Raw genomic sequence first — 57,671 nt, forward strand, 5'->3', positions numbered from 1 at the left:
AGGCCATGTTCCGTAACATGACTGCGTCACTGGTTGAGCACGAGCTGATCAAAACGACGCTCCCGAAAGCGAAAGAATTGCGTCGGGTAGCAGAGCCATTGATCACGCTCGCAAAGAATGATTCGGTAGCAAATCGTCGTCTGGCGTTCGCGCGCCTGCGTAGCGATGCAGCGGTAGCTAAGCTTTTTAACGAGCTGGGCCCCCGTTACAACGAGCGACCGGGTGGATATCTTCGTGTCCTGAAGTGCGGTTTCCGTGCTGGCGACAATGCCCCTATGGCATTTGTTGAGCTGGTCGGTCGTCCTCTGGACATCGAAGCTGAAGAGATGGGCGACGACGAGTAAAATCGTTGTTGGCTGTTTCTTGAAAAGGCCGGGATCCGAAAGGTTCTCGGTTTTTTTGTGTCTGGAATTTGGTGTTTGGGTCGTTAGGAAGGTCATTCGGGGCTGGTGCGGGGTGATGGAAGCTTTTCTTTGAAAAATAACTCGCTGCGCTCAGACATCTTTTTTCAGCAGAAAAGCTTCCCGTCACCCCACACCGGCAGATTGCGGTGTTAGCTTCCTTGTTTTTCCAGCATTGATTTTAAATACTTGCCTGTGTGCGAGCTTGGATTGTTCGCTACGTCTTCAGGCGTACCTTCCGCAATAATCTGGCCGCCGCCAGAACCACCTTCCGGGCCGAGGTCGACGATCCAATCAGCTGTTTTGATGACATCCAGGTTGTGCTCGATCACCACGATGGTGTTGCCATGGTCCCTTAGCCGTTGGAGGACATTCAGCAGTTGCTGGATGTCGTAGAAGTGCAGTCCGGTTGTCGGTTCATCCAATATATACAGGGTTTTTCCGGTATCCCGTTTGGATAGCTCTTTAGCCAGTTTAACCCGCTGTGCTTCACCGCCGGATAGCGTGACCGCGCTTTGTCCTAAGCGAATATAGGACAGGCCGACGTCCATCAGGGTCTGCAGTTTTCTGGCGAGGAACGGCACGGCGTCGAAGAATTCGCGACCTTCTTCTACGGTCATGTCGAGCACTTCGTGAATGTTTTTCCCTTTGTAGCGTACTTCCAGCGTTTCGCGGTTGTAGCGTTTGCCTTTGCAGATGTCACAAGGCACGTATACATCGGGTAGGAAATGCATCTCTACCTTGATAACGCCGTCGCCCTGACAGGCTTCGCAGCGGCCGCCTTTGACGTTGAAGGAAAATCTCCCGACTTTATACCCCCGGGAGCGTGCTTCCTGCGTTCCGGCGAATAGCTCTCGAATTGGGGTGAACAGTCCGGTATAGGTCGCCGGGTTGGATCGGGGCGTCCTGCCGATAGGGCTTTGGTCGATGTCGATTACTTTGTCTAGGTGGTCAAGGCCCTTAAGGGTCTTGTAGGGGGCGTGCGTCAAGCTTGTTGCTTTGTTGAGTTTGGCCGCCGCTACCGGGTACAGGGTGCTGTTGATCAGGGTGGATTTTCCCGAACCCGATACGCCGGTTACGCATGTCATCACACCAAGGGGGATTGTGAGCGTAACGTCTTGGAGGTTGTTTCCAGTGGCGCCGTTGAGCAAAAGCGCTTTGCCGTTACCTTTGTTTCGCTCTGGCGGGATTGCGATGCTCTTTTCACCACTGAGGTATTGGCCGGTGAGGGAGTCCTTGTTGGCGATGATATCGGCTGGTGTGCCTCTGGCCACCACTTGACCACCGTGTACGCCTGCACCGGGGCCAATGTCGATGACGTAATCGGCAGCACGTACCGCGTCTTCATCGTGTTCTACGACGATCACGGTATTGCCCAAGTCCCGTAGGTGGGTGAGCGTGGCGAGCAGTCGGTCGTTATCGCGTTGATGCAAACCAATCGAAGGCTCATCAAGAATGTACATGACACCGACCAGTCCTGCACCGATTTGGCTTGCTAGGCGAATTCGTTGGGCTTCACCACCGGAGAGGGTGTCTGCGCTGCGCTCTAGGGTCAGGTATTCCAAGCCGACGTTGACGAGGAACTGAAGCCGCTCACGAACCTCTTTGAGAATCTTGTCGGCAATCTCACCTTTACGACCAGGCAGAGCAAGTTCCCCGAAGTATTGGTGCGCCTCTCCGACCGGCATACGAGTCACATCAGGCAGGTTTTGTGCTTTGATGAAGACGTGGCGTGCGCTTTGTCTCAAGCGGGAACCGTGGCAATCTTTGCAAGGCTGGGTGCTCAGGTTACGGGCGAGTTCTTCCCGCATGCTCTGAGATTCGGTTTCCCGATAACGGCGCTCCAAGTTGGGCAGGATGCCTTCGAAGGGGTGCGCTTTCTCGATAATCTGTCCCCGGGAGTTTACGTACCGGAAGGTGACCTCCTCGATGCCGGTGCCGTGTAGCAGGGCATTCTGGAAATCCTCTGGAAGATCCTCCCATGGGGTTTCCAGATCCATGCCGTAATGTTCGGCTACGCTGTTTAGCATTTGGAAATAGTAGACCGCCCGACGGTCCCAGCCTTTGATTGCCCCTGACGCGAGGGTGGCTTCCGGGTGCTGAATGATTTTTTCGGGATCAAAGAACTGTTTAACTCCCAGCCCGTCACAGGTTGGGCATGCACCGGCGGGGTTGTTAAAGGAAAACAGGCGTGGCTCAAGCTCGCTCAGGGAGTAACCGCATTGGTTACATGCGTAGCGGGCGGAAAATGTGTGTTCTTCGCCTTCGCCCGACATGGGTGCGACGAGGGCAATGCCGTCGGATAGGTCGAGAGCGGTTTCGAAGCTTTCTGCGAGCCTCTGTTCCAGTCCCGGTTTTACTTTGAAACGGTCAACCACGACGTCGATTTGGTGTTTACGTTTCTTGTCCAGAGGTGGCACGTCATCGATGTCATAGACTGTTCCGTCTACCCGAAGCCTGATAAAACCTTGGCTGCGCATGGTGTCGATAACCTGAGCATGCTCGCCTTTGCGGTCGCGGATGACCGGGGCCAGGATCATCAGCTTACTGTCTTCGGGTAGTGCCAGAGCTTGGTCTACCATCTGGCTTACGGTTTGTGCTTCTAGTGGCTGATGGTGGTCCGGGCATCGTGGCTCGCCGGCCCGTGCAAACAGCAAACGCAGGTAGTCGTAGATCTCGGTGATCGTTCCCACTGTGGAGCGCGGGTTGTGCGATGTGGATTTCTGTTCGATAGAGATGGCCGGTGATAGACCCTCGATGTGATCAACATCGGGTTTTTCCATCATGGAGAGAAATTGCCGCGCGTAGGTCGACAAGGATTCCACATAACGTCTCTGCCCTTCAGCGTAGAGTGTATCGAACGCCAACGAGGATTTTCCGGAGCCAGACAGTCCGGTGATCACGATAAGTTTATCCCGAGGAATATCCAGGTCGATGTTTTTCAGGTTGTGGGTGCGCGCGCCCTTGATCTGGATATGCTCCATAACACCTCGCTTCGATAAAAAAGGATCAGTATATCGTTTTCAGAAGGCCTCGGCTAAATTGCCGACATTCGGCGTGTGCGCCCCGGGGTGAGTAGTCCCGTCAGCGTCTAGCTTCTGGTACAATGCGCGCCTCTCGGCTCACGGCCGCAATCATATCCATTCACTCCGGCACGGGTTATATGAACGCGCTTGAAAAACGCTCAGTAGCGGCTCTGGCTTCGGTATACGCCATGCGTATGCTTGGCCTTTTTATGGTTATGCCGGTATTTGTTCTGCTTGGTAGTGATTTGCAAGGTGCGACTCCGGCACTGATTGGTCTCGCGATAGGGGCCTATGGGTTGAGTCAGGCGTTGCTTCAGATCCCGTTTGGCTTGATGTCGGACCGGGTGGGGCGGAAGCGGATGATCTATCTTGGCCTGATTCTGTTCGCCGCCGGCAGTGTCCTGGCGGGTGCTACAGACTCCATCTATGTTGTGATCGCTGGGCGGGTTTTACAGGGCGCAGGGGCTATAGCCAGTGTTTTGATGGCGATGCTGAGCGATCTTACTCGAGAAGAGCAGCGAACCAAGGCGATGGCAACGGTGGGCATCTCCATTGGCTTGTCTTTTTCTGTCTCTCTTGTTGTGGGGCCGTTGCTAGGCGCTGCATGGGGGTTGTCAGGTATCTTCTACACCACTGCCGTCTTGGCTTTGCTGGCGTTGGTTGTGGTGGCCAAGGTGGTGCCGACACCGCACCAGCACAAGGTGAGTGCCGATACGCATCCGGCGCGAGAAATGGTCGGAAAGGTTTTGGCCGACGGTCGCCTGTTACGGCTGGATTTCGGTATCTTTGCTCTACACTTCGCGCTGACCTCGCTGTTCTTGGTTTTTCCGACCATGCTGCAGGATCAACTCGGATTGGCTGCTACCTCCCATTGGTGGTTTTACCTCACGGTGATGGTGACGTCCTTCTTTGCCATGGTGCCTTTTATCATCATTGGAGAGAAAAAGCGTAAAATGAAACCGGTGTTCTGTAGCGCGATTGCCTTGTTGGCAGTGGCGACTGCGGCGTTGACCGGCATGACCGATAGCTTGGGATTGGCTTGGGTTGTTTTGTTCTTCTTTTTCATGGCATTCAATTTCCTGGAAGCCAGCCTGCCGTCGTTGATCAGCAAAGAGGCGCCTGCGGCGAGCAAGGGGACAGCGATGGGCGTCTATTCGACATCGCAGTTTCTAGGAGCGTTTCTTGGGGGAGCATTGGGTGGTTATTTGCTGCAAGAAGCCGGCTTGAATGGCGTACTGTGGTTGATGGCGGGTGCTTTGGCCGTTTGGCTGTTGGTGGCACTCACCATGCCTTCCCCGAGTTACACCACCAGCTTCGTGGTGCAATTGCGTGATGTGGTGGCAATCACCTTTGACGATATCGATCAGCGCTTGCGCGGTCTGTCTGGCGTAGCGGATGTCGTAATTGTTGAAGAAGCTTCGACGGCCTACCTGAAGGTGGATCGTCAGCACTTTAATGAAGATCAGCTTGCGCACCTGGAATTTGTGCGGCAGGGTGACAATACTTAAACATTAAATGTCTGCAAGGAGCGCAGACGTTCGGTTAAAAAACACCAGGAGCAGAACATGGCACGAGGCATAAATAAGGTAATTCTGATTGGTAACCTGGGCCAGGACCCGGATACCCGATACACCCCGAATGGTAATGCAGTGGTTAACCTGAACCTGGCGACCGATGAAAGTTACAAGGATCGCCAGACGGGGCAGATGGTTCCGAGAACCGAATGGCACCGTATTGTTATCTTCGGCAAGGTGGCGGAAGTTGCCGGGCAGTACCTGCGTAAAGGGTCAAAAGTCTATATCGAGGGACGTTTGCAAACCCGTAAGTGGCAGGGGCAGGATGGTCAGGACCGTTACACCACCGAGATTGTTGTGGATATCAACGGCCAGATGCAGATGCTGGATAGCCGTGGAAGTGAAGGTGGCATGAACCAAGGCGCGCCTCAGGGGCGGCCCCAGCAGCAGGCGCAAGCGCCGCAGCAACAGTACAATGCACCGCAACAGCAACAGCAACAGCAACAACAGGGTGGATATAATAACCCTGCACCTCAGCAGCAAGCGGGAAGCATGCCTGAGCCCATTGATGATTTCGATGATGATATTCCGTTCTAAGACGGAGTCGTTAACACAAAAAACCCGAGCTATTGCTCGGGTTTTTTGTGATTCACTTTGCAGTGTTAAGCACTATTCGTCCGCTGTCTCCGGGTGATCCAGTCCCAGCTCATTAATTTTTCGCGTTAAGGTGTTTCGTCCCCAACCGAGCAGAATCGAAGCGTCACGGCGGCGACCACCGGTATGTTTCAACGCGGTCTCAATCATAATCTTTTCGAACTCTGGTACGGCTTTGTCCAACACGCTCTTCTTACCGCGTTTGAGTTCCTGTTCCGCCCAGTTTTTCAAACCCTCTTGCCAAGTCTGGCCCGTGGCGTCGTTTTCGGACTCGGCTTGATCCAGAAGCTCCGGTGGCAGATCGGCAACATGAATTTCGCGCCCGCTCGCCATAACGGTGAGCCAGCGGCAAGTATTTTCAAGCTGACGCACGTTGCCGGGCCAGGGTAGAGTTGAGAGGTATTCTTCGGCGTCTTTACGCAGAAGTTTGGGTTCTACCGTGAGCTCTTTAGCTGCTTGTTCGAGGAAATGTTGAACCAGACGGGGGATATCGGTCCGTCGTTCGGCCAGTTTTGGCAAATGAATCCGAATAACATTGAGACGGTGAAACAAATCCTCTCTGAAGCTGCCGGCATTCACCAGTTTTTCAAGATCCTGGTGGGTTGCGGCGATGATGCGAACATCCACTTTGATAGGAGTGGTGCCCCCAACCCGATAGAACTCCCCGTCGGCAAGGACGCGCAGCAAGCGGGTCTGGGTATCGGCGGGCATGTCGCCGATTTCATCTAGAAACAGGGTGCCACCATTGGCTTGTTCGAAGCGGCCTTGGCGAGTGCCACCGGCGCCGGTGAACGCACCTTTTTCATGGCCAAACAGTTCGGACTCAATAAGGTCTTTGGGAATGGCGGCCATGTTCAGGGCAATAAATGGGTTGCGCGCGCGAGGGCTGTGGTTGTGTAGTGCCTGCGCAACCAACTCTTTGCCCGTGCCGCTTTCACCGTTGATGAGTACGGTAATGTTCGAGTTTGAAAGCCGGCCTATCGCCCGAAACACCTCTTGCATTGCCGGTGCTTCGCCAATGATCTCGGTACTCTTCTGAACTTCTTCTATATGTGGTTCGGCCGAGGCTCTTTGTTCATGGCTATGAGCGATGGCGCGTTTGACCAAAGCGACCGCCTCATCTACATCAAACGGTTTGGGCAGATACTCGAAGGCTCCGGTCTGGTAACTGGTAACGGCGCTGTCCAAATCAGAGTGGGCAGTCATGATGATGACCGGAATGTCCGGGTGAAGCGCAACAATCCGGGACAGCAGCGTGATGCCATCCACGCCGGGCATGCGAATGTCGCTGACAATCGCTTCAGGCCGCTCCCGTTCCAGGCGGGCTATGATGCCTTCGCCACTATCAAAGGCTTGGACTTGCAAGCCTGCTTGGCTTAAGGCCCGCTCAAGCACCCAGCGGATGCTTTTATCGTCATCGATGATCCAGACGTTTTCTGGCTGATTCATAAAGTGTCCTCCAGAGGCAGGAAGATAATGAAGTCGGTTTTTCCTGGCTCGCTTTCACATTCCACCAGGCCCTGGTGCTGGCCGATGATGCTTTGGGTGATTGATAGTCCCAAGCCAGTGCCTGATGCTCGGCCACTGATCATGGGGTAAAAGACGTTCTGCAACAGATCGGCGGGAATGCCGGGGCCGTTGTCGATGATGTCGATGCGGCAAGCGAGGCGATGGCGTCGATGCCCGATGGTGAACTGTCGCAATGTTCTGGTACGGAAGGTGATCGTAGGTGTTGCTTCGGCGCCTGAGGCATTTTCGTTTTCGAAGGCAGCCTCCATGGCGTTTCGTGCAATGTTCAATACCGCTTGAATGAGCAGTTCTTTGTCGCCCGAGAATTCCGGGATGCTGGGATCGTAATCTCGCAGCAGCTGAACTTTGCCCCGGCTTTCCGCCTCGATCAGGGTGCGAACACGTTCCAGAACCTGATGTATGTTAGTGGGCGCGATTTGCAGTGCTTTGTTTGGCCCAAGCATACGGTCAACCAAGCTTCGCAGTCGGTCGGCCTCATTAATGATGACTTGGGTGTATTCGCGTTGGCCATCGCTGTCCAATTCTCGGGCGAGCAGCTGCGCTGCGCCTCGAATACCGCCCAAAGGATTCTTGATTTCATGAGCCATGCCTCGTACAAGAATTCGGGACGCTTCTTGCTGAGAAATGATGTCTTCTTCCCTGCTGATGCGCAGCTGGCGGTCTATGGGCTGCAGCTCTACCAGTAGTTCAATAGGGTCAATGCTGATGGGGCTGACGGAGTAGTCTACCGTTAGGCGGGAACCAGTCAGTAACGCAAATTCCGCCTCGCGCCGAGTGTAAGATTGACCGTTTTTGGCTGCTGCGTGCAGTGTTCTTAAAGCATTTTCCGAATCGATGAGGACATCGTGCAGTGGCGTGCCCTGTGTTCGCATAAGGCTCGTTTCAAACAGGTTCTCGGCGGCTGGATTCAGGTAGCGAATGGTCAGATCATCGCCAAGCACCAGCACCGCTGTTGTCAGGCTATCGAGAATACTTTTATACCCGGTTTCCAGGGTGGTGGATGGTCGAAACGACATGCAAGAATCCCGTTGGGCGCTCATGGATATAGCTATTTATTTAGCAATAAACGAACCAGTTTTTCTGTCTCGTCCAATAAGTTGCGTTTGTGCAAGATTGGGTGCCCGGGAAAGGTCAATCGTGCTTTGAATGGATGCAAAGCAGGAGGAGTGGCGGCAAGCGACCCGGGTTTTGCCCTTTAGTCGCCTACAGCATGGCACTGATACAGTGCATTCGCACTAGTTTGGTGCGGTTGTTCTACCGTGCAATAGATGGGCGGTGCACAGTGAAGCGAATGGTTTGGCCTGTTTTAACCTGTACGCCATTGCGGTCCACGATGTGAGCGACGGCGCTGTGGGTCCCGCGATTAATATTCTGCACGGTGACGGAGCCAGACGTACTTTGGCCAACTGGTTGCCCATCGAGAGTGATCTCGTATTTGTGGTCAGGCTTCAGGGCCGGTGTGCTTTGTATTTCAAAGGTCACGGTGCCGTTTCCACTATGGAAGGCCTGATCATTTTGCGGGTAAGCGAACGCGAGAGTGTCATAAGACGCCCCCTCACGATCAACCTCGTCGCGCAGTTTGTCGGTTTCGCGCACGACTTCGGGTTTGGGTAGTGTGATGGTTGTGACGGGCTTCACTTTGACGGTTTCGGCGCCCTTGATGGGTTCGTCAGAGAACGTGACGTTGCCCTGTGCATCAACGTGGCGATAAACCTCAGCCCAACTGGCTGAAGAGGCAAGTAAAAGCATTCCGGATGCGAGCGTGACAAGTGTTTTCATGATCGTGGCCTGTGCTCTGGTTAACTTTCTTGATTATCAGTGGCAACGGAGGGGATATCAACGCCGTGAATGGATCGCTAGGTTACATCTCGTTAAGAGCGACAGTTGAAAGGCTTATTTTGTGGAGGCGACCACAAAAAAACCCGCCGAGGCGGGTTTTTTTACTGCTTCACAGCACCGTGGTGGTGCAGTGATTTAGCAGGAGTAGTACAGCTCGAACTCAACCGGGTGCGTGGTCATGTTGATGCGCTCAACTTCGGCACGCTTCAGATCGATGTATCCAGCAATCATGTCTTCAGTGAACACGCCGCCACGGGTCAGGAACTCGTGATCATCTTTCAGGGCGTCCAGAGCTTCTTGCAGAGTCTCGGCAACCTTCGGAATGTTCAGGGCTTCTTCTTTCGGCAGGTCATACAGATCCTTGTCCATGGCATCGCCAGGGTGGATCTTGTTCTGAATGCCGTCCAGGCCAGCCATCATCAGTGCGGAGAAGGCCAGGTACGGGTTGGCAGCCGGGTCAGGGAAGCGAACTTCAACACGACGGGCTTTCGCGCTGTTTACGTATGGGATGCGGATAGAGGCAGAGCGGTTACGGGCTGAGTAGGCCAGCATAACCGGTGCTTCGTAGCCAGGTACCAGACGCTTGTAGCTGTTGGTGGCCGGGTTGGTGAACGCGTTGATAGCCTTGGCGTGCTTGATGATGCCGCCAACGTAGTACAGGGCTTCGTCGCTCAGGCCAGCGTAGCTGTCACCTGCGAACAGGTTCTTGCCGTCTTTGCTCAGGGACATGTGCACGTGCATGCCGGAACCGTTGTCGCCGACAACTGGCTTGGGCATGAAAGTGGCTGTCTTGCCGTAAGCGTGAGCAACGTTGTGCACGCAGTACTTAAGGATCTGCACTTCGTCTGCTTTTTTGGTCAGGCTGTTAGGGCCTACGCCGATTTCACACTGGCCTGCGGTGCCCACTTCGTGGTGGTGTACTTCGATGGTCAGGCCCATGGACTCCATGGCTGCGCACATGGCGCCACGCAGGTCGTGCAGGCTGTCTACTGGTGGCACGGGGAAGTAGCCGCCTTTAACGCCCGGACGGTGACCGGTGTTGTTGCGGTCGAAGTCTTCGCCGGATACCCAGGCCGCTTCTTCCGAGAAGAGCTCGTACATAGAGCCCTGCATGTCGGTTTTCCATTTTGCGGAATCAAAAATGAAGAACTCGGGCTCGGGGCCGAACAGTGCGCCATCAGCGATGCCTGTGGACTTCAGGTACTCTTCAGCACGCTGAGCAACAGAGCGGGGGTCGCGCTCATAACCTTGCATGGTGGTAGGTTCCACAATGTCACAGGTAATGTTGATGGTGGTTTCTTCGGTGAACGGGTCCAGTACGGAGCTGGTGTCATCCGGCATCAGGATCATGTCGGATTCGTTGATGCCTTTCCAGCCAGAGATGGAAGAGCCATCGAACATCTTGCCGTCTGCAAAGAAGTCTTCGTCAACTTCAGATGCGGGCAAGGTTACATGTTGCTCTTTACCGCGGGTGTCTGTGAAACGAAGATCGACCCATTTGACTTCGTGCTCTTTGATCAAATCAACAGTCTTGGACATTGTGCATGCTCCGTAAGTTATACATGTTCGTTGTGCCGGATCGTTCAGTGTACTGAGGCCCGATCTGCTTGTAGGTGAGGGAAGCTTATCAGAAGCTGGTGGCCCTTACCTGTCAATTGCGGCTGATTGTACATAAGCAAGGGGCTTGCCAGTTTGCCAATATTGCCTCACAAAAGCGCAGCTGCGGGGCTTTCGGGCGATGGCGGGGCGCTCTGGGCGCAACGTCCAGTGTTTTAAGTGTCTCAATTGTGCACCGATGTAGTGCGTCGCTCTCGTAAATGCCTAATAACAGTGCGCCTGGTGATTGATTACATATTAAGCACTAATCTTCATATTATCGACATGGACTTTTCGATATACTGCGTCCCGCTAATTTCTGCAGGATACCAGTTGTGATTGATAAGCTTAGAAACGTTGCCATTATTGCCCACGTAGACCACGGTAAAACGACCTTGGTTGACCAATTGTTGCGCAAGTCCGGTACTTTGGACCGTAAGGAGCTCGAAAACGAGCGCGTTATGGACTCCAATGACCAGGAAAAAGAGCGTGGAATTACCATTCTGGCGAAGAACACTGCGCTGAAGTGGAAAGACTACGACATCAACATCGTGGACACCCCGGGACACGCTGATTTCGGTGGCGAGGTTGAGCGAGTCATGAGCATGGTAGACAGTGTTCTGCTAGTGGTCGATTCCATTGACGGCCCGATGCCTCAAACACGCTTCGTGACGCAAAAAGCGTTCGCGGCAGGTTTGCGCCCGATTGTTGTTGTAAACAAAATTGACCGTCCTGGCGCTCGCCCGGATTGGGTAGTCGATCAGGTATTTGACCTGTTCGATAATCTCGGCGCTACCGATGAACAGCTCGACTTCCCGATCGTATACGCCAGTGCCCTGAACGGCATTGCGGGTATGGATCACGAAGATATGCAAGACAACATGGATGCCGTTTTCCAGGCCATCGTTGATTTCGTGCCAGCACCTGACGTAGATCTGGATCTGCCGTTCCAGATGCAGATTTCCCAGCTGGACTACAACAGCTTCCTGGGTGTGATCGGTATCGGCCGCATCGCGCGTGGTAAAGTCTCCACCAACACTCCGGTGGTTGCGATTGGCGCTGACGGCAAAAAGCGTAACGGCCGAATCCTCAAAATCATGGGTCACTCCGGTCTGCAGCGCGTCGAAGTTGATGAAGCTCAGGCGGGCGACATTGTGTGCGTGAGCGGCTTGGATCAGCTCTTTATTTCGGACACCTTGTGTGACCCCTCTAACGTTGAGGCGCTGCCGGCGCTGACCGTTGACGAGCCTACGGTTTCGATGACTTTCCAGGTCAACGACTCGCCGTTTGCCGGTAGAGAAGGTAAGTACGTAACCAGCCGTAATATCAAAGAGCGTCTGGAAAAAGAGTTGCTGCACAACGTAGCGCTGCGTGTTGAAGAAGGCGATTCCGCCGACAAGTTCAAAGTGTCTGGTCGTGGTGAGCTGCACCTGTCGGTACTGATCGAAAACATGCGCCGTGAGAACTTTGAGCTGGCGGTTGGTCGTCCGGAAGTCGTGATCAAAGAAGTCGACGGTGTAAAGCAAGAGCCGTACGAGAACGTGATCATCGACATCGAAGAGCAGCACCAGGGCCCCATTATGGAGCAAATGGGTCTGCGCCGTGGCGATATGACCAACATGATCCCGGACGGCAAAGGTCGCATGCGTTTGGAATACACCATTCCAGCCCGTGGCTTGATCGGTTTCCGTAACACTTTCCTGACCATGACCTCCGGTACAGGCATTCTGACCTCGACCTTCAGTCACTATGGTCCTGTGAAGATGGGTGAAGTGACCAGTCGTCAGAACGGTGTCATCGTCTCTATGGCGACCGGTACTGCGCTGACCTACTCGCTGGAAACTCTGCAGAGCCGAGGCAAGCTGTTCCTCGAGCCAGGTCAGGAAATTTATGAAGGCCAGTTGAGTGGTATTCACAGTCGCGATAGCGATCTGGTGGTTAACCCGACCAAGGGTAAGAAGCTCGATAACATGCGTGCGTCTGGTAAAGACGAGGTTATCGCCCTGGTACCGCCCATCAAGTTCACACTTGAGCAGGCGCTTGAGTTTATTGATGACGACGAGCTGGTAGAAGTAACGCCCAAATCGATTCGTCTGCGTAAAAAGCTTCTGACCGAAAACGAGCGTAAGCGCGCCGGTAAGAAGTAAGATACGGTTAGCCCGGAGGGGTGAGGTATTCGCTTTGAGGAAAACGTCGTTTTTCCTTGAGCGTTTGTCTTGCTGCTCCGGGCTGATTGCCCTTCGACTATAGCCAGTCTCTCCTGCATTAAATCTGTAATCTCTCTCGCCATTCTCGGCTAGACTTCCGGTAATCATTCATCGGAGTCGGTCATGCTTACTCTCTATCCCGAAATCCAACCCTATGCCCGCCACCATCTCGCGGTGGACGACGTTCATGAACTGTATCTGGAAGAGTCCGGTAATCCCGATGGAACACCTGTACTGGTTGTGCATGGGGGGCCGGGTGGAGGCTGCGAGGACTATCATCGCCGATTCTTTGATGCCGAACGCTTCCGGATTATATTGTTGGATCAGCGGGGCGCAGGTCGGTCGACGCCGCTGGCGGAGTTGAAGGGAAACTGCACGGCCAATCTGGTCGCGGATATCGAAACGGTGCGGCAATTCCTTGGCGTAGATCGTTGGATTTTGTTTGGTGGCAGTTGGGGCTCAACGCTAAGTCTTGTCTATGCGCAAACCCATCCGGAAAAGGTTTTAGGGTTGGTGTTGAGAGGAATCTTTCTTTCTCGCCCGCGAGATATTCAATGGTTCTATCAGGAGGGTGCAAGTCGGGTGTTTCCGGATTACTGGAAAGCCTTTCAGGCGCCTGTTCCAGAAGCTGAGCGGAATGATATGGTGTCGGCTTATTACCGGCGTTTAACCAGCAGTAATGAGCTGGAGCAGATTCAGGCTGCGAAAGCCTGGTCGGTGTGGGAGGGGCGTTGTGCCACGCTTGAGCCTAATCCAGCGGTGGTTGAGCACTTCGGACACCCTCATGTGGCGATTGCATTGGCACGAATTGAGTGTCACTACTTTATGAATCACTCTTTTTTGGAGCCGGATCAAATTATTCGGAATGCGCCGAAACTGGCGCAGATCCCGGGGATAATTGTGCATGGTCGTTACGACATGGTGTGCCCACTGGATAATGCTATCGCGCTTAGTGCAGCTTGGCCTCAAGCCGAATTGCAAATCATTCGTGATGCGGGGCATTCGGCCTCTGAGCCGGCTATTGTGGATGCGCTGGTTCGTGGAGTTGAGCAGATTGCAGCCAAAAGCATGCCCTCAGCTGGTTGATAATTAGACCTTTTGTTGGCTTTTCGGGGTTGCGGCCTGCGCATTGCCCCTATACACTTTGGCTCGTTACCGCTTTTTAACCCTCCGAGCTGAACTGCCAAGGGACTAAATGAAAGGATTGATCCAGCGAGTATCGGAGGCTAGTGTTGCCGTAAAGGGTCGCCAAATTGCCAGTATTGGTAATGGGCTCTTATTGCTATTGGGCGTGGAAAGGGATGACGCATCAAAAGAGGCAAGGGAATTGTGCCAAAAGATTCTCTCTTATCGGGTCTTCCCCGACGAGCAAGGCCGGATGAACGTGAACGTTCAGGACTCCGGTGGCTCGCTTCTGATTGTTCCCCAGTTCACTTTGGCGGCGGATACGTCCTCCGGAACCCGGCCGGGCTTTTCCCGGGCAGCTGCTCCCGACGTTGCTAATGGCTTGTATGAGGAGTTCGTTGCTCAGGCAAAGGATCTGCTAGGAGTTGAGCGTGTGCAAACCGGTAAGTTTGGGGCAGACATGAAGGTGGCGTTACTGAATGACGGCCCTGTGACCTTTTTGTTAGAAGCGAATGAGTCAAATTAGGTCATTTAAACGGTGAAGTCATGCTCGAAAGTGGGGCGTTATTGAGGGTAGGGAGCGCTAAAACCATATTTTAAAGCGCGCTCGGCACGAAGTGAAATTTGTAACTTGTTGGCTGAAAAGAAAAATGTGGAATTAGGTCTCGATTTTGCGTTCACCGCCCTCACTTGCGGTAAGTATCGGAGGCCGCACAAGTTTTGAAACGGGAACTTGAATAGGTTAAAAAATAGCCTGCAAAGATTTGCAAAAATGCAATTGTTGTATTAAAACAGTTTCATCACAGGGAACTTTAACAGAGTTCTGTAAGTGACTGAGAATCAAGGTCTGCTGTTCGCCTTGTTAGATAAAAAGAATAGATCGGGCTTTAAGACCCGTCGAAGAACCTGAGTTAACTCACAAAGGAAGATGTAACATGAAAAAAACTATTCTTGCTTCTGCTATCGCAGCTGCAACCTTCTCTGGCGCTGCTCTGGCCCAAGAAAGCAACCTGCCGACTGTTTACGGTAACATTCAGTATGCTCTGACCCACAACAACGTTGATGGCGGCAGCAGTGACCTTTCCCACAATGACAATGGCTCCACCATTGGCATTAAGCACGACCATGAAATCGCTCCTGGTATCACTGGTTTCTTCAAGTTGGAGCTGGATGGTATTGATGCAGACGACAAGTCAAAGGGTCGTGGTCGCATCAAGTTGGATGAAGCCTACATCGGGGTAAAAGGTGATAGCTTCGGTCAGGTTTGGGTAGGTTCTGACGACTCAATCTACGAGTCTGCTATCGACCAGATCGCAAACTACTACGAAGTGGCGGCGTACAGCATCGGTGGTAGCTACTCCACAGGTGAAGGCGACTTGATCCAGTATATGTCACCTTCTTTCGGTGGTTTTAAGTTGGGTGCTGCCGTTCAGGTGAATGGTGATGGCGATACGCAGTCCGGTGGTAGCAAGAGCTACCCGTACCAGTTGGCCGCGATCTATTCCGTTGACGCGCTGACCCTTGCTTTTGCTATGGATTCTAACGATGGCGCGACATCGTATTCTTCCGGCACGGCTACGACTCCGAAGAACAACGAAAACACCTACGGTGTGCGTGTAGGCTATGACGCAGGTGCTGTAGGCGCGTCATTTGAGTACCAGACTCGTAAAGATGCCTACGACGTTGTTGGTGTTCAGGGTACGTACACTATGGGCAAGAACGTGTTCGCGTTGTCATACGAGCTGGCAGAAGCTGACGGCGTAAGCGGTGACGACAAAATGGACACTATTTCTCTGCAGGCGCTGCATAACCTGTCTGACAACATGTACGTCTACGTCGAAGGCAACCTGGCCGGCGGTGATGACGGAGTTTACGGTGTTGCTAATAAGAGCGAAGCTTCAGCCGCCTCTGTTGGTGCTGTTTACTACTTCTGATCAGCTAACCAGCTAATCCAGTAGTATCGAAAACCGGTGACTCAGGTCACCGGTTTTTGTATTTTTAGTCTTCCCGTTTTTCAGGAATTTCCTATGGCCACTGAGCTCGAAATCAAACTCACTCTGTCTGAACCATCCCAAACAAAAGCGCTGGAGTGGTTGCTCGCCCAGTCGGAAGCTTGCGAAGGTCCTGGGAAGGTGTTGATAAACCGTTACTACGACACCCCAGGCGCAGCACTCAATCGAGCGAAAGCGGCGTTGCGTGTGCGCGAGGCTGGCGGCCGGTGCATCCAGACCCTGAAAACCCAAGGCGAGTTTGTGGACGGCGCTCATCGGCGAGAAGAGTGGGAATGGGAGCTGCCGAGTGCTGATCTGGATTTGTCGTTACTCGAGCAAACCCCGCTCAGGGATCAGTTGGATTTGTCCGAGCTTCAACTGGTATTTGAAACCAACTTCCGTCGTCAGATCGTAATGCTAAATACCTCGGATACAGTGATTGAGGTCGCGGTCGATTCTGGAGAGATTGTGGGGAGCGGTGCCGCAAGGCCCCTGTACGAAGTAGAGTTTGAACTGAAATCCGGCAACCCGGAGTCACTGATAGTATGGGCCGCTGCGCTGGCGCGTGACGTTCCGGTATTCCTTAATTTGGTGAGTAAAGCGGAGCAAGGCTATCACTTGGCGGGCATTCATCAACCCACGCTGGTCCAAAGTGCCGAGGCGTTATCTGTGACGGGGTTTTTGCACCAATTAAGTCTCGCCTGGCTCTTGCAGGAGCCTGTCGTGTTCTCGGCTGATTCGTTGCAAGTGGTACAAAGAGTGGCCGGTGAAGTGAATCTTAAGGATGTGTGGGGCCAGCTCATGCCGGAATTGGTCGATGGCGTCACCGTTCCCGATATGATTCAGCGCATTCCCCAAATGGGTGAGCTTCAATTAGCGATCGCTTCCGCTAGCTGATATCGAGTAAGGCCGTGGCAATACTGAAATAAATCAGCACGCCGCTCACGTCTGCAATGGTCGTGATCAGTGGGGTGCTGGCGGTGGCCGGGTCAAACTTCAGCTTGTCGAGTAGGAAGGGCAGCAGCATACCGATCAAGCTGCCGACCATCACCACCACGATCATGGTCACCGCAACGACTCCCGCGATCTCCGGGCCCGCCCTGAACAGTCCCACCACCATGACCACGGCGGCCATCGTCAAGCCCAGGCCGGTGGCGACTAACGTCTCCTTGCCCAGCAAACGCCCCCAGTCGGTAACCGTGACATCGCCGGTCGCCATGCCCCTAACCATCAAAGTGGCCGATTGAGCGCCAGCATTACCCGCGCTGGCTACGAGCAGTGGCATAAAGAACAGCAGAGCGATGTGCTCGGAAATGATCTCTTCAAAATAGGCGATACCGGCGCCAGTAAAAATATTGGCGAACACAAGGATGACGAGCCACTGCACACGAGAGCGATATAGAGAAAACGGAGAGGCATCTCTCAGGGTGCTGGTGAGTTTTCCCACCGTCGCACCTTTGTGCATGTCTTCTGTGGCTTCTGCTTCGGCCGCATCCATGGCGTCATCGTAGGTGACGATGCCGACCAGCCGGTTGTCGTGATCCATAATCGGCAAGGCCAGCAAGTCATATCGCGAAATTAACCGCGCCACCTCTTCCTGCGAAGTGTCTGTCTTCGCGGTCACCAAGCCGGTCGCGATCAGATCGTTGACTGAGGCGCTGGGCGTTGCCGTAATCAGGTTTCTAAGAGACACGGCCCCTAACAGCGTATGGTTTCCGTCCACAACATAAGCGTGGTAGATGGTTTCCTTGTCAGGCGCGGTTTTACGAAGCGAGTCGATAGCGGCGCTTGCGGTCACACCCGTGTTGATCATCGCGTAATCGGAGCTCATCAAGGCCCCGGCGGTGCCTTCTTCGAAACTGGCAAGGCGTCGAAGGTCTTCCCGTTCTTTACTGGCCAGTGACTGGAACAGGGTGTGCTGTCTTTGTTCGTCCAGTCGTTGGAAGAAGTCGGCTCGCTCGTCCGACGGCATGGCCGTTACCAGGTCGGTCAGACTCCGAGTTGGGAGCTGGTCGGCTATCAGGGTTTGCATTGTAGGGCCAATGTACCCGAGCACCTTTGCGCCTTGTTCCGTGGGTAATGCCTTTAACAGCCGTATGCCAGCATCGGTTTCAGGGTGGGTTTCGATGAAGTCTGCTAAATCGGCTGCGTTGAACGTGGATGCAGCGATTTGAATCTGGCTGTCTTCATTCGCGGCGAGCGCTATGAATAATGGCTGGAAAAATTCAGCGTCCAGAAATGACATGGATGGCCCCATTGATTCTATTTTTTACGTTCTTTGCCATTGTCCTGCAACTCACGCCACTTCTTGAGGAATTCCCGATACCGATCCAAGGCTTCTTCCACTACGGTGACGGTTGGTGTGTCGCTGGAGCTTACGAGTACGATCAGCCCTTTGCCTTCCACTTCTTTGTTTGAGGCTGGGTGGCAGATAACTTCATTATCGTGATCGATATAGGCGAGGGCGGTTCCGATGCCATGACGGACCAGGGCGCTTACGATGTCGGCCCAGGTCAGATCATCCAGTTCAAGCTCATAGCGATGGGGGTGGTCTCGCTCGTAATTGAACATGTCCTCGAGAACTTTTTCGGAACCCGGCGCTACTACGGCCCGCACCATGATTTCGGGATAGGTACGAACAGGGCGAATCACGGTGCGTACACCAAGGGTTTTGAAGCGCTCCCGGTTGACGTCGCTGACGCATTCTACGGTTGTTCGACTGCCCAGGTTGGACTCGGTCAATCGGTGGGATATGTCGAAGGTCAGACTGTCGGAGAAAGCGTCGGTTTCATCGGCGGCGAGAACGATGATGTGCCGCGCGTCGCCTGCGTGGACCGCCTTCAGTGCGTCAGGATCGTTTCCTGCACCATGAAAGTGCACCATGCCGCAATCTCTCAATTCTGCCGGTAAGCCTCCGGGGAATTTGCGAGTCAAGAGAATGATCGGGACGGTGTGGTATTCGGGGATTGAGCGAATTTGAGAGGCGAAGCGCATGAAGTATTGCTCGCCTCCGCTACGGGGGGTGTTAATGATTACGATGTGGTCTTTCATGTTGTAGATCCAGCGTCCAGTCAGGATTCGTTCGCGGCGATAAAAGCGGTATTCAATATAATCGCTGACGATCAGTGTCAGCAGGGTGATTGAGGAAATAAACATCAGCAACACCGTGCTGATGCGACCCACGACGGTGACCGGCGCAAAGTCGCCGTAGCCAACCGTGACCAGCGTTGTCATGGTAAGCCATGCGGACTCCAGCAATGTCAGGGGTTCGAACGTCCAGAGAATCAGAATGTGGACGCATGTCAGGGCTGCAAGTGTCAGGAACAGGCGCTTGACGCGTTGGCGTATTAACCCTCCCATCGGTAGGTGCGACTGAGTGTGCTCGGGATTTAGCGGTCGCTTGTTTCTCATCATGGATGTCGGGGCCTGTTCAGTCCTTGGCGAGTTCGTTATACAGTACTTGGAATATATCAGAGAGATAAGGGAGTTGCGTTATGTCCGAGCCTTGGGAATCGCTGTCGGCAGAGCTTGCTGATGATGTATCGGCCTGCTGGTCATCGATATTTCCAGACGGCGTGCCCGACTGGTTGGCTGTTGTATCCGAGTCGGACATTGCAGAGGCTGTGGCGCGCAGCGTGTTTCTGCGCCAGACCCTTCAACGCCACCCTGACTGCATGCGGGAGGTTTTCGCTAGCCGCCCGATGACTGAGCCCACCACTGAAGCGTGGCTGGTCGAGCGCTGGGCCAGTTATCTGGACGCGGTAGATGTCGAACCGGATCTCCACAGCGCTTTGCGCCGCTTTCGTCGCGAGGTGCAATTTCGCATTATCTGGCGGGACTTGATGGGATGGGCAGACCTCAAGGAAACCATGCTGGCCACCAGTGGCTTTGCCGATGTCTGTATTGATGGGGCGCTGGATTGGCTCTACACCAGAGCGTGTGACGAATTCGGAACGCCGTGGGGCAAAGACCCTGTAACCGGGGAAGAGTCGGCTCAGCGTATGGTGGTGCTCGGGATGGGCAAGCTTGGTGGGCGCGAGCTGAACGTGTCCTCGGATATTGATCTGATTTTTGCCTTTCCGTCCAACGGGGAGACCCAAGGTGGTCGCCGTGCGTTGGACAACCAGCAGTTCTTCATTCGCCTGGGGCAGCGGTTGATTCAGGCGTTGGATCAGATCACCGCCGATGGCTTTGTGTTTCGGGTCGACATGCGTCTGAGGCCCTATGGCCAGAGCGGGGCTTTGGCCCTGAGCTTTGCCGCATTGGAAACTTACTATCAGGACCAAGGCCGCGATTGGGAGCGCTACGCGATGGTGAAGGCGCGGGTCGTCGCCGGTGATCAGCGGGCGGGCGAGGTTCTGATCGAGAGCTTGCGGCCTTTCGTATACCGGAAGTACATCGATTTCAGCGCCTTCGAATCGCTTCGCAATATGAAAGCGATGATTGGTCGGGAGGTTCGCCGCAAGGGGCTGGAAGATAATATAAAACTGGGTAGCGGGGGGATTCGGGAGATCGAGTTTGTGGTGCAGGCGTTCCAGCTGATACGTGGCGGCCGTGATCGGGAGCTGCAGCAGCGGGAATTGCTCAATATCCTCAAAGAACTGGAAGAACTGGAGCTGTTGCCTTCACCCGTTGTCACTGAACTGCGCGAAGCCTATATCTTCTTAAGGAATATCGAACACGCCCTGCAAGGGGTGGAAGACAAGCAAACCCAAACCTTACCGGACAGTTCTCTGTGCCAGGCCCGAATCGCACGAATTATGGGATTTGCCGACTGGGTTGCTTGCGAGTCGGCGTTAGCGAGCCACCGACAGCGGGTGGCGCTGCACTTTGCGAATATCATCGCGACAGAAGACGAAGAGGGTGACGGCGATGCCGCGGTGGATGATGGCTGGTTTGAGCTTTGGCTGTCGGAAATGGATGAGCCCGCGGCCATTGAGTGGTTGGCCGAACAAGGGTATGAGAGCCCTGAGGGTAGTTACAAATTGCTGACTGCCTTACACAGCGGTCGCACCGTGCAAACGATGCAAACTCAGGGTCGTAAACGCCTGAATCAATTCATGCCCCTGTTGTTGAGTGCGCTGACCGGAGTGGAGAATCCCTCGGAAACGTTGGAGCGGGTGTTGCTGTTGGTTGAGGCTATTCTGCGCCGGACGGCCTACATGGTCCTGCTGGTGGAAAACCCCAACGCGCTCACTCAGCTAGTGCGGCTATGCAGTGAGAGCCCGTGGATTGCCAAGCTGCTGGCGGACACGCCGCTGTTGCTGGACGAGCTGCTCAACGCAGAGAGTTTGTACAGCCCGCCCGCCAAAGAAGCGTTGCAGGATGACTTGCGCCAACAAATGTTGCGCATCCCCTATGAAGATCTCGAAGAGCAGATGGAGTCCCTTCGTCACTTCAAAAAAGCGCACACCCTGCGAGTAGCAGCCTCTGAGCTTAAGGGGACCTTGCCGCTGATGAAGGTGAGTGATTACCTGACTTGGATTGCGGAAGTGGTGCTGGATCACGTGGTGGATGTGGCCTTCTCGAATCTGGTGAGTCGACACGGGCGCCCTCAACGCTCTGATGGCACGGCCTACGATACCGACTTCGCGATACTGGGTTACGGCAAACTCGGTGGTATCGAACTGGGGTATACCTCGGACCTTGATTTGGTGTTTGTACACCAGTCCGACCCGCTGTTAACCACCGACGGCGAAAAACCGATCGATAATGCCATCTTCTACACCCGCCTTGGCCAGCGTATTGTGCACATCCTCAGCACTCAAACACCGTCTGGCCAGCTGTACGAAGTGGATATGCGTCTGCGTCCTTCCGGTAACTCGGGACTGCTAGTCAGCACGCTTAAGTCGTTTGAGAAATACCAGCAAAACGATGCATGGACCTGGGAGCACCAGGCGCTGGCTCGCGCTCGAGGCGTAGCCGGGTGTCGAGATACCTTGGCGGCCTTCGAGAAGGTTCGGCATGACATTTTGTGTGCCAAGCGTGATAAGCCTGCGCTGCGCAAGGAGGTTGTCAGCATGCGGGAGAAAATGCGTGTCAATCTGGGGACGCCAGAGGCGAAACGAGCCGAAGAGTTTCATGTTAAACACGACTTCGGCGGCATTGTGGACATCGAGTTCATGGTGCAATACCTGATGCTGGCCTGGAGTGGAGAGCACCCGGAGTTAACCCAGTGGAGTGATAATATTCGCCAACTGGAAGAGTTGGGGCGAGCGGGTGTGTTGGACGTAGCAGACACCGAAAAGCTTCGAGAGGCGTACATCACGTTGCGTTCCACGATCCACCGACGGGCTCTGCAGAACCTGAGCAGTCGCGTGGAAGGAGATCGATTTTCCGATGAGCGTGAATATATCGAAAAGATGTGGAAAAAAGTTATGCTTGATTAGCAAGCTAAATTTATTTCTGGCAGCTATTCCTGCTAGAATGCGAGTTCCCCCGAATATGGCTTTTTTAGGAGCAGAAAAGAAATGTCGATGGCTGATCGCGATGGCGTTATCTGGCTGGATGGTGAAATGGTTGAATGGCGTGAAGCCAAGACCCACGTCCTTACCCATACCTTGCACTACGGCCTCGGCTGTTTTGAAGGGGTGCGAGCCTACAATACTGCCAGTGGCCCGGCGATTTTCCGCCTGAAAGAGCACACCGATCGTCTGTTCCGCTCGGCTCATATCCTGAACATGAAAATGCCGTTCAGCAAGGATGAAATTAACGAAGCCCAGCGTGCTGCCGTGCGCGAAAACAATCTGGACGAAGCCTACCTGCGTCCCATGGTTTTTTTGGGGTCTGAAGGCATGGGGCTTCGAGCTGACAACCTGAAGGTTCATGTAATGGTTGCAGCCTGGAGCTGGCCGTCTTACATGTCGCCAGAAGCCAAAGAAGTAGGCATTAAGGTGCGTACCTCCTCTTACACCCGTCACCACGTCAATATCACGATGTGTAAGGCGAAGGCCAACGGTAACTACATCAACTCCATGTTGGCGTTGAATGAAGCGATCTCTGGCGGTGCGGAAGAAGCGTTGCTTCTGGATAACGAAGGCTATGTCGCGGAAGGCTCCGGCGAGAACATCTTCATCCTTCGTGACGGTGTTCTGCATACCCCTGAGCTGACGTCTTGCCTGGAAGGTATTACTCGCGCCACCATCATCGACTTCGCCAAAGAGCTTGGCTTGCAGGTGAAAGAGCGCCGGATTACCCGTGACGAAGTGTACGTTGCGGAAGAAGCCTTCTTCACGGGTACCGCGGCCGAAGTGCTGCCGATTCGTGAACTGGATGGCCGGGCGATTGGCGAAGGCAAACGTGGCCCGATCACTGAAAAGCTTCAGAGCATGTATTTTGATGCGGTTAAGGGTAAGCTGGCTCAGCATTCTGAGTGGCTGACTCACGTTAAAGGTTAAGTCAGTTAGCGATTCTAAGGTGGCCGCCGGTACCAACAGTTCCGGCGGCTTCGCTGTATTGAATTCACGGAAAAACAGGGCAAGACAATGGCAGACGTAATCAAGGTACCGGTTTCTTTCGGTGAAGTGTTGGACAAGATCACGATCCTCGAGATCAAATCCGAGCGCATTAAAGATGAAGCGAAGGTCAAGAACGTGCGTTTGGAACTGGATGAGTTGAGCGCAACGTGGGACGAGGCGGTAAAAGATAAAGCTGCCGAGATTGCCGATTTGCGTCAGCAGCTTAAAGCCGTGAACGAAGAGCTTTGGGTGATTGAAGACGATATCCGTGACGAAGAAGCAGGGCAGAATTTCGGTCCGCGTTTCATTGAGCTCGCTCGTGCTGTCTACGTAACCAACGACAAACGTGCGGCTATCAAGAAAGAAGTCAACTTGGCGCTAGGCTCGCGCTTTGTCGAAGAAAAGTCATACCAGGACTACACCGCACGTAAATAAAGCCTGCGGCAACAAAACTCGCTGAAGTGGTTGGAAAGCCATTAATCTGGCTGTGATGGCCTGCTTCAGCGAGTTTGTTTCGGGCTATCAGCTGTTTTCGGTTATCCAGCTGTCCAGCATTTCGGTAGCGTCCTTAACGGACACCAATTCCATCGCCCCCTCGAATTCTGCCTTCGCGCCCCAGCGCGCTTCGTCCACGGTTTTTCCTGTGAATCTTTGCAGCGCTTCCGGATAGCGATTTACGCACCATTTCAGAGAATTGTACGGCCCCGAGCGATTAGGGTTGCTGGCGGCAAATATGCCCAGAACATCGGTATTAACGGAGCTGGCAATATGGGCAGGACCGGTGTCGGGCGCAACCACAAGATCAGCTTCGCTCATCATGGCTGTGAGTTGTTTCAGAGTGTCTTTGCCACAAATGTTATGGGCTTTGTGCTTCATGGCGCGCTCGATGGCAGTGCAGTACTCTGCTTCAAAAGGCGCCGGACTGCCTACCAGAATGACCTTCATGCCGTAAGCTTCGATGGCATGGTCCGCAAGCTGCGCGTAGCGCTCCGCTGGCCAGTTTCTCAAGGTGTGGCTGGCGCAGGGGCTGATGACCAGATTCTTGCGGTCAGCAGCTAGATGGCTGCGCGCAAATTCATGATCGGCATCTGACAGCAGGATGTGCCACTGGGGCGTGGCAGCTTTGAGGCCTAGTGGCTCCAGGAAGCTCGCCAGACAATCCCTGACGTGTTGCTGTGGCGCCGGAGCAATACGCTTGTTGATAAACAGACTGTGTAGGTCTTTGCTGCGAGCTTTGTCGTAGCCGACTTTAATCTTGGCTGGAATCAGTGCGGCGGCCAGATTTGCTCGCAGGGCTACCTGCATGTGCAATAACGCATCAAACTTTCGCCCTTTCATCTGCTTGCGTAAGTCGGCATAGCCCTGCCGGCCGGCTTTCTTGTCGAAGATGATGAATTCAACCCCCGGTAGGTCGCCAATCAGTTTGGCTTCAATCTTGCCGATGACCCAGGTGATTTTTACGCCGGGCAATTGCTCCTGAAGGCTCAGGACAACGGGGATGACGTGAGTGACGTCGCCGATGGCGGAGAGGCGGAGAATGCAGATGGAGGTTGGGTTGGAGGGCGGGTGGTGATGCATGTTACTGTCCGTTATGAATTTTTAATCGATGCGTGTAGAGTCGGCTGAGCTGGCTTGTTAGACTGTGAAGCATTCTAGCGTACTGGGATTGTAGCGTCTCCAGCTGGGTGTCGACTCCTGTGAAACGAGGATGCTTGTACTTGCAATTTCCTGCCCTAAAACCGCCCCTAACCAATGAAGGTCGTATGCTGGTGGCACCAGAAATTGACGGTGTGACTGCGGACTGGTTTGTACCTGATACCTGGGGAGACCGAGCGGTCGCTGTAGAGGTGGGGGGGCGCGGTAGTGCGTGGTTTTTACGAACTGATGCGGGTGACTTGGTTTTGCGTCACTATCGTAGAGGCGGCTTGGCAGGAAAGATTGTTGAACGCATGTACTTTTATTCGGGGATCTACCGCGCTCGCTCTTTTGCCGAGTTTCAGTTGACCCGTGAGTTGTATCAAGCAGCGTTGCCGGTGCCTAGAGTCGTTGCCGCGATCGTCTGGCCTCGAGCTTTGTTTTGGTATCAGGCGGCCATCATTGTCGAACGCATCCCTGACGCTGTGAATTTTCCGAACAGCGCCGATGTGGTGAATGGCCGCCTATGGCGCCAAATTGGGCAGATGATACGTCGCTTCCATGAATGGGGGCTGGATCACGTTGATCTGAATTGCGACAACATATTGGTCGCAGACGATGTTACATACCTTATCGATTTTGATCGATGTAGGCGGCGCGGCCAATCTTCTCCGGAAAACTGGCAGGAAAGAAATCTAAAGCGGCTAAAACGTTCAGTTTACAAAAGACTTAGCTCCCGAGAAGACCTTGAGATAGATCGCTTATGGTTGCACCTTATCTCGGGTTATCATGACGGTATATCATAATAAGTTCGCTACAGTTCGTGGCATTACGTAAGACCCCTCCCCATATTTCCGGATGACAACAGTGTTTAGAGCCGACAACTTTTCAATTCTCTCTCGCTTTGTCGGGTTCGCGATTTTCTTCTACCTAGCAACGCTCGCTATTGTTCCCGATGTTTATGGCTACGCCCCGGCCCTTATGCTGCTGGCCGCGCTAGGCTATTGGCGAACATCGGAGATTGTCAAAAGCCTTGATCGCCGGGATCGCCTATTTGTTTTCGGGTATCTAGCCTACGGCCTGGTGTTTGTTGTTCTGGTTGTGCTGCACAAGGACGACCTCTCCGGCTTGGATCGTCCCAGTCGGTTCGTGGCGGCCGCGATCATTTTAACCATGCTGCTTCGAATTTCGGTCTCCGCGAGACTGGTTTTCACTGGGGCAGCGTTAGGCGGTATATGCTCTGGATTGTTCGCCGGTCATGAGGTTTGGGTGTCCGATGTTTCGCGGGTGGCGAGTTTTGACAACGCCATATACTTTGGCAATGGCGCCCTGATCCTTGCTCTGATCTCCCTTGGGGGGGGGCTTTCGGAATTGCAGAAACGACCCAGTCATGTTGGATTCATCGTGTTATATAGCAGCGGGATGATAGGCGGCATTGCAGGCTTGTTGCTGTCGGGAACCCGCGGGGGATGGTTGGCGGTACCCGTTATCACGCTGGTGGGATTATGGACTTATCGCCGCACTCTTGCGCGCAGGCCCAAGATGCTGGCAGTTTCCTTAATCGTTATTATTGCGCTGGGAGTTGCCGCAGTAAACATGAAAGTTGTGAGTGATCGTGGGGGGGCTGCGGTCTCTGAGGTACAGTTGTATTTCTCTGGCGACCGAATAAATTCTTCAGTTGGGTTGAGGTTGGAAATGTGGAAGGCCGGGGCGATACTGTTTGCTAATCACCCTGTGGTCGGCGTGGGTGAAAAACGCTTTCACACGGAGCTCGAGCAGCTGGTTGATTCTGGCTTGGTGGGTAGCGGAATCCTTACTTTTCGCCACCTTCATAACCAGTTTCTTGATCATGCCGCCAAGGGCGGAATACTGGCGGTTTTCGCGCTTCTACTGGTATTCGGTATCCCTATGGCGTTGTTTTGGCGTTACCTGAAGTCGACTGACCCGGAAATAAAAGCCTGCGCATTCGTGGGTGTCACGTTCACCCTATCCTTTGTTGTTTTCTGTCTTACCCAAGGTATGTTCAGTCGGAACATCGGGGTTATGATGTACGTTATCGTGCCGCTTTTCTTATGGGCACTCATTCGTCAGGTGGAAGGTAAGGCTGTCCAGTCGCAGGATTCGGACCTTCCTGTCACCAGGAGGCTAGATTGAACAACCCGATCATCTTGGACTGCACACTACGGGACGGAGGCTATTACAACAGCTGGGATTTTCCGGTCGACCTTATCAACGATTACCTGGAGGCGATGGCCGCGCTTCCCGTTGGTTATGTGGAACTGGGACTACGGTCGCTGAAAAATGACGGTTTCAAGGGCGGTTGCGCATACAGCACTGACCAGTACATTCGCTCCCTTCAAGTACCTGAAGATCTGAAAGTCGGGGTCATGGTAAATGCTTCTGAGCTGGTCGGTGGGGAAGGGGCGCTGGCTGAAAGGCTGAGCAAACTCTTCGTCTCTGCCGCTGACTCGCCGGTTACTCTGGTGCGGGTAGCGTGCCACGTGCACGAATTTGAGGCCGCGCTGGAAGCCTCCCGGTGGCTTAAGGCTCAAGGTTACTGTGTTGGTTTTAATCTGATGCAGGTGGCCGACCGATCGGATGAAGATATCCGGAGGTTGAGTAGGTTGGCGGCAGAATACCCATTGGATGTACTCTATTTTGCCGATTCAATGGGAAGTATGACGCCAGAAGATACCCGTCGTTTGGTGAAGCTCTTCCGCGAAAACTGGCGCGGCGCCATGGGCATTCACACTCACGACAATATGGGGAATGCCCTTGCGAATACTATGGCGGCTCTCGATGAGGGAGTGGCCTGGTTAGATGCTACCGTTACCGGCATGGGGCGTGGGCCCGGGAACACCAAGACAGAGTACCTTGCGCTGACGTTATCAGGCGAGGGCGGTCGTGATTTCAATATTACACCCCTGTTATCAGTTATCAGAACCTACTTTGAACCCCTCAAAAACACGTACCAGTGGGGGAGCAATCCATATTATTTTCTTGCCGGCCAGCATGGGATTCATCCCACCTACATTCAGGAAATGCTGGGTGACCAACGCTACAGTGAGGAGGATATCCTAGCAGCGATTGATCACCTGAAGCTGGAGGGAGGAAAGCGTTTCAGTTTGACCAATCTTGAGGCCGCAAGACACTTTTTCCGAGGCGAGCTAGCGGGCACATGGAGTCCTTCGAAGGTTATTAAAGGTCGCGAAGTGCTCGTGCTGGGTTCTGGTCCGGGGGTCGGGCTACATAGAGAAATCCTTGAGCTTTATATCAACACTTTTAAGCCGTTCGTCATTGCTCTGAATGCCCAGGAAGGGGTGGATGAATCTCTGGTGGATGTGCGTGCAGCTTGCCATCCGGTCAGACTATTGGCTGACTGTAGCGCCCATAGGGTACTCCCACAGCCGCTGATTACCCCTTATTCGATGCTACCGGACGATGTTCGGCAGTCGTTACAGGGTAAAGAAATTCTTGATTATGGGCTCAAGGTTTCCAGTGAAGCCTTTGATTTTTATCCAACCAGTGCCCAGTTACCTAATTCTTTGGTAGTTGCCTATGTTCTTGCGATTGCCACCAGTGGTGGGGCAACTCGTATTTCACTGGCTGGATTTGATGGGTTCTCGGCCGATGATCCACGGAACTCAGAGATGGAGCGGCTGTTGAACGCTTACTTCCAGCATTCTGATCACCGGCCCCTGCGAAGTATTACCCCAACACGGTACCGAGTACCTACTATCAGCGTATACGGACTTGTGAGCTGACGTCTTAGGAGATTATTAATGACTGCAGTTTTTAACAGTAAACTCAAAGCCGGGGCCTGCTTGGGGTTGTTCAGCAAGACAATGGACAGCGCTTTCGTTGAAGCCGCGGGCTTGGGGGGGATGGATTTTATCATTCTCGATCAGGAACACGGACCCTCCGGCTTGGAAACGCTTCAGCACCACGTCAGGGCTGCAAAGCTTGGCGGTATTGCTTCTATCGTTCGTGTCAGTGGTGTCGATGCCCATGCCATTGGTAGTGCGTTAGATAGTGGTGCCGATGGCGTTCAGGTTCCCAATATCAACTCTGCTGAGCAAGCCCGGCAGGCTGTGGAAGGTGCCAGATTCCATCCAATGGGCAAGCGGGGCGTGTGTCGCTTTGTCCGTGCGGCTGGTTATGGAACGACGGCAAAAGACGCCTATTTTTCGGATGCGAACGAGAAAACACTCGTGCTTCAGGTGGAGGGCATCGAAGGAGTCCGGAACATGGATGCCATACTGGACGTTGAAGGTTTCGATGTTCTTTTCGTAGGGCCGTACGATCTGTCCCAGTCCGTGGGGCTGCCAGGTCAGGTAGACGCCCCCGAAGTCCTGGCGCTGATCGAGGAAATCGCAGCAAAGGCTTCAGCCAAGGGGGTGTTGTTAGGGGCTTTCAGCGATCAGGTTCCCCGATCGAAAGATCTCATGGCCGCTGGCTTCAACTACATTGCGCACTCGGTTGATGTAAATATTTTTGCGGAAGCGTGTCATCGAATGAGAGGAGATATCTGTGGCTGATTTTTCGGATATTTCGGTGGTTATTCCCGTCCGGGAGGGCAGTAGCCGAGTTCGTGAAAAGATTTTCCTGCCGTTTGGGGATAGTACCACGCTACTTGACTGGAAAATCAGCCAGCTTAAACAGGTCCAGCGCGCGGACCGGATTTTTCTGAGCTCCAACTCTGATCGTGTCAAAGAGGCTGCACAGGCTCATGGGGTCGAATTTCTCCCGCGGAATGATTACCTGAGTGTCGGGCACAAAGCATCGTTCAGCGAGGTGATTACCGGTGTTGTAAACGATATTCCCACGGATCATTTCGCTTGGGTGACCGTTGTGGTGCCATTGATGTCTCCCGCCGAATACCGCTCGGGCTTTGAGCTTTATCTTGAGCATGTTGTGGGGGGGCAGAGCCATGACAGTTTGGTTTCTGTGAACCTGTTGAAAGAATACTTCTGGGACAAGAACGGCCCTCTAAATTATCAGGCTGACAGGAATCACACCATCAGTCAGGAGTTGCCGGATATTTATCGAGTGACCAATGGCTTGTATATGAGGAGCCGGGAGCAGACCTTGGCTGATGGCTATTTTCTTGGCCCGAACCCCTATATGCATCAAGTCAGTAAAATGGCTGGGGTAGATATCGACGAATACGAAGACTATGAAATCGCACTGGCTATGAAGGCGTTTTATCACGATGAATAAAACAGCAGGTCTTGCCTCCAAAGGCGTTTGTTCAGGTTTCGTGACAGAGGCATGATGTCTTTTATCTCTGATTTCAGACGGCGCGGCGACCGGTGGTGGCGCTATGGTGTGCTTAAACTCGCTTATCAGGAAGCTCAGCAGGCGCCGGGGCAAGAAAATCATAGCTTGCAGGCTGTTTTCAAACGCTTCAGGTATGCGCGGCCCTCTGAGGAATTGGTGGCCGTGTGGCGATTGCTCGTCGATGCCGGAGCCATTCGCAGCCCGGCTCTTTCAGAGGGCAAGGTAGGCGAAGTTGGTCAAGCGATTGCCATATTGTCGCCCCAAACTCATCGTCCTGCAGTCTGGCTCGATCTTTATCGTTTGGGGCTCGGGGTCGGTTTGTTCGTGCCAGCACAGAGGTTTCGGCAGAAGGCTATAGAGGCAATGCTGGTAGAGTCGGAATATCCTCATGCCTCATTGGCGATGCTGACCGCTGGCTCTTATGCTGCGATTGAGACTGGCGATTTCATTCGCGCCAGCGAGTTGCTTGAGCGAATGAAGTCCAAAGGAGTGGGGCAGTCTCGATATCAGCAAGGGCGCTGGCTCGTCCAACTGCTAGGTGGCATGGCTCCTGCTGGAATTACTGAGCTTGCCATTGACGACGATGAGCCGGACGCCTTGTTCAGAAAGAGTGTTCAGGGCAACAGATTGGCGTTGGTTGGCCCGGTTGCGACAAAAGTCCGTAACGGTGCGGAGATCGATAACCATGATCTGGTTGTCAAATTTGGCTACCGAGGTGGCGATGTTGGCAAGGACCCAGGCACTCAGGGCTTGAAGCTTAATGTCAGCTACTATAATAACAAGCAGGCGGAGCAGTTATCAGAGACTTCCTATAACGATGTGCTGGCAGATCTGCACTGGGCGGTTTTCAATAACCAAAAGGGGCGATCGTTCCTTCCCAAACGCATGCCTAAGGTCCGGCAATTGGAATCTCTCCAATGGTTGATGCCAGACACTCATCTCAATGCCGGACCCAATGCTGTTCTTGATCTGCTTCGGTTCGGGCCGTCATCTTTGGCCATTTACAATACCGACATGATGCTTTCTTCTGGACGTTTTGCCGGTTATAAAGCATCGGATGAGAAGTCGATCGACTATACGCGCTCTTTTATTAAGACCCATGACCCTGTCGTGCAGTTTTTAGTGATGCACCGTTTGTGGTCCCTCGGTCGCATCAAAGGAGATGAGCGGTTTGAGAGTGTAATGGCTATGGGATTGGACCAGTACCTGTTGCGCTTACAAGAAGCCTACGGGGCCCGGACGCAGGCTTTGATCTGATGACTTCTGAAAACTCAGCAAACAGCTCACCGTTGATCAAACCCTGCTCTGTGACTCGATTCCAGCATGGCCCGTGGTCTCTCGTATCCTCCATTGGTGAATCCGAGAGTCTGGGCCTGCTGTCTGAAATCGACCAGAGACAAGTGACTTATGAGCGTGTGTTTCGCGATAACCGGCGAACCTTGAGTGCCCGGATTGCGACGGAGCACGGGGCGGTCCTGCTCAAAATTCCTCGCGCTCGAAACGGAAGACGGTGGGAACGAATACTGACCTTTTTTCGCGGCAGTGATGCTGTCAGATCCTTTTTCCAGCTGCGACAGATGCAAGAGATGGGGTTTTCCGCGCCATACCCGTTGATGGCTTGTGAAAAGCGTCAGTCCGGTTTCGTCGTTGATGCATTCCTGTGTTATCGGTTTGTTGAGGGGCGGCCGGCGGAAGCTGAAGATGCAGGCTTGGTTCTTGATGCCCTGAGAAAACTGCACCGCGCCGGTTATCTGCGTACCGATGCTCAGCGTGCGAATTTCCTGATCGATGATGATCAGGTCGTTTTTATTGATTTCCGCTTGAAACGGTCGCGCTTTTTCGCCCGGTTGCAACAAGCCCGAGAGCTGGATCGCTTTATCCGAAGTTGCCCGGAAGCGGAGGGGTATTTGACCCGAGAGGAGCAGGCATCGATTTGGTTACGACTGGCTCATAGGCTGGAAAACTTCAGTTTTTCTGTTCGAGAATTTAAGCGCGTGATGCGCCAAAAAAAGCAGAACTAAGGGATTCGGAAATGGGGCTCCCAAAGCCTCAATGATCGAATTTCAGAACTAGACTAAGGCTGGCTGCATGAAAAGAACGGTTATGTTTTGTCCCTCTAAAGTCTGGGGTGGAATTGAAAAAAATGTTTTGTTGCGCGCCCGCTTGCTAGGCCAGCAGGGTGTTGCTGTCTACGTCGTTTTACTGAAAGGCTTTTTTGCGGAGCGTTTCCGAGACTTGGAGAATGTGGCCGTCGTGGAAGTTGGCTCTCGAGGCGGAGACCTCAATTTTGGGGTTGTGGCAAACTATGTGAGGATTTTGAGACAGATTCGGCCGGACGCTGTGTTTTCGGCCTTGAAGAAAGACTGGTGGTTGGTGTCTCTTTCGTCAAGGTTAGCAGGTGTCGAGCGGGTGGTTCTGTATTTGGGAATTGCCCGTCGGGTAAAGAGCCCCATTAAGTTCTTCGTGATCTTTCGGATAATGAAGGCAGTCTTGATGGTGAACAGCGATTCGCTACGAGATGCGATGCTCAAGCATGACCGGTTGTTCAGGCCAGAGCGGGTCCGGCGGATTTATAACGGCTTTGACCTGCCTCCCGTTAAAGGTCCGCGTCTACCCATAATCGAGTCTCTGGCACTGCCTGAGGGAAGCATCGTTATTGGTTGTGCAGGTCGGTTTAGCCCCCAAAAAGGTTTTGACCTGTTACCCGACCTTGTTGCGCGCCTGCCATCCAACGTGCATTTCGTGCATGTGGGGCAGGGCGAATTTGAACAGCAGATCACGACAACGATTCGGGCTCGTCCAGGGTCTGAGAGAATTCATTTCCTCGGCTACCAATCTGATATGCATGCCTTTTTCAGAAGTATTGACCTGTTCCTTCTTTGTTCGAGAAATGAGGGTATGGCTAATGTTCTGAACGAAGCCATGAGCCTTGGTGTTCCAGTTGTTTCGACCAGAGTGCCTGGCAGTGAAGAGCTGCTCGACAATGGACGGTACGGCGTTTTAGTGAATATTGATGACGTCGATGCCATGGTTGATGCGATCAAGAGCATCATCGACAGCGAGGTTAGCTTTGAGCGCGAAGCTCTGCGGGAATGGATTGCAGCTGAGTTTGGCATGGAGCGCATGATTGTGGAAACCCGGGAGTTGTTCTTTGGCGCTTAAATATCGAATGCGGGCTTTGAGAACCGATACATTAAACCGGCTCCGGTATGGTGCCAGTGCGCCGCGCTATGCTGAGCGGGTGTGGATCGATCCGGGCTCTTGCTCCCGCTATATCGAAGCGGCGGATCTGGCGTCTAAAATGGGAACCGGAGCCCGGCAGTTGTCTGGGCGCATAGTAAAGCACTGGCCTACAGACCTTGAACAGCCTTTTGATTGTCACCCCAAATTATCCTATTGCTGGGCTCATTGGCGCGATGGCGAGTCATGGGAACAAGCGGGTGCCATAGAGTTCATGATGAGTCGAATTAGGGTTTCGCCCAAAGGTGTCACTGATAAGTGTCGGACGCGCGAGGATGTCCTTCATCGCTTCGAGGCTCTGGATGATATCTGGAATGAAACCAGAAGTAGGGGAGAGCTGGCCTCACAAGGGCAATTGAATCCCGATAATTTCAGGGAAGTGGGCGGCATCCTGATGCATCTTGGCCCGGGCGGAAAGCCTGTTTTTTCTGGTGCAGGTTGCCATCGCTTTGCCATCGCCTTTTTGCTTGGCAGACCCTTTCCTGCGCAGATCGGTTGTATTCATGTGTCGGCAATAACCAAGGTGCAGAGTTTGCGGCGTGACGACTGATAATCAGCGGTTGTATTAGAGAAAAGAGCGTTAGAATGACTGATTTAATGCATTACAAAACTTGGGTGTTTGACTGCGATGGTGTTGTTCTGAACTCGAACCGCATCAAGACCGATGCTTTTTACCGTGCTGCGGAGCCTTATGGTGAAAAGTATGCGCAGCAGTTAGTCGATTATCATGTGCAGAATGGCGGCGTCTCGAGGTACATCAAATTTCAGAATTTTCTGACAAACATTGTGGGACGCCGGGCGTGTGACAAAGAAGAACTTGATCACTTGTTGTCGGCCTATGCAGATTACGTGGAGCAGGGATTGCTATCGTGCCCGATAGCCCCGGATCTCGAACGTTTACGGAATCTGACGCCGGAGACAAAGTGGCTTATCGTCTCCGGCGGTGATCAGGAAGAGTTGCGCTCAGTTTTCCGGAGGCGCGGTCTGGATGATCTTTTCGACGGTGGTATATACGGCAGTCCGGCTAACAAAGATGAGATTCTGGCAAGTCTCAAACATGAAAACGTTATCCTGGATCCAGCAGTTTTTGTCGGCGACAGCCAGTATGACATCGAAGCTGCAAAGCGTGCTGGTCTTGATTTCATCTTCGTCAGCGACTGGAGTGAGTCTGCTTTTGATTTCAAGGACGCTGATCTGAAACTGGGTTCGCTGGCGGCCATTTCTGATCAGTTTTAGTGTTATCGAACTTCATTCTATTAGAGTAAAGCAGCGGGCGCCGATCGGTCTTGCCAGCCCCAATCGTTAGAGAGCTTGATGGTTAGGAACTTTTAAGAAAGGCCGTAACCACAATGTCACTGCGAAATGGCGCCAGCCAATCAGGCTTCACCGTGCTTGGCAGTTGCTGAGTTATTGTTGATAGCCCATTAGCTAAGCCTTCCACCGATCTAGGCGTCAGATAGGCTTTCAGTTCGCTTCTAAAAACATCGCGCACTCCGCCACGGCTCTCAACCGCCATGATAGGTGTTCCGCAGGCCAGCGCCTCGGTCAATACAATGCCCAATCCTTCGTACTCTGACGCCAATACAAACAGCTCTGCCTGCTTCATCCATGGATAAGGGTTGCGGCGTTTGCCTGCGAAGATGACTCGATCGGCTATCCCAAGATCTCGGGCCTTGGCTTCCAGCTCACTGTGCAGTTCACCTTCCCCGACAATAACCAGCTTGTGATCAATGCCGGAGGCTTTATACGCTTCCAGCAAAAGCGCGTGGCCTTTTTGTGGCACCAGGCGGGCCACATTGAGAATGTACGGTTCGCTTGGAATATCATTGTCGGGTTCGTTTGCCAAGGTGCGGATCTGTTCAACCGGGCAGGGGTTGGTGATCACTCTCAGGCTCTTGGGGGCGACATTTCCTTTCTCAAATGCCTCTTGCGCAGACTCCAGAACCCCGGACGAGACACAAGCTAAGTGCCGGTCGTGAAAAACCAGTTTCCACTCCAGCCTTTTTTGCCATAACGGGCGGTCGTAATGAATGACATTTTCAAGAACGTAAACATTGCGCTCATCCCGGAACGACCAGAAATATTTGAATGTGCCTAATCCCCGGAAAACAATCCGATCGAAGCGTCCATGTATTTGTTCCAGCTTTCGGATGTGGCGTTTGAGAAGCCAGCCGCTTAGCCAACCCACCCACATGAAGTGAGATTTTGGCAGGATCACTCCCAGGAGAAGGCGGGATAGCAGAAAGACCGGAATCCCGATCACTGATTTTAGCAGTGCCTGTTGTTGATCGAAGTGGTGAAGCTTTACCGCTTTGTGTGACGGTGCAAGATCATTAGGCCGGTTCCTGCAGGCCAGCAGATGGCTTTCATGGCCTTCTTCCGCGAACGCGTCTGCGAGATTAACGGCGACCCGCTCCATGCCACCCATTTTCAGGCTGTGTATGACGACCAGAGTTCTCATGCGGACTGCTTCTTCTTGATCCCGTTTTCCGCCCAGAAGGTTTTGTTGTCCTTCACGGCTTTTCGGATGGCTCTGTTCTTAGCCCAGATCTCTGGCTTGGAGTAACCACGAGCGTGATCGAGATGAAGGCAGACTGTGCTGTAACGTATCTGTTGAGATTTGTGGCCGTAGTTCCAGAGGCGTTCGCCCAATTCCCGGTCCAGGCCACCGTACTGCATGTCTTCGTTGAATCCGTTAACGGCAATCAAATCCTGAGTCCAGGTGGAACTGTTCATGCCATTCCAACTTGCAGCGGCAGGCGTGATGCGGTTCATGAAGTTGCGGAATCCCGTTGAGGGGGAAAGTTTCCACAATTTGTGATTCTTCGGCTGCCCGTGAGCGACCAGCCAGTCCCGCTTGAAAATGACGCCGGAGCGGATGTCGTCATCGGCAATGGCTTCGGATACCGGCATGGTGAGTTTGATATAACCACCGGATAAAAACAGCCCGGGCTTAGCAATATCGTGGTGGGTTTGCACGAAGTCCGGCTCGGGTATGCAGTCGCCATCGGTGAAGATCAGGTAGTCGCAGCTGGTCTCTTGAATGGCTTTGTTGAGAATTTGGCATTTCCGAAAACCGTCGTCCTCGTGCCATACGTGGTCGACTTCCAAGATGCCTCGCTCTTTAAAGCTATTGATCAGAGCGCGTGTTTCATCTGTAGAGCCGTCGTCAGCGATGATGACCCGAAACTTTTGGAATGTCTGGCATTCGTAGCCCGTCAGTACTTTGCTCAGCCAGAGGGGAGAGTTGTAGGTGGTGATAACAACACCGATTGACGTTGGGGGCATAGAATTCAGAGTCCGAAAGTTAGCGTATAAAATAGAGTGAGTAGTATAACGTGGCCGTTGGCCAGATGCCTGTCTGCACTTGTTCAGACATTCGGCGGTGGCGAATCAGCGGCAAATCCTGTCAGGGTAGTACGGATTCGGGTTTCCGGGTGGCCGGTGTCTGAGCCGCTTATATTCCCATTGATACTGCGCCGGTGCCAATCGCACGACCTTCTCAACGGATTTGTTCAGCGCGGTCGCCGCAATGACTGTATCAGGGTCTCCGTTTCCGGGGGCGGCCTCTTCCACGACGATGCGGAAACCCTCGTTATGGGGCAGCCGTTCTGCAAAGGCGACCAGTACGTTGGCGCCAGTCTTCTGCATAAGCTTGTTCACCAGTGTCATGGTACGAACCTCCATTCCGAAAAAGGGCGCATAGGCATTGGTTTTGCCGCGGGGGGATTGGTCGGGAAGGATGCCGGCAACGCCACCCTCTTTGAGAATGCCCATCAGCCGGAGCAGCCCCCGACGGTCTCCCCGAACCAATTCTGAGCCAACGCGGCCCCGCACCCGGATCATATAATCCTCGAATTCTTTAATGTGCGGCGGGCTGTAGAGCGAGGCCATCTTGTAGCGTGACGAGAACAGCAGGCCGATCAACTCCCAGTTTCCAAGGTGGGGTGCGAGCAAGATCAGGCCTTTGCCCGAGGCGAGCGCTTCATCCACAAGCTCCAGCCCTTTTGTTTCCTTGATCAGTCCCAGGCATTTCTCAACCGACCATTCCCACATCAGGGGGATTTCAGCGGCGGTCATGCCGGTGTGTGCCATGGATTCTTTGGACAATTGGCGTTGCTCTGCAGCGGACAACTCAGGTAAGCAGATGCGAATGTTGGTGTCGGTCACTTTACGGGACCTGCCATTCATGGCCCAGCCAAACAGGCCGAGCCATTTTCCAATAAATTGAGCGGCACGCAAAGGTAAAAAACCAATGAGCCTTAAAAGGCCGGCGATCAGAAAATATTTCAGTTTACTCATGACCTGCCGTACCGATCCTCATAGCGCACGATGTCATCTTCACCCAGATAAGAGCCAGACTGAACCTCGATCAGCTCAAGGTCGATGACCCCGGGGTTCTCCAGAGAATGAACCTGACCAACGGGAATGAAGGTGGATTGGTTTTCAGTCACCAGATAGGTCTTCTCCCCATTGGTGACCTGGGCGGTGCCACTCACCACAATCCAGTGTTCAGCGCGGTGATGGTGCATTTGAACGGACAGTTTTGCTCCGGGTTTTACTGTAATGCGTTTGACCTGATAGCGCTCGCCGCTGTCTATGGAGTCGTAAACGCCCCAGGGCCGGTAAACTTCCCGGTGGTTTATGTGTTCGTTGCGGTCATCGTTTTTCAGTTGCTCGACGACCTTTTTAACGGCCTGCACCTTGTCTTTGTGGGCAACGAGCAGGGCATCTTTGGTTTCAATAATCACAAGATCGCTTACGCCCACCGTGGCAATTAAACGGTTTTCCGAGCGAACTAGCGTGCAGTTGGTGTCATGGGCAATAACGTCACCCATGAAGCTGTTGCCGTTCGCGTCTTTGTCGGACACGTCCCACAGGGCAGACCAAGAACCAATGTCACTCCAGCCTGCGTCAAGCGCCACCACAGCCGCGTTTTGGGTTTTCTCCATGACCGCATAGTCGATGGAGTCCTCAGGGCACTCAGCGAATATCGTTTCGTTCACCCGCGTGAAGTGGAGATCTTCGTTGGCGTCTTCAACCGCCGCCTGACAGATCGATAAAATCTCCGGGCGATGCTTCTCTAGCTCGGCCAGATACTGACGCGCGCCAAACATGAACATCCCGCTGTTCCAGAGATAGTCGCCGGAAGCGAGATACTCCTGTGCGGTCGCCAGATCAGGTTTTTCGACGAATCGGTCTACGCCATAGCTGCTGTCTTCGAGCTCTTTGCCTTGTTTGATGTAGCCGTAGCCGGTTTCAGCATGGCTGGGGACAATGCCGAAGGTCACCAGTTTTCTTTGTCGCGCCAGCGGTATCGCTTTCTGGATGCCCTGCTGGAAAGCTGCGACATCCTGTATCAAATGGTCCGCGGCGAGCACAAGCATTAGTGGGTCTTCGGCACTGTCATCCGTAGCTTTTGCCAGTTGCAGGGCTGCCAGCGCGATGGCAGGCGCCGTGTTACGGCCGCAGGGCTCCAGGATGATGCGCGCATCTTGATAACCTGCCTGTCGCATCTGCTCTGCAGCCAGAAAGCGATGGTCTTCGTTACAGATCAGAAGCGGGTCTGCAGACTCCATACCGTCGAGGCGGGCCACGGTGAGCTGCAGCATCGACAAATGATCATCCGTCAGTCTCAGGAATTGTTTGGGATTCAGCTGCCGGGACAGTGGCCAAAGGCGAGAGCCGGTGCCGCCGGCCATGATGACGGGATGAATCATGAGTGCACTCCGCGCGATTTAATGTTTGACAGTTCCGTTAACATTCAAAGTGGACAACATACTAACATGCTGACCTTATGGGGTTTATCTTAAGCCTTGGAAATCTTCCCAAGATAAGCCTTCATCGCTTTGTTCCCAAGCCAGTCGTTTCCTGAATCGTGCGATTTTTCGTTTAATGTAGCGCGCACTCCATCCGGGTACCGAATCCAGAGCTTGTGGGATGGTCGGTGCACCCAGACCGTCAACCAGAAACAGGCGAGGGTGATCAAACCGATCCGAAACCACCAGGTTGTGGGGGAGCAGGTTTCTGGTCAGTATTTTGGTTTGCCAGAGCCAGGCCAGAAATTCATCGATTCCCAGGTTCAGGCTCGGAGTAAGGCCTTGCTCTTTGATTAATCGCTCAAGGGTTGGGGCAACGCTGCCATCGGCACAGCGTATCAGTTCGCTTTCATTGGCTTCACCCAATGACGTTGGAACACTGCCATAAAACCTTGGCAAATGGGCCCAGAGCAGTCCCTCATCGCCCTTCTCAAGGAGGCGGGTGAGCACGCGTTGATTGTGAGCCCGGATCTCCTGAGCGTTATCGTTAAGCCGCTCAGTGCCAAGAAGGCGTTTTATGGGCGACTGTCGTTTAAATCGCGCGGTAATGTTTTCGGGACGAATCACTTTCAAGCACCGGCTAGAGTCTAGCGGGTGTGTGTAGCACTTGCGGTTAGAACCTTGTGCGAAGGGCTTATGGCCGGATAAATCGATCATAGAGCTATGTTTTGGAGTGCAAGCGCGGGTTGCTGCAGTATAGTCCGTCATTTCTTGCTGCGCTCTAGTGCGAGTGTTTCTGACGCTTTTTGATAAACCTCGACTGTGTTGTCCGCCATCGCGGACAGCGACAGCTTTTCTTTGGCGAAGGCCCTTGCACCGGCTTGGTTAGCGGTTGCCGCCGTCAGATCTTGTTGGAGTAATCTGGCAAACTCGGCCGCCTCATCGCCTTGGTAAATGTGATCTTTGGGCAGGACTTCATTGGCAATCGGGACGTCGGTGGAAATAACAGGTTTGCCGAGTAGAAGCGCTTCCGCGCAGACATAGGAAAACCCCTCTCGCTCCGAACTGATTACTACGCCATCGGCTGCGGACATGAGAGAGGGTATGTCTGTGCGAAAGCCTAACAGTTGAATTTTGTCAGTTTGACCGGTGGATTCGATGAGCGCTTGAAGCCGCTGCTGCTCCGGACCTTCACCCGCGATCAACAGTGTTCCGGAACAAAAGCGGAACGTCTCGATCAGAAAGTCGAAGCGTTTTACGGGGGCCAGCCTGCCAACCGCCAGCCATACGGGATTGACCACTGCCTGGGAAGGCTTTGCAGGACCTTGCTTGGCGACCGAGGTCCCGTTGTAAACAACCGTCACCTCGGCTTGGTTGATGTCGTTTGCGAGCGCTTTACTTACCGCGATCAACTGATGGAAGGCGACGGCTTTAGGGTAGCGCGATTTGAAGCCATGAATGCTGGCCACGCGCACGTGCTTTTTGATAAATGGGGCGAGCCTTTGCACCACAAATGCTGCTTTAGTGCCTTGGGCGTGTAGAACTTGGTAATTTCCCTCCCGGATAACCCGCAAGATTTCAACCAGTAAAGTAATGGAGTTTCGCGACCGCCTCGCGTTAACGGCGTGGCAGGTAACGCCCTCAATCTTTTCAAGGTGCTGTGGCGCGGCCGCCAAGGACACCGAATGCCCCTGTTTCGCGATGGCAGATGCCAATTCTTGGGTGTGCTTCTCTAGACCTCCAATTCCGGGGTTGTCTGAGAGCATCAGCATCAGAACCTTCATCTCGGGCGGGCACCTTTCTCAGCAAGTACTTTGTCGTAAACGGCCAATGTCCCCTCCGTCTGCGCCCGCAACAAAAACCGCTCCGGCAGCTCAACTTCTCGCTTTGGTTTGTCGAGCAACGCCAGTACGGATTGAGCGAAGGCTTCCGTATCATCCGGTGTGACCAGGCCGTCTCGGAAACACGCCTGCAAGGTCTCCGCAGCACCGCCACGATTATAGGCGACAACCGGTGTGCCCGACGCCAGCGCTTCCGTAACGGTACGGCCGAACGGCTCGGGCTTAGTCGACATATGGCAGACCACGTCGGCAAACAGGTACAGATTGGTCATGTCGTTGCGTTGGCCAAGAAACGAGACCTGATTCGTCAGGTTCAGGCGGCTTCGTTCGGTTTCCAGTTCCTGTAAAAAGCGTTCCTTCCCGGGCTCCGCGCCGCCCACGATGATGCCGTGACAATCCGGACGCTGGCTGATGATGCTTTCCATGGCTTTCAGGAAATCCAGTTGGCCTTTCCAGCGGGAAATACGGCCCGGCATCATGATGATTTTTTTGTTCGTGAGTTGGGGGAATCGTGACAGCAGGATTTCCTGCCACTGCTCATTCATCGCGCGCTGGCGGAAGGCGTCAATATTCACCCCTCGCTGAATAACGGTCAGCTTGTCTTTCGGCACCTGGAAGTTGTTCAGGACGTAGTCGCTCACGCAGTTGGAGACTGCAATCACGTGGTCCGCTTTTGCCATGACAGCGCTGTAGGGATTCACCGAGTACATGCCATGAAATGTTGAGACGATGGCAGGGCGCTCGTCTGCCGGTAGCGACTTTAGAGCCAAATGGATAATCCAGGCCGGCATGCGTGAGCGAACGTGGACGATATCAGGCTTAAGGCGCTGGAGTAGCTGGCGCATCGGCAGGATCTGGCCGAATGACGCTGGGCTTTTACGGTGTATCGGCATGTAAAGATGCGTCGAGCCTTGGCCCCGAACTTGTTCGGCCATTGGCCCACCGTTTGAAACTACGAAGGATTCGTGGCCCCGCTTAACAAGTTCAGCCGCGAATTCCACCGTGCCCCGTTCTACACCGCCGCTGTAGAGGGCGGGAAGTGCCTGAAGTATTCTCAATGCGCTGTCTCCTTGTTGGCGCGTTGGGATAGGTTCGCAAATCGATTGATCAACCAGCGCGCGGCCCGGTCAGCTTCCCAGAGTTGAGCGTGTCGCTCGGCGTCTTCATACATAACCTGGCTGTGTTCGTTCCAGAGGGAGACCAGACCCTGCTCGACGAGCCGGTTAACCCCCCTGGCGACTCGGCTGCCACCTCGGGCGGGCAAATCCAGCAAACCGGTTGGTACGCCAGAAGTGGCAGCTTCGCAAACCATCGAAATGCTGTCCGGTGATACCCAGACAGCTCGTGACGCGGCCAGTTGGTGGTTCAGCCAGTTGTCATGGGTGTTTGCGTGGTGGACAAGGGTAACCTTGGGGCTTTGCAGTTCACTGAGTCTGCGAGTGAGAGCTGCGGGGGTGCGGCGAGAATCGCTGATGGTCCATCGCCACTCGGGATAGCGCGCGATCAAATTGGTGATTTGAGAAAGGACAGCATCGTCATCCCAGTCAAAGTGAGGTGATGGGCCGCCGGCCAAGATCAGAGCTTCTGGTTTTGACGTCAGCTTGGCCATTGGCGTCACCGCATTGATGACGCCCTCGGTGATCAGCGTTTTGCGCGATGCTTTTACGTTGTCGTGTGCTGGAATAATGGCTGCATCCACCCAGGCCAGCGGGAAAGCCGGTTTCATCAGCACCAGTGTGCGTGCTTTTCGCAGGCGGCGCAGGGCCAGTAATAATCGGTGCGTACCTGAGCCCGCAGCAATAATCAGAGCGGGCGCGGGGAATGATGAATCCAGAACAGGGGCAGCGCCTAGAAGAACTCGCCAGAGCGGCACCGGATAATCGGCTGCGTTGATCCAGTGAATGCTGGCGCCGGTAAGTACCCGCAAGCGATTTCCCAGCCCTTTGAGCTGGTTTTTATGCCCGGGTTTGTTATCGGTAATCAGCCAGATCGCCGGCGCCCGCGTTTCCGGATTCACGCGTTACCTCTTTTTTTTCCGTTTTTTGTAGAAGCCTGGATCGTCTTTGGAGGGTCGGGTTTTAAACCGGCGGTGCATCCAGAGATATTGGTCCGGGGCCCTGCGGATTTCTTGTTCAATAATGGCGTTGGCGCGGGTTGCATCGTTCAGATCATCGCCGCTGGGGAAGTTTTCCAGCGCAGGGTGAAAATAGATCTCGTAGCCGGGCTTGTCTTCGTGGCGGAAGTGGCTAAAAGGCACAACTCGGCACTTGCTGCGGTCCGCAATTCGGGACGTGGCCGTGATGGTGCCGGTAGGGATACCAAAGAAGGGGGCGAAGACAATGTCTTTGCGGCCATAGTCCTGATCGGTGGCATACCAGACCGCGTGGTTCTTTTTGAGGCTTCGAAACAGTCCCCGCAAGTCCTTGGATGCCAAAACAGCGCCGTAATGGCGGGCCCGTGCTCGGGTCATGACCGCGTTGGTTAGAGGATTGTTGTGGTCTCGCTGCATCACGTCCGAATCAATAAACTCCGTGGCCAGACAGCCGCCGAGATCCAGGGTGCTGTAATGGCCGCCCAGCAGTAAAACGCCGTGCCCATCTTCCAGAGCTTTCTCAAAATGTTCGAGGCCATGCACTTTGGTTATGCCAGTGAGCTTCTTGGAGTCACGAAACCAGGCAATGCCAATCTCCATCAAGCCAATGCCATTGGCGATAAACGCTTTTCGGACAAGCTTCGCTTGTTCTGCCTCCGAGAGCTCCGGAAAACACAAGCGAATGTTCACTTCGGTGATGTGGCGGCGGCTCTTGGCAAGCTTCCAAGCCATCAACCCCACGATCTTGCCCAACCACCACTGAAAGCGAATGGGCAGTTGGGCAAACAGCCACATAATCGATAGGCCCAGCCAAGTTGGCCACCAGCGAGGATGACGGTAAGCTGAATAATCGGTGTTTCTGGGTTGTTTGCGGTACTTCTTGTTCAAAATCGTGAATCCTGAATCGACAAACGTTACGCCCGAGGGCAAGATGCAGCCACTCGACAAATTTAGCCCTATGATAACGCACTGTTTTGCCGGGAGTCCTGCGTGTTTCATTTTATCTATTCCCAGCTGATCCGGCTGGTTTTGCCCTTTATCCTGCTCCGGCTTTGGTGGCAGGGTCGAAAAACGCCCGCCTTGCGCAGAGATTGGCAACACCGCTTGGGCATGGTTCCGGAAATGTCCGGGCCGGTTATCTGGGTGCACGCCGTATCCGTGGGCGAAACCATCGCAGCAGGCCCCTTGGTCCGGCGCCTACTGGCAAAGGAGCTGGGCGCAACCATTCTGATGACAGCGATGACCGATACCGGGCTAGCTCAAGCGCGAAAGATGTTTGGTGACAGGGTAGCCTATGCTTATGCTCCCTACGATACACCGGGTGCAATTCGCCGTTTTCTCAATCGTGTCAATCCCGGCATTCTCGTCATTCTGGAAACCGAAATCTGGCCTAATATGATCCGCCAGTGCCGGCGTCGCCGAGTCCCGGTATTTCTGATTAATGCCCGTTTATCTGAACGATCAGCCCAAGGCTACGAGAAAGTGAAAGGGCTGGCTGCGCCGGTGATGAAGAGCATCAGTTGGGTGGCGGCTCAGGCCGAACCGGATGCTGAGCGCTTTCGGCGCATTGGGGTGGCGGCGGACCGTGTTGAAGTGACAGGTAGTGTGAAGTTTGATGTGGATATACCGGATGATGTCAGAAACGCTTCCGAGGATGTCAGGAAGACGCTCAAGGGGCGTAAAGTCTGGATTTCCGGCAGCACACACAGTGGTGAAGACGAGCAGTTGCTGCGTGCACATCAGCGTATTCTCGAACAGCACGACGATGCGCTTTTGGTCATAGTACCCCGGCACCCAGAGCGCTTTGATACGGTTGCGACAATGGCCAAAGAGCTAGACTTTAAAGTGGCGCGTCGTTCATGCAATGACAGCCCTCAGCAATCTCAGGTGTATCTGGGAGATACCATGGGTGAGCTGATGATGCTCTACGGCGCAAGTGACATTGCTTTCGTGGGTGGCTCGCTGATTGAGCGCGGAGGCCATAACCCTTTAGAGCCCGCAGCTTGGGGGATGCCGGTATTTTCGGGACCTCATGTCTTCAACTTCGAGACGATCTATGAGCGTTTGGTGGCGGACGAAGGGGTACAAATTGTTGATGGCAGTGACGATTTGGCTACCGCAATCATTCATCTGATGACCGACTCGGTCGAATGCAAGGCCTACGGAGAGCGAGCGCTGGCGGTGGTGAATAATAATCGGGGCGCGTTGGATAAAGTGGTCGAAGGGATTATCGAAAGGGTGTAAGGCTCGGGCCAGTGAGTGACCCGAGCCTTCGGCAAAACCGGCGAGAATTACTCGCTGGGATCTTCCAGAGTTTTGCCGTCGTTTGCCATCGCTTCAATACCGCGGGCACCTTCGCTGAGCCAGTTGTTCAGCTCGATCAGGTCCTGCGGGCTAAGCGTACCGGCGGCCTGCTTCAATTGCAGAGAGTTGATCACATAGTCGTAGCGGGAATTGGCGTAATCCCGCAGGGCTACGTAGAAAGCTCGCTCCGCATCCAGCACTTCCACAATGTTGCGTGTGCCCACATCGTAACCGGCACGCGTTGCATCCAGAGCGCTGCGGCGGGAAATAATGGTCTGTTCAAGCGCAGAAGCAGTTTCCACGTTGTTGTTGACGGTCAGGAACAGGCTGCGCGTGTTCACCTGCACATCCCGGCGAACGGTGTTCAGATCCTGCTCGGCAACGGTGACCAGAGACCGCTGCTGGCGTACGCCGGCTTCAGTGCCACCACCCATGTACAGAGGTACGTTCAGTTCGAGGCCGATAACGCCTTGGGTGCCTTCTTGCTGAGCGCTCATTGAGCCGTCAAACTCACTTTCACCGTAGGACGCCACGAGGTCCAGAGTCGGCATGTGGCCGGACTTGGCAACTTTCAGGTTGGCTTCGCTGGCGTTCAGTTGGTAGATGGCTGCCTGGATAGACCAGTTCTGTTCCAACGCCGTGGCTTCCCAAGATGACGGGTCCATCGGATTCGGGCGGCCTAACGGGAAGTTTTCACGTAGGTTTTCGAGATCGGCGGCATACTCGCCGGTCAGGCGGGCAAGCTGCTCACGCGCCACGTTCAACTGGTTCTCTGCAGCGATGCGCAGGCTCTTGCTGTCATCGTAGCTGGCGCGAGCTTCATACACTTCGGTAATCGCAATCAGGCCCACATCATAGCGTTCTTGGGCTTGTTCGAACTGGCGCTGAATGGCCGCTTCGGTTGCTTGAGCGGTGGTAACCGTATCCTGAGCGCGTAGCACGTTGAAATAAGCCGTCGCGACGTCGAGGATCAGCTGCTGCTGAGCCAGGTTGTATTGGGCTTGAGCGGCTTCGGTCTGGAACTGGCTGGCGTCGTAACGGAACCAGTTGTCTGCCCGGAAAATAGGCTGAGTGAGTTGAACGCCGTAGTTCAGAGACTTGTAGCTGTCCCCGGAACCGTTCTCTGCATCAAAGTCGATATGATTGGCTTCGGCGTATGCGCCGATTTGAGGCAGCAGAGTGCTTTTGCTTACGTCACTGGCGGCTTGCTGGGATTGAAATCGCGCCATGGCTGAAGCAATGCCGGAGTCGTAAGACAGCGCCTTTTCGTAAGTCTCCATTAAATCCAGAGAGAATGCAGGCTGAGCTGCAAGCAGGGTGATCAGTCCTGGAATTAAGCGTTTTTTCATTGTATCTCCTGACAAACTATCTCCGGGCATCCGTGATCTGGATACAAGGATCGGAAGGCCACGTTGCCGAGTGCTAACGCAACAGCATGGTCCAAAAGTATCGGTGGCTCATTATGGACAATAATGAGTCCCGTCTCTACACTTGAGAAGCTCACACATTGTGTAAGCAACGAATTCGATATTCGCGTCTTGACGGGGTGCTGAATCGCCAGAAACGGGCGATAGGCTGAGATTGCAACGCAGAACCCGCGACCTGATCCGGATAATACCGGCGTAGGGATTAAGACCGCACGAACAGTGCCAAACAGCCAATCCTGGCGTTTTGGCAGTGCTCCGTCATGCGCGACCTGACACCTCAGAAGTTACTGGGAGCAGACATGACGGACATACCAGCATACCTCAGCGACTCCGCAAAAGTGGACTCGGCAGCAATCAAACCATTACCAAGCTCACGAAAAATCTACGTTCAGGGTAGCCGAGCCGACATTCGGGTGCCAATGCGGGAAATTACGGTGGGCGACACCCCGACCGAATTGGGGGGCGAGAAGAACGCGCCAGTGCTGGTGTATGACACTTCAGGCCCCTACACAGACCCGGACGCCAATATCGATTTGCGAAAAGGCTTGGTGCCGGTGCGAGCCAACTGGATTGCCGAGCGCGGTGACGTTGAGCCGCTCGAGGGTTACACCTCCGAGTTCACTCGCCGACGTATGAAAGACCCACTGCTGGACCCGCTTCGTTTCATGGACGAGCGAAAGCCGTTCAAAGCGAAACCCGGCAAGAACGTCACCCAGATGCATTACGCCCGACAGGGCATTATCACTCCGGAAATGGAATACATCGCCATTCGGGAAAATATGAAGCTCCAGGAAGCCCGCGATCAGGGGCTGGTGGACCAGCAGCACCCGGGTCAGTCGTTCGGCGCTAGCCTGCCAGCTGAAATTACCCCGGAATTCGTTCGTGAAGAAGTGGCGCGAGGTCGGGCGATCATCCCGGCCAACATCAATCACCCGGAAACTGAGCCGATGATCATCGGTCGGAACTTTCTAGTGAAGATCAACGGCAACATCGGTAACTCTGCCGTTACTTCTTCTATTGAAGAAGAAGTCGAGAAACTTACCTGGGGCATTCGCTGGGGCTCAGACACCGTGATGGACTTGTCCACCGGCAAAAACATCCATGAAACCCGCGAGTGGATCATCCGGAATTCTCCCGTTCCCATCGGCACCGTACCGATCTATCAGGCGTTGGAAAAAGTCGGCGGGGTAGCCGAAGACCTGACTTGGGAAATCTTCCGGGACACCCTGATCGAGCAGGCAGAGCAAGGTGTGGATTACTTCACCATTCACGCGGGTGTGCGCCTGCACCACGTGCCAATGACGGCCAAGCGGACCACTGGTATCGTCTCTCGCGGTGGCTCTATCATGGCGAAGTGGTGCCTGGCGCATCATAAAGAAAGCTTCTTGTACGAACACTTCGAAGACATTTGCGAGATCATGAAGGCCTACGACGTGTCCTTCAGTCTCGGCGACGGCTTGCGCCCAGGTTCCATTGCGGATGCCAACGACGAAGCCCAGTTCGGTGAGCTGGAAACCTTGGGTGAGCTCACCAAAATAGCTTGGAAACACGACGTTCAATGCATGATCGAAGGCCCCGGCCACGTGCCCATGCACCTGATCAAAGAAAACATGGACAAGCAGCTGGAATGCTGTGACGAAGCCCCGTTCTACACGCTCGGGCCACTGACCACAGATATTGCTCCGGGTTACGACCACATCACCTCGGGCATTGGTGCGGCAATGATCGGCTGGTTTGGTTGCGCCATGCTGTGCTACGTCACGCCGAAAGAGCACCTGGGTTTGCCCAACAAAGATGACGTAAAAACCGGCATCATCACCTACAAAATCGCCGCCCACGCGGCCGATCTGGCCAAAGGCCATCCGGGTGCACAGATTCGCGACAACGCCTTGTCCAAGGCGCGGTTCGAATTCCGCTGGGAAGATCAGTTTAACCTAGCACTGGACCCGGACACTGCGCGGGCGTTCCACGATGAAACCCTGCCGAAAGACTCCGCCAAAGTGGCCCATTTCTGCTCCATGTGCGGGCCGAAGTTCTGCTCGATGAAAATCTCACAGGAAGTACGGGATTATGCAGCGGAGCAGGGCGTGGATGAAGTATCTGCCATCGATGCCGGGATGCAGGAAAAATCTCGCGAGTTTGTGGCGTCTGGCTCTAAGCTTTACGACAAAGTCTGACTTCGGTGCTCGTGATCTCCCGGCCTTTGGGGTTGGGAGTTATGAGCCGGGGTGGTGGGGCGCTTCTGCTCCGCCATCCCTGGCTCTGCAAATTTCTGAACCGCCCCACCACTCCACCCCGGCTCTGGTAAGGTCTGCCTAACACGAAGCGGTCAGGCTCAGGCCGTAACTTGCAGCATCCCCATAATAACGGCTATCGTTCAAAACCGATTACCAAACCGGAAGAACCGATGCCACAACCGTTCCAGTTCACAGCAAGCGACGTCAAAATCGAAAAACGCGAAACCGTCTTCCAGGGCTTCTTCCGTATGGACAAACTCTGGCTGACCCACCCGCGCTTCGACGGCTGTGAAATGCCCACCTTTACCCGCGAACTCTTCATCCGCGGCGATGCCACCTGCGTACTGCCCTATGATCCAGAACGCGATGAAATCGTATTACTCGAACAATTCCGGCTTGGCGCCCTGGGGCGCAACCAGTCGCCATGGTTACTCGAACTCGTTGCTGGCATGAACGAAGAGGGCGAAAGCCCCGAAGACGTTGCACAGCGAGAAGGTCAGGAAGAAGCCGGGCTTAGCTTCAGCCGTCTTGATAAAATCTGCGACTACATGGTATCGCCCGGCGGCACCACTGAAATGATCCACCTCTATTGTGGGCAAATCAGTACAGTCGACGCTGGGGGAGTTTTTGGGGTTGAACACGAACACGAAGACATTCTCTCCCATGTGGTTTCGGCTGAAGAAACCTTTGCCATGATTGCCGATGGCCGCATCAACAACGCAGCCGCCATCATCGCCATCCAGTGGCTGCAATTAAACCGAGACCGGTTGCGTAAGGAGTGGCGGGCATGACTGAATGGGTAAAACGACCAAAGCGATACGTGCCGGACTTACGCCAGCTCGGTGCCCTGTGTGATGGCAACTACCACCGGCTGAGTAAACTGAGGCAGCTTCAAGCAGATGACGAGACCGTGTGTGAAATCGAATTACACCGGGAAGATCAGTATCTGGGCCGGGTCCGGATTGAGCGCCTGCAAAGAGCAAGGTTCACGGAAACCCTGTTGCTTGAACAAGTTCATAACAGTGGCCGTTGGCTCAACAACCCTCGAATGACTGTTCGTGTCTATCACGATGCGACAATGGCTGAGGTGATCAGTTGTTATCGGCATCGGCATATTGCCCCGGTGAACGATTACCCGAATCGTTTCATGCACCACCCAGACGAAAAGATTCAGATTAACGGCTTTCTCGCCGACTGGCTGGATTACTGTTTGCGCTTTGGACATCTGCCAATGGAACATGCCGTTTGGACGGCGGGGCAGGGCGGAGACTGAATCGAACTTATCTTCGAGGCATTTTAGTCGGTGTCATGGTTGCCAAAGACTGCAAAATATCAGGCGCGATTGACGAGAATGTGACTTATCCTTAATTCGTAGCCAATGCAACGAGACTCAGTCATCGTACACTAAGAACAAAACTAACCAGTTGCACAGACAACAGCAGGGCTAGCATGACCAACTCTGATCCCAAGCGCCCGTTACGGGTGCTGCAGTTGACGGACCCCCACCTGACCGCTCAGTCAGACGGAGTCTTGCTGGGGGTTAACACCCGAGACAGTCTCGCTGCTGTTATCGATGAAGCGCTGAAGGTGCATGGGCAGCCTGACTTGGTGCTGGCAACCGGCGACATCTCCCAAGATGCTTCGGCTGAAGCTTACCGGTATTTCGGGGAGCAACTGCAGGCCTTTCAGTGCCCTTCACTCTGGATCGCGGGAAATCACGACGACACTCCGCTGATGACCGCGATTGCCGCCGAGTTTCAGGCAGATCCGCGTCAGTGGATACAGGGCGGCTGGCACTTCGTGATGCTCGATTCTTCCGTTCACGGAAAAGTATTCGGTGAGTTGTCCGCGGAGGAACTTACCCGCCTCGACAACGCACTTTTCGAGCAGATTGAACTGCCCACCGTGGTGTGTTTGCACCACCATCCCGTAGACATTGGTTCTGACTGGATGGAAAAAATTGGCCTGAAAACTCGCGAGGGTTTTTGGCGAATCATCGATAAACACCCGCAGGTGAAGGTCGTGTTGTGGGGGCATATCCATCAAGAGCTTCAGCAGCAACGGAACGGTGTGGATTTGCTCGCTACCCCCTCCACATGCATCCAGTTTACCGCCGGTTCCAGTGATTTCTCGGTTGAACCGCGTGCACCTGGCTACCGATGGATTGAATTAGATCCCTCCGGAAGTGTTGTTACCGAGGTTCGTAGGGCCAGCCAGTTTGAATTCAAGCTGGACGAAAGCAGTACCGGGTATTGATCGCATAACGCCTCGCTCTTCTTCCACGCAACTCCTGCTCGCCACTGTAAGACAGTTTACTGATTGGGATGATCAGTTTGTTACGATAGCAACGCTGTGAATGCAATTTCACAAGGACGAACACCCTCAGTCAACGGATGACGAGCCATGAAAATTTTACGCTCTTGGGATCTGCGCGTTGCAGATTTGCCCAGACTGGAATCTCCTTTCTTTGCGGCCTCAAAGGCCAAATGCCTGATCCTTGATCATGCCCATAATGCCAACAAGATTGACCTTGAACATCTACTCGGGCGGGCTGGTGCTTATCCCGGTGGGGGCCGTGCCTCCAGATATTACCGCACCGCGTTAGTTGATGATGGGGTGCGCCGTATTGGGCGCACCTCGGTCTCAGCTTGAACTATGCCCGCAGCGCCTGAGCTGCGGCTACCATGGTCTCCAAGGCGGGAGTCACTTCCTCCCACTTCCGCGTTTTCAGTCCGCAGTCCGGGTTGATCCACAACCGTTCTGCCGGAATCCGCTCCGCGGCGAGCTGCATCAGGTTGATGATTTGCTCTTTCTTGGGAACGTTGGGCGAGTGGATGTCATACACCCCGGGCCCGATGTCGTTCGGGTACTCGAAGCTCTTGAAAGCATCCAGAAGCTCCATGTCGGAGCGTGACGTCTCGATGGTGATCACGTCGGCATCCATGCGGGCGATGGCCTTGATGATGTCGTTGAACTCCGAATAACACATGTGAGTGTGAATCTGAGTACGGTCCTCTACGCCGTTGGCCGCAATGCGGAAGCTGTTGATGGCCCAATCCAGATAAGTCTCCCAATCAGACTGTCGAAGGGGTAGGCCTTCGCGCAGAGCGGCTTCGTCGATCTGGATGATACCCACACCGGCTTTTTCCAAATCCTGAACTTCTTCACGAATGGCCAGCGCCAGTTGCAGGCACGAATCTTTGCGGGGTTGATCGTCCCGTACGAAGGACCAGTTCAGAATGGTCACCGGCCCGGTCAACATGCCTTTCACGGGTTTGTCGGTCAGTGATTGGGCATAGCGAATCCAGTCTACGGTCATTGCCTTCGGGCGGCGGATGTCGCCGAACAGAATGGGCGGCTTCACGCAGCGCGAACCGTACGACTGAACCCAGCCAAATCGAGTAAAGGCATAGCCTTCTAGCTGTTCACCGAAGTATTCCACCATGTCGTTGCGCTCGGCTTCACCGTGAACGAGAACGTCCAGCCCCAAGGCTTCCTGGTTGCGAATACAGCGTTCGATCTCCGCCTTCATTTGGGCTTCGTAGTCAGTTGTGGTTAGATCGCCTTTACGGAACTGTAAGCGTGCCTGACGGATCTCCGGGGTTTGCGGAAACGAACCAATGGTGGTGGTCGGGAACGCAGGCAGCTGAAGTTTCTGCTGCTGAAGCGCTATTCGATGAGTGTAGGGGTTCTGGCGGTTGCCAAGCTCGGTTGTTATTTCCGCTACCGCTGCTCGAACGTCCGGATTGGTGACGCGAGCCGAGTTGCGGCGGCTATCAATGGCTTCCTGATTGCGAGCCAGTTGCTGTTGGACCGATTCACGGCCTTCGTTCAGAGCGAGGGTCAGCACCTGAAGTTCATCCAGCTTCTGTATAGCAAAAGCCAGCCAGTTACGGATTTCTGGGTCCAGTCCCGTTTCCTGGGACAAATCGACGGGCACGTGAAGCAGCGAGCAAGAGGGTGCCAGCCACAGGCGCTCGCCAAGCTTCTCATGCACGGGCTCCAGCCAGTCCAGCGTTTTATTTAGATCGGTTTTCCAAATGTTACGACCACTGATTACGCCCAGAGACAGAACCTTGTGCGTCGGCAGCCAGTCGGCAATACGGTTAACCTCATCCGGTGCGCTGACAGCGTCCAGATGCACGCCGGCTACCGGCAGCTCGCAGGCCAGTTGCAGGTTGTTGCGCAGCTCGCCGAAGTAAGTCGCCAGCAATAATTTTGGGCGGTTGGTTTTCAATTGGTGATAGGCCAGGTTGAAGGCGTAACGCCAGTTGGCGTCCAGTTCAGTGACCAGAGCGGGCTCGTCAATTTGAACCCATTCGGCGCCGGCATCGGCGAGGGTCTCCAGCAATTGCGAATAAACGGGCAGTAGACGCTCGAGCAAATCAAGACGATTGCTGCCGTCTGAGGTTTTGCCGAGCCACAGGTACGTGACGGGGCCAATAATAACGGGCTTCGCTGCGACTCCTTGTTGTTGTGCTTCGGCCAGTTGTCTCAGCAGGCGCTCCGGGTTCAGTTCAAACTCAGTATCCGCGGTAAACTCCGGCACGATGTAGTGGTAATTGGTGTCGAACCACTTGGTCATTTCTCCGGCCGCGATGGCGCAGCAGGGGCTGTCATTAGCGCCTCGGCCACGGGCGGCGCGGAAGTATGCGTCCAGCCCGTTCCCTTCTTTTTCCGCTGCGCGAGTCGGCAGGTTGCCCAAAGTGACGGACATGTCGAGCACCTGATCGTATAGCGAGAAATCTCCCACGGGAACAAAATCCAGATCCGTTTGCTGCTGCCAATGTTTCTGGCGCAGCTCAGCGGCGGTTGCGGCTAGATCCTGTTCGGATTTCCGCCCTGCCCAGTAATGTTCCAATGCGAATTTCAGTTCCCGTTGGTCGCCAATGCGTGGAAACCCGAGGTTGTGTGTCGTAACCATGATGTCGCCCTTGATGGTGTCTGTTGTGAGTAGGTGGGCTAGATTATGATGTTCGGTTAATGAATAAAAATGGTATTATCTCAACTATTCATGAATAAAATTCACGGTTTAGCCATGATTGAGCGAAGTCATCTGGAAATATTTCGTGCGGTCGAGCGACAAGGCTCGCTCACTGCTGCGGCCGAGCAGCTGCATTTGACGCAATCCGCGTTGAGTCACGCGATTCGGAAGTTGGAGCAGCAGCTGGGAACGCCAGTGTGGTTGCGAGAAGGGCGGCAGTTGCGGTTTACCCAAGCGGGTGAGCAGTTGCTTGCGCTTGCTAACCGGCTATTACCGCAGTTTGAGCACGCGGAAATGCTGGTAGGGCAGGTGGCTAAGGGTCAGCGTGGCAGCTTGCGGGTGGGCATGGAGTGCCATCCTTGTTACCAGTGGCTGTTGAAGGTGGTTGGTCCTTATCTACAGCAGTGGCCCGATGTTGATGTGGATGTTAAACAAGAGTTCCAGTTTGGCGGAATGGGCGCGCTGTTCGGCCATGATATCGATTTGTTGGTCACGCCCGACCCGCTGCACCGCCCCGGCGTTTGCTTTGAGCCCGTGTTCGATTATGAGCAGGTGCTGGTGGTGGCGAGCGATCATCCGTTGGTGGAAAATGACTGGGTAGAGCCAGAGCAATTGGCGAGTGAAACGTTGATCACCTATCCGGTGGCACCGGAACGGCTGGACATCTTTACCCGCTTCTTTTTGCCCGCTCACGCCGCGCCGGCATTCCACAAAACAATCGAAACGACCGATATCATGTTGCAGATGGTTGCTGCGGGCCGAGGTGTGTCTGCATTGCCGCGATGGCTGGTGGATGAGTACGCGCAGAAAATGCCGATTAAGGCTTTGCGATTGGGCAAGGGTGGCATGCCGAAACAGATATTTTTGGGCTTTCGGGAGCGGGATCGGGATGTGGATTATCTGGTTGCGTTTATGAAGCTGGCCCGTAGCATTCGCTGGAACTAAGCTCTTCGGTTAAACTGCGCAAAAAATTTCAACAGGACACACAGATTATGAGCAATATCCCTGCGGATCTTAAATATCTTGATACTCACCAGTGGGTGCGGGTAGAGGCTGACGGCACGGCGACGGTCGGTATTACAGATTTTGCCCAGGCGCAGTTGGGTGATGTGGTGTATATCGGCGTTCCAGAAGTGGGTGCTACGGTCAATGGTGGTGAGGAAGCGGGCGTTGCCGAGTCGGTAAAGTCGGCGTCGGATGTGTTCAGTCCGGTGACCGGTGAGGTTCTTGAGGTGAATGAGAAACTCGAGGATGAGCCGGAGATTGTGAACGATGATCCTTACGGTGAAGGCTGGATGTTCAAGGTTAAGATGGCGGATGAAGGTGAGTTGGATGGCCTGATGGATCCCGAAGCATACGCTGAACACGTGGCTTCAGAGGGTTAAGGGTTTTAGATTGGTGCAGCTCGCATAACGAATGAACTCACAGGTAATTAATTAATGGATTTCCCGATTCTCTACCTGCGCAAAGGCGCAGAACGCCGTCTCCGTGCTGGCCACTTGTGGGTTTACAGTAATGAGGTGGACATTAAACGCAGTCCGTTAACAGAATTCCAAGCGGGTGCTCAGGCTCAGTTGCGGGCGTCTAATGACAAGCCGCTGGGGACAGTGTTTGTGAACCCCCATGCGTTGATCTGTGGTCGTTTGATCAGTCGGGAACCCGCGCACGGTATGACGCCCAAGCGGTTGACGGATCGGATGGAAGCGGCGCTTTCGTTGCGGGAGCGCTTGTTTGACAAGCCGTTTTATCGCTGGGTGTTTGGTGACAGCGATGGGCTGTCGGGCTTGGTGGTGGATCGCTTTGATGATGTTGTGGTGGTGCAGATTTCGACCGCAGGTATGGAGCTGATGAAAGACGCCATTGTGCGGGCAGTGCAGCGTTTGGCGCATCCCCGTGTGGTGGTACTGAAGAACGATGGCAAGATGCGCAAGGTGGAAGGCCTGTCCGATTACGTGGAATTTGCCCACGGGCCGGAGACGGATATTTTGCGAGTGGAAGAGAACGGCGCGCAGTTTGAAGTGCCTTTGGCTGGTGGGCAGAAGACGGGATGGTTTTACGATCATCGGATGAATCGTCAGCGGCTTCAGGCCTATGCGCCCGGTAAACGAGTGTTGGATGTGTTCAGTTATGTCGGCGGCTGGGGGATTCAGGCCGCGTGTGCCGGTGCTTCTCAGGTGACCTGTGTCGATGCTTCATCGTCTGCGGTGAACTCGGTGCATCACAACGCCAAATTGAACGGGCTGGATAATGTGGACACCATTGAGGGCGATGCCTTTGATGCCTTGAAAGCCCTTGCGGATGAGAAAGAGAAGTTCGACATCGTGGTGCTCGACCCGCCTGCATTGATTCCGCGCCGCCGTGACCAGAAAGCCGGAGAGCAGGCTTATGCTCGTTTGAATCAGCTGGGTTTGCGGTTACTTGAGCGTGATGGCCTGCTGGTGTCAGCGTCTTGTTCGATGCATTTGTCGCAGGAAAAACTGATCGACATCATTCGCGGCAGTGGCCGGAAGATTGATCGTTTTGTGCAATTGCTGGAGCAGGGACATCAGGCGCCGGATCATCCGGTTGTCCCTGGTATTCCTGAAACCGATTACATCAAGTCTTGCTTTGTGCGCTCGCTGACCGGTTTTTTGTAAAGGTCGCGAACTTCTACCCAATGTAGGTCGCCGGTGGGAAACCCTTCCGGTATCGACAAATCAGGGATGATTTTGTCGATACCGTGATGTATTCACCGCGTATCCCGGCAACGCCGTCCTATTGCTAGCCGGGCGGCGGTCTCCGTAATGCGCTAATCCCGAAGCGACATCACCGGCCAGCCACTCTCATTGGCCAGTTTCTCCAGCGTTGGGTCCGGGTCCACAGCCACTGGGTTCTGTACCAATTTCAGCAGTGGTACATCGTTGTGGGAATCGCTGTAAAACCAAGCGCCCTCCAGGGTCTCATCGAAGGCCTGCAGCCAGTCATTCAGGCGCACCACTTTGCCGTCCTGAAAACTTGGTGTTCCCGCTACTTCTCCGGTAAACCGACCGTTCACCAACTCCGGCTCGGTCGCTATCAGGTAATCCACACCCAAAAGCTCCGCAATCGGCTCGGTAATAAATCGGTTGGTGGCGGTAATGATCATCAGAGTGTGGCCCTGAGCACGGTGATCAGCCAGCAATTTTGCAGCTTTCTCCAGCATCATCGGCTGCACTTTTTTCGCCATAAATGCTTCGCGCCAGGATTCCAGTTCTTCCATGCTGTGGGTGGACAGCGGTTGCAATGCAAAACGCTGGTATTCGAAAACGTCCAGCTCGCCATTCAGGTATTCCTGATAAAAGCGGTCGTTGGCCTGGCGATACACCTCTGCGTCCACCATGCCCTCTTCTACCAGAAATTCTCCCCAAGCGTGGTCGCTGTCGCCGGCCAGCAAGGTGTTGTCCAAGTCAAAAATTGCGAGCGTCAAGCCGCGTCCTCCCATTGTCACAGGCTTTTGAGCAAAGCTGACAGTCTAGCACGGCTCTGATGAGGTGTGCTGCATGCAGCATCGTTT

At 54.0% G+C, this 57,671-nt stretch carries 50 protein-coding genes and 1 riboswitch; of the genes, 30 read left to right on the plus strand and 20 right to left on the minus strand.

Features of this window, described 5'->3' with window-relative positions; all coding sequences use genetic code 11:
* The coding region (rplQ, locus tag VOI14_RS09525) for a 50S ribosomal protein L17 (protein WP_323751818.1) at positions 1–344 on the plus strand (344 nt) is incomplete at its 5' end.
* A 209-nt stretch (positions 345–553) separates the two neighbouring features.
* Here the strand turns inward: rplQ and uvrA are convergent.
* Positions 554–3,385, minus strand: a complete 2,832-nt coding sequence (uvrA, locus tag VOI14_RS09530) for an excinuclease ABC subunit UvrA (RefSeq protein ID WP_323751819.1) — start codon at positions 3,383–3,385, stop codon at positions 554–556.
* A gap of 179 nt (positions 3,386–3,564) precedes the next feature.
* Here uvrA and VOI14_RS09535 point away from each other — a divergent pair, with 179 nt between their 5' ends.
* Both VOI14_RS09535 and ssb read left to right on the plus strand, forming a co-directional pair.
* On the plus strand, positions 3,565–4,935 hold the full coding sequence (locus VOI14_RS09535) for an MFS transporter (RefSeq protein WP_323751820.1): 1,371 nt from the start codon (positions 3,565–3,567) through the stop codon (positions 4,933–4,935).
* Positions 4,936–4,992: 57 nt separating this feature from the next.
* Complete coding sequence (gene ssb / locus VOI14_RS09540; RefSeq protein ID WP_323751821.1) at positions 4,993–5,538, plus strand: single-stranded DNA-binding protein; 546 nt, start codon at positions 4,993–4,995, stop codon at positions 5,536–5,538.
* 72 nt (positions 5,539–5,610) lie between these two features.
* On the opposite strand, the gene ntrC is transcribed toward ssb, so the two are convergent.
* The 4 genes from ntrC to glnA all read right to left on the minus strand — a co-directional run bounded on the left by ntrC (position 5,611) and on the right by glnA (position 10,503).
* Complete coding sequence (gene ntrC / locus VOI14_RS09545) at positions 5,611–7,044, minus strand: nitrogen regulation protein NR(I) (RefSeq protein ID WP_323751822.1); 1,434 nt, start codon at positions 7,042–7,044, stop codon at positions 5,611–5,613.
* Complete coding sequence (glnL, locus tag VOI14_RS09550; RefSeq protein WP_323751823.1) at positions 7,041–8,141, minus strand: nitrogen regulation protein NR(II); 1,101 nt, start codon at positions 8,139–8,141, stop codon at positions 7,041–7,043. The genes ntrC and glnL overlap by 4 nt, the downstream gene beginning before the upstream one ends.
* A 238-nt stretch (positions 8,142–8,379) precedes the next feature.
* Positions 8,380–8,904, minus strand: a complete 525-nt coding sequence (locus tag VOI14_RS09555) for a DUF4124 domain-containing protein (RefSeq protein ID WP_323751824.1) — start codon at positions 8,902–8,904, stop codon at positions 8,380–8,382.
* 195 nt (positions 8,905–9,099) lie between these two features.
* Complete coding sequence (glnA, locus tag VOI14_RS09560; RefSeq protein ID WP_323751825.1) at positions 9,100–10,503, minus strand: glutamate--ammonia ligase; 1,404 nt, start codon at positions 10,501–10,503, stop codon at positions 9,100–9,102.
* A 392-nt stretch (positions 10,504–10,895) separates the two neighbouring features.
* Between glnA and typA the strand changes: the two genes are divergently transcribed.
* The 5 genes from typA (at position 10,896) to VOI14_RS09585 (ending at position 16,780) form a co-directional block, all read left to right on the plus strand.
* The gene (gene typA, locus VOI14_RS09565; protein ID WP_323751826.1) at positions 10,896–12,707 is read left to right on the plus strand and encodes a translational GTPase TypA; all 1,812 of its coding nucleotides are present in this window, start codon (positions 10,896–10,898) and stop codon (positions 12,705–12,707) included.
* A gap of 183 nt (positions 12,708–12,890) precedes the next feature.
* Positions 12,891–13,853: a prolyl aminopeptidase gene (pip, locus tag VOI14_RS09570; RefSeq protein ID WP_323751827.1), complete on the plus strand. Its 963-nt coding sequence runs from the start codon at positions 12,891–12,893 to the stop codon at positions 13,851–13,853.
* A 109-nt stretch (positions 13,854–13,962) separates the two neighbouring features.
* Entirely contained in the window at positions 13,963–14,418 is a 456-nt protein-coding gene (gene dtd, locus VOI14_RS09575) for a D-aminoacyl-tRNA deacylase (protein WP_323751828.1), read from the plus strand.
* A gap of 409 nt (positions 14,419–14,827) precedes the next feature.
* A complete protein-coding gene (locus tag VOI14_RS09580; protein ID WP_323751829.1) occupies positions 14,828–15,826 on the plus strand; it encodes a porin in 999 nt (332 codons plus the stop codon).
* Positions 15,827–15,919: 93 nt separating this feature from the next.
* Positions 15,920–16,780, plus strand: coding sequence for a CYTH domain-containing protein (locus VOI14_RS09585; protein WP_323751830.1), 861 nt, complete (start codon positions 15,920–15,922; stop codon positions 16,778–16,780).
* On the opposite strand, the gene mgtE is transcribed toward VOI14_RS09585, so the two are convergent.
* The gene (gene mgtE, locus VOI14_RS09590; protein WP_323751831.1) at positions 16,773–18,128 is read right to left on the minus strand and encodes a magnesium transporter; all 1,356 of its coding nucleotides are present in this window, start codon (positions 18,126–18,128) and stop codon (positions 16,773–16,775) included. The genes VOI14_RS09585 and mgtE overlap by 8 nt on opposite strands.
* Positions 18,129–18,145: 17 nt before the next feature.
* The gene (locus VOI14_RS09595) at positions 18,146–19,297 is read right to left on the minus strand and encodes an ion channel (RefSeq protein WP_323751832.1); all 1,152 of its coding nucleotides are present in this window, start codon (positions 19,295–19,297) and stop codon (positions 18,146–18,148) included.
* An 80-nt stretch (positions 19,298–19,377) separates the two neighbouring features.
* On the opposite strand from VOI14_RS09595, the gene glnE reads away from it, so the two are divergent.
* The 3 genes from glnE (at position 19,378) to VOI14_RS09610 (ending at position 23,775) form a co-directional block, all read left to right on the plus strand.
* A complete protein-coding gene (glnE, locus tag VOI14_RS09600; RefSeq protein ID WP_323751833.1) occupies positions 19,378–22,272 on the plus strand; it encodes a bifunctional [glutamate--ammonia ligase]-adenylyl-L-tyrosine phosphorylase/[glutamate--ammonia-ligase] adenylyltransferase in 2,895 nt (964 codons plus the stop codon).
* Between the two features lie 81 nt (positions 22,273–22,353).
* Entirely contained in the window at positions 22,354–23,280 is a 927-nt protein-coding gene (locus VOI14_RS09605; protein WP_323751834.1) for a branched-chain amino acid transaminase, read from the plus strand.
* A gap of 87 nt (positions 23,281–23,367) precedes the next feature.
* Positions 23,368–23,775 carry a DUF6165 family protein gene (locus VOI14_RS09610; protein ID WP_323751835.1) on the plus strand — a complete coding sequence of 136 codons (408 nt, stop codon included), beginning with the start codon at positions 23,368–23,370 and terminating at the stop codon, positions 23,773–23,775.
* A gap of 87 nt (positions 23,776–23,862) precedes the next feature.
* Here the strand turns inward: VOI14_RS09610 and VOI14_RS09615 are convergent, their stop codons facing one another.
* Positions 23,863–24,918, minus strand: coding sequence for a glycosyltransferase family 9 protein (locus tag VOI14_RS09615; RefSeq protein ID WP_323751836.1), 1,056 nt, complete (start codon positions 24,916–24,918; stop codon positions 23,863–23,865).
* A gap of 140 nt (positions 24,919–25,058) precedes the next feature.
* Between VOI14_RS09615 and VOI14_RS09620 the strand changes: the two genes are divergently transcribed.
* From VOI14_RS09620 to VOI14_RS09665, 10 genes are all read left to right on the plus strand, one after another.
* Positions 25,059–25,781: a 3-deoxy-D-manno-octulosonic acid kinase gene (locus VOI14_RS09620; protein ID WP_323751837.1), complete on the plus strand. Its 723-nt coding sequence runs from the start codon at positions 25,059–25,061 to the stop codon at positions 25,779–25,781.
* Between the two features lie 61 nt (positions 25,782–25,842).
* The gene (locus VOI14_RS09625) at positions 25,843–27,129 is read left to right on the plus strand and encodes an O-antigen ligase family protein (RefSeq protein WP_323751838.1); all 1,287 of its coding nucleotides are present in this window, start codon (positions 25,843–25,845) and stop codon (positions 27,127–27,129) included.
* Positions 27,126–28,739, plus strand: a complete 1,614-nt coding sequence (locus tag VOI14_RS09630; RefSeq protein WP_323751839.1) for an aldolase catalytic domain-containing protein — start codon at positions 27,126–27,128, stop codon at positions 28,737–28,739. The genes VOI14_RS09625 and VOI14_RS09630 overlap by 4 nt, the downstream gene beginning before the upstream one ends.
* An 18-nt stretch (positions 28,740–28,757) precedes the next feature.
* Positions 28,758–29,513 (plus strand): HpcH/HpaI aldolase family protein, encoded by a 756-nt coding sequence (locus tag VOI14_RS09635; protein ID WP_323751840.1) that lies wholly within the window; start codon positions 28,758–28,760, stop codon positions 29,511–29,513.
* Entirely contained in the window at positions 29,506–30,195 is a 690-nt protein-coding gene (locus tag VOI14_RS09640) for a cytidylyltransferase domain-containing protein (protein ID WP_323751841.1), read from the plus strand. The genes VOI14_RS09635 and VOI14_RS09640 overlap by 8 nt, the downstream gene beginning before the upstream one ends.
* A 54-nt stretch (positions 30,196–30,249) precedes the next feature.
* Positions 30,250–31,512 (plus strand): hypothetical protein, encoded by a 1,263-nt coding sequence (locus VOI14_RS09645; RefSeq protein WP_323751842.1) that lies wholly within the window; start codon positions 30,250–30,252, stop codon positions 31,510–31,512.
* Complete coding sequence (locus tag VOI14_RS09650; RefSeq protein ID WP_323751843.1) at positions 31,512–32,276, plus strand: lipopolysaccharide core heptose(II) kinase RfaY; 765 nt, start codon at positions 31,512–31,514, stop codon at positions 32,274–32,276. The genes VOI14_RS09645 and VOI14_RS09650 overlap by 1 nt, the downstream gene beginning before the upstream one ends.
* A 67-nt stretch (positions 32,277–32,343) precedes the next feature.
* The gene (locus VOI14_RS09655) at positions 32,344–33,417 is read left to right on the plus strand and encodes a glycosyltransferase (RefSeq protein WP_323751844.1); all 1,074 of its coding nucleotides are present in this window, start codon (positions 32,344–32,346) and stop codon (positions 33,415–33,417) included.
* Positions 33,407–34,045: a hypothetical protein gene (locus VOI14_RS09660; protein ID WP_323751845.1), complete on the plus strand. Its 639-nt coding sequence runs from the start codon at positions 33,407–33,409 to the stop codon at positions 34,043–34,045. Before VOI14_RS09655 ends, VOI14_RS09660 begins: the two co-directional genes overlap by 11 nt.
* A 35-nt stretch (positions 34,046–34,080) precedes the next feature.
* The gene (locus VOI14_RS09665) at positions 34,081–34,731 is read left to right on the plus strand and encodes an HAD-IA family hydrolase (RefSeq protein WP_323751846.1); all 651 of its coding nucleotides are present in this window, start codon (positions 34,081–34,083) and stop codon (positions 34,729–34,731) included.
* Positions 34,732–34,813: 82 nt separating this feature from the next.
* Here the strand turns inward: VOI14_RS09665 and VOI14_RS09670 are convergent, their stop codons facing one another.
* The 9 genes from VOI14_RS09670 to lpxL form a co-directional block, all read right to left on the minus strand.
* A complete protein-coding gene (locus VOI14_RS09670; RefSeq protein WP_323751847.1) occupies positions 34,814–35,956 on the minus strand; it encodes a glycosyltransferase in 1,143 nt (380 codons plus the stop codon).
* Positions 35,953–36,783 (minus strand): glycosyltransferase family 2 protein, encoded by an 831-nt coding sequence (locus tag VOI14_RS09675; protein ID WP_323751848.1) that lies wholly within the window; start codon positions 36,781–36,783, stop codon positions 35,953–35,955. Before VOI14_RS09675 ends, VOI14_RS09670 begins: the two co-directional genes overlap by 4 nt.
* A 105-nt stretch (positions 36,784–36,888) precedes the next feature.
* Positions 36,889–37,797, minus strand: coding sequence for a lysophospholipid acyltransferase family protein (locus tag VOI14_RS09680; protein WP_323751849.1), 909 nt, complete (start codon positions 37,795–37,797; stop codon positions 36,889–36,891).
* Complete coding sequence (locus VOI14_RS09685; protein ID WP_323751850.1) at positions 37,794–39,215, minus strand: mannose-1-phosphate guanylyltransferase/mannose-6-phosphate isomerase; 1,422 nt, start codon at positions 39,213–39,215, stop codon at positions 37,794–37,796. The genes VOI14_RS09680 and VOI14_RS09685 overlap by 4 nt, the downstream gene beginning before the upstream one ends.
* Before the next feature lie 84 nt (positions 39,216–39,299).
* Positions 39,300–40,022, minus strand: a complete 723-nt coding sequence (locus VOI14_RS09690; RefSeq protein ID WP_323751851.1) for a YrbL family protein — start codon at positions 40,020–40,022, stop codon at positions 39,300–39,302.
* Positions 40,019–41,038, minus strand: coding sequence for a glycosyltransferase (locus VOI14_RS09695; protein ID WP_323751852.1), 1,020 nt, complete (start codon positions 41,036–41,038; stop codon positions 40,019–40,021). Before VOI14_RS09695 ends, VOI14_RS09690 begins: the two co-directional genes overlap by 4 nt.
* Positions 41,035–42,153 (minus strand): glycosyltransferase family 4 protein, encoded by a 1,119-nt coding sequence (locus VOI14_RS09700; RefSeq protein ID WP_323751853.1) that lies wholly within the window; start codon positions 42,151–42,153, stop codon positions 41,035–41,037. The genes VOI14_RS09695 and VOI14_RS09700 overlap by 4 nt, the downstream gene beginning before the upstream one ends.
* Positions 42,150–43,112 carry a mitochondrial fission ELM1 family protein gene (locus VOI14_RS09705; RefSeq protein WP_323751854.1) on the minus strand — a complete coding sequence of 321 codons (963 nt, stop codon included), beginning with the start codon at positions 43,110–43,112 and terminating at the stop codon, positions 42,150–42,152. Before VOI14_RS09705 ends, VOI14_RS09700 begins: the two co-directional genes overlap by 4 nt.
* Before the next feature lie 3 nt (positions 43,113–43,115).
* Positions 43,116–44,075 (minus strand): LpxL/LpxP family Kdo(2)-lipid IV(A) lauroyl/palmitoleoyl acyltransferase, encoded by a 960-nt coding sequence (gene lpxL / locus VOI14_RS09710; RefSeq protein WP_323751855.1) that lies wholly within the window; start codon positions 44,073–44,075, stop codon positions 43,116–43,118.
* Between the two features lie 102 nt (positions 44,076–44,177).
* On the opposite strand from lpxL, the gene waaA reads away from it, so the two are divergent.
* Positions 44,178–45,431, plus strand: coding sequence for a lipid IV(A) 3-deoxy-D-manno-octulosonic acid transferase (gene waaA, locus VOI14_RS09715; protein WP_323751856.1), 1,254 nt, complete (start codon positions 44,178–44,180; stop codon positions 45,429–45,431).
* Positions 45,432–45,478: 47 nt separating this feature from the next.
* Here the strand turns inward: waaA and VOI14_RS09720 are convergent, their stop codons facing one another.
* Entirely contained in the window at positions 45,479–46,840 is a 1,362-nt protein-coding gene (locus VOI14_RS09720) for a TolC family outer membrane protein (protein WP_323751857.1), read from the minus strand.
* Between the two features lie 183 nt (positions 46,841–47,023).
* Positions 47,024–47,137, plus strand: a riboswitch (TPP riboswitch).
* 80 nt (positions 47,138–47,217) lie between these two features.
* On the opposite strand from VOI14_RS09720, the gene thiC reads away from it, so the two are divergent.
* The 5 genes from thiC to VOI14_RS09745 all read left to right on the plus strand — a co-directional run bounded on the left by thiC (position 47,218) and on the right by VOI14_RS09745 (position 51,807).
* Entirely contained in the window at positions 47,218–49,095 is a 1,878-nt protein-coding gene (gene thiC / locus VOI14_RS09725) for a phosphomethylpyrimidine synthase ThiC (RefSeq protein ID WP_323751858.1), read from the plus strand.
* A gap of 230 nt (positions 49,096–49,325) precedes the next feature.
* A complete protein-coding gene (locus VOI14_RS09730) occupies positions 49,326–49,946 on the plus strand; it encodes an NUDIX domain-containing protein (protein WP_323751859.1) in 621 nt (206 codons plus the stop codon).
* On the plus strand, positions 49,943–50,428 hold the full coding sequence (locus VOI14_RS09735) for a DUF1249 domain-containing protein (RefSeq protein WP_323751860.1): 486 nt from the start codon (positions 49,943–49,945) through the stop codon (positions 50,426–50,428). The genes VOI14_RS09730 and VOI14_RS09735 overlap by 4 nt, the downstream gene beginning before the upstream one ends.
* 176 nt (positions 50,429–50,604) lie before the next feature.
* The gene (cpdA, locus tag VOI14_RS09740; protein WP_323751861.1) at positions 50,605–51,411 is read left to right on the plus strand and encodes a 3',5'-cyclic-AMP phosphodiesterase; all 807 of its coding nucleotides are present in this window, start codon (positions 50,605–50,607) and stop codon (positions 51,409–51,411) included.
* A 147-nt stretch (positions 51,412–51,558) separates the two neighbouring features.
* Complete coding sequence (locus VOI14_RS09745) at positions 51,559–51,807, plus strand: hypothetical protein (RefSeq protein WP_323751862.1); 249 nt, start codon at positions 51,559–51,561, stop codon at positions 51,805–51,807.
* A 1-nt stretch (position 51,808) separates the two neighbouring features.
* Here VOI14_RS09745 and metE read toward each other — a convergent pair whose 3' ends face one another.
* The gene (gene metE, locus VOI14_RS09750; protein ID WP_323751863.1) at positions 51,809–54,079 is read right to left on the minus strand and encodes a 5-methyltetrahydropteroyltriglutamate--homocysteine S-methyltransferase; all 2,271 of its coding nucleotides are present in this window, start codon (positions 54,077–54,079) and stop codon (positions 51,809–51,811) included.
* 114 nt (positions 54,080–54,193) lie between these two features.
* Between metE and VOI14_RS09755 the strand changes: the two genes are divergently transcribed.
* From VOI14_RS09755 to VOI14_RS09765, 3 genes are read left to right on the plus strand one after another with little or no spacing between them, the layout of a single operon-like run.
* Positions 54,194–55,084, plus strand: a complete 891-nt coding sequence (locus tag VOI14_RS09755) for a LysR family transcriptional regulator (RefSeq protein ID WP_323751864.1) — start codon at positions 54,194–54,196, stop codon at positions 55,082–55,084.
* A gap of 47 nt (positions 55,085–55,131) precedes the next feature.
* The gene (gene gcvH, locus VOI14_RS09760) at positions 55,132–55,524 is read left to right on the plus strand and encodes a glycine cleavage system protein GcvH (RefSeq protein WP_323751865.1); all 393 of its coding nucleotides are present in this window, start codon (positions 55,132–55,134) and stop codon (positions 55,522–55,524) included.
* 54 nt (positions 55,525–55,578) lie between these two features.
* Positions 55,579–56,775 (plus strand): class I SAM-dependent rRNA methyltransferase, encoded by a 1,197-nt coding sequence (locus VOI14_RS09765; RefSeq protein WP_323751866.1) that lies wholly within the window; start codon positions 55,579–55,581, stop codon positions 56,773–56,775.
* A gap of 152 nt (positions 56,776–56,927) precedes the next feature.
* Here the strand turns inward: VOI14_RS09765 and VOI14_RS09770 are convergent, their stop codons facing one another.
* On the minus strand, positions 56,928–57,584 hold the full coding sequence (locus tag VOI14_RS09770; protein WP_323751867.1) for an HAD family hydrolase: 657 nt from the start codon (positions 57,582–57,584) through the stop codon (positions 56,928–56,930).
* Between the last annotated feature and the right edge of the window lie 87 nt (positions 57,585–57,671).

It is taken from the genome of Marinobacter sp., assembly GCF_034669625.1.
GTDB lineage: Bacteria > Pseudomonadota > Gammaproteobacteria > Pseudomonadales > Oleiphilaceae > Marinobacter.

What these genes read in the sequence shown, in the direction of transcription:
- uvrA (WP_323751819.1), bottom strand. Translation starts at nt 3,385, where the DNA reads ATGGAGCATATCCAGATCAAGGGCGCGCGCACCCACAACCTGAAAAAC.
- VOI14_RS09535 (WP_323751820.1), top strand. Translation starts at nt 3,565, where the DNA reads ATGAACGCGCTTGAAAAACGCTCAGTAGCGGCTCTGGCTTCGGTATAC.
- ssb (WP_323751821.1), top strand. Translation starts at nt 4,993, where the DNA reads ATGGCACGAGGCATAAATAAGGTAATTCTGATTGGTAACCTGGGCCAG.
- ntrC (WP_323751822.1), bottom strand. Translation starts at nt 7,044, where the DNA reads ATGAATCAGCCAGAAAACGTCTGGATCATCGATGACGATAAAAGCATC.
- glnL (WP_323751823.1), bottom strand. Translation starts at nt 8,141, where the DNA reads ATGTCGTTTCGACCATCCACCACCCTGGAAACCGGGTATAAAAGTATT.
- VOI14_RS09555 (WP_323751824.1), bottom strand. Translation starts at nt 8,904, where the DNA reads ATGAAAACACTTGTCACGCTCGCATCCGGAATGCTTTTACTTGCCTCT.
- glnA (WP_323751825.1), bottom strand. Translation starts at nt 10,503, where the DNA reads ATGTCCAAGACTGTTGATTTGATCAAAGAGCACGAAGTCAAATGGGTC.
- pip (WP_323751827.1), top strand. Translation starts at nt 12,891, where the DNA reads ATGCTTACTCTCTATCCCGAAATCCAACCCTATGCCCGCCACCATCTC.
- dtd (WP_323751828.1), top strand. Translation starts at nt 13,963, where the DNA reads ATGAAAGGATTGATCCAGCGAGTATCGGAGGCTAGTGTTGCCGTAAAG.
- VOI14_RS09580 (WP_323751829.1), top strand. Translation starts at nt 14,828, where the DNA reads ATGAAAAAAACTATTCTTGCTTCTGCTATCGCAGCTGCAACCTTCTCT.
- VOI14_RS09585 (WP_323751830.1), top strand. Translation starts at nt 15,920, where the DNA reads ATGGCCACTGAGCTCGAAATCAAACTCACTCTGTCTGAACCATCCCAA.
- mgtE (WP_323751831.1), bottom strand. Translation starts at nt 18,128, where the DNA reads ATGTCATTTCTGGACGCTGAATTTTTCCAGCCATTATTCATAGCGCTC.
- VOI14_RS09595 (WP_323751832.1), bottom strand. Translation starts at nt 19,297, where the DNA reads ATGATGAGAAACAAGCGACCGCTAAATCCCGAGCACACTCAGTCGCAC.
- glnE (WP_323751833.1), top strand. Translation starts at nt 19,378, where the DNA reads ATGTCCGAGCCTTGGGAATCGCTGTCGGCAGAGCTTGCTGATGATGTA.
- VOI14_RS09605 (WP_323751834.1), top strand. Translation starts at nt 22,354, where the DNA reads ATGTCGATGGCTGATCGCGATGGCGTTATCTGGCTGGATGGTGAAATG.
- VOI14_RS09610 (WP_323751835.1), top strand. Translation starts at nt 23,368, where the DNA reads ATGGCAGACGTAATCAAGGTACCGGTTTCTTTCGGTGAAGTGTTGGAC.
- VOI14_RS09615 (WP_323751836.1), bottom strand. Translation starts at nt 24,918, where the DNA reads ATGCATCACCACCCGCCCTCCAACCCAACCTCCATCTGCATTCTCCGC.
- VOI14_RS09635 (WP_323751840.1), top strand. Translation starts at nt 28,758, where the DNA reads ATGACTGCAGTTTTTAACAGTAAACTCAAAGCCGGGGCCTGCTTGGGG.
- VOI14_RS09645 (WP_323751842.1), top strand. Translation starts at nt 30,250, where the DNA reads ATGTCTTTTATCTCTGATTTCAGACGGCGCGGCGACCGGTGGTGGCGC.
- VOI14_RS09650 (WP_323751843.1), top strand. Translation starts at nt 31,512, where the DNA reads ATGACTTCTGAAAACTCAGCAAACAGCTCACCGTTGATCAAACCCTGC.
- VOI14_RS09655 (WP_323751844.1), top strand. Translation starts at nt 32,344, where the DNA reads ATGAAAAGAACGGTTATGTTTTGTCCCTCTAAAGTCTGGGGTGGAATT.
- VOI14_RS09665 (WP_323751846.1), top strand. Translation starts at nt 34,081, where the DNA reads ATGACTGATTTAATGCATTACAAAACTTGGGTGTTTGACTGCGATGGT.
- VOI14_RS09670 (WP_323751847.1), bottom strand. Translation starts at nt 35,956, where the DNA reads ATGAGAACTCTGGTCGTCATACACAGCCTGAAAATGGGTGGCATGGAG.
- VOI14_RS09675 (WP_323751848.1), bottom strand. Translation starts at nt 36,783, where the DNA reads ATGCCCCCAACGTCAATCGGTGTTGTTATCACCACCTACAACTCTCCC.
- VOI14_RS09680 (WP_323751849.1), bottom strand. Translation starts at nt 37,797, where the DNA reads ATGAGTAAACTGAAATATTTTCTGATCGCCGGCCTTTTAAGGCTCATT.
- VOI14_RS09685 (WP_323751850.1), bottom strand. Translation starts at nt 39,215, where the DNA reads ATGATTCATCCCGTCATCATGGCCGGCGGCACCGGCTCTCGCCTTTGG.
- VOI14_RS09690 (WP_323751851.1), bottom strand. Translation starts at nt 40,022, where the DNA reads ATGACGGACTATACTGCAGCAACCCGCGCTTGCACTCCAAAACATAGC.
- VOI14_RS09695 (WP_323751852.1), bottom strand. Translation starts at nt 41,038, where the DNA reads ATGAAGGTTCTGATGCTGATGCTCTCAGACAACCCCGGAATTGGAGGT.
- VOI14_RS09720 (WP_323751857.1), bottom strand. Translation starts at nt 46,840, where the DNA reads ATGAAAAAACGCTTAATTCCAGGACTGATCACCCTGCTTGCAGCTCAG.
- thiC (WP_323751858.1), top strand. Translation starts at nt 47,218, where the DNA reads ATGACGGACATACCAGCATACCTCAGCGACTCCGCAAAAGTGGACTCG.
- VOI14_RS09730 (WP_323751859.1), top strand. Translation starts at nt 49,326, where the DNA reads ATGCCACAACCGTTCCAGTTCACAGCAAGCGACGTCAAAATCGAAAAA.
- VOI14_RS09735 (WP_323751860.1), top strand. Translation starts at nt 49,943, where the DNA reads ATGACTGAATGGGTAAAACGACCAAAGCGATACGTGCCGGACTTACGC.
- cpdA (WP_323751861.1), top strand. Translation starts at nt 50,605, where the DNA reads ATGACCAACTCTGATCCCAAGCGCCCGTTACGGGTGCTGCAGTTGACG.
- VOI14_RS09745 (WP_323751862.1), top strand. Translation starts at nt 51,559, where the DNA reads ATGAAAATTTTACGCTCTTGGGATCTGCGCGTTGCAGATTTGCCCAGA.
- metE (WP_323751863.1), bottom strand. Translation starts at nt 54,079, where the DNA reads ATGGTTACGACACACAACCTCGGGTTTCCACGCATTGGCGACCAACGG.
- VOI14_RS09755 (WP_323751864.1), top strand. Translation starts at nt 54,194, where the DNA reads ATGATTGAGCGAAGTCATCTGGAAATATTTCGTGCGGTCGAGCGACAA.
- gcvH (WP_323751865.1), top strand. Translation starts at nt 55,132, where the DNA reads ATGAGCAATATCCCTGCGGATCTTAAATATCTTGATACTCACCAGTGG.
- VOI14_RS09765 (WP_323751866.1), top strand. Translation starts at nt 55,579, where the DNA reads ATGGATTTCCCGATTCTCTACCTGCGCAAAGGCGCAGAACGCCGTCTC.